Origin of the sequence: Kitasatospora gansuensis, assembly GCF_014203705.1 — a bacterium.
Taxonomy (GTDB): domain Bacteria; phylum Actinomycetota; class Actinomycetes; order Streptomycetales; family Streptomycetaceae; genus Kitasatospora; species Kitasatospora gansuensis.
Genome location: NZ_JACHJR010000001.1, coordinates 7241977 through 7299647 on the forward strand (window position 1 = coordinate 7241977; position 57671 = coordinate 7299647).

The 57671-nt window shown below is 70.5% G+C and carries 44 protein-coding genes and 6 pseudogenes (2 of these 50 only partly in view); 29 read left to right on the forward strand and 21 right to left on the reverse strand.

Annotated elements, in window-relative coordinates; genetic code table 11:
* From F4556_RS39590 to F4556_RS32680, 6 genes and pseudogenes are all read right to left on the reverse strand, one after another.
* A pseudogene (locus F4556_RS39590) lies at window positions 1-621 on the reverse strand (beta-galactosidase small subunit) (it extends 444 nt beyond the left edge of the window).
* Window positions 519-944: pseudogene (locus F4556_RS39595) on the reverse strand (glycoside hydrolase family 2 TIM barrel-domain containing protein); the annotation flags it as partial. The pseudogenes F4556_RS39590 and F4556_RS39595, both read right to left, overlap by 103 nt.
* The gene (locus F4556_RS39600; RefSeq protein ID WP_313068967.1) at window positions 919-1872 is read right to left on the reverse strand and encodes a glycoside hydrolase family 2 protein; all 954 of its coding nucleotides are present in this window, start codon (window positions 1870-1872) and stop codon (window positions 919-921) included. The pseudogene F4556_RS39595 and the gene F4556_RS39600, both read right to left, overlap by 26 nt.
* A 137-nt stretch (window positions 1873-2009) precedes the next feature.
* Entirely contained in the window at window positions 2010-2477 is a 468-nt protein-coding gene (locus tag F4556_RS39900) for an AbfB domain-containing protein (protein WP_246511939.1), read from the reverse strand.
* Window positions 2457-4280, reverse strand: a pseudogene (locus F4556_RS32675) (family 43 glycosylhydrolase); the annotation flags it as partial. The pseudogene F4556_RS32675 and the gene F4556_RS39900, both read right to left, overlap by 21 nt.
* 177 nt (window positions 4281-4457) lie before the next feature.
* Complete coding sequence (locus F4556_RS32680; protein ID WP_246511148.1) at window positions 4458-6749, reverse strand: alpha-L-fucosidase; 2292 nt, start codon at window positions 6747-6749, stop codon at window positions 4458-4460.
* Between the two features lie 336 nt (window positions 6750-7085).
* On the opposite strand from F4556_RS32680, the gene F4556_RS32685 reads away from it, so the two are divergent.
* Both F4556_RS32685 and F4556_RS32690 read left to right on the forward strand, forming a co-directional pair.
* The gene (locus F4556_RS32685; RefSeq protein WP_184922619.1) at window positions 7086-8525 is read left to right on the forward strand and encodes an RICIN domain-containing protein; all 1440 of its coding nucleotides are present in this window, start codon (window positions 7086-7088) and stop codon (window positions 8523-8525) included.
* 113 nt (window positions 8526-8638) lie between these two features.
* Entirely contained in the window at window positions 8639-10576 is a 1938-nt protein-coding gene (locus F4556_RS32690) for an RICIN domain-containing protein (protein WP_246511149.1), read from the forward strand.
* Between the two features lie 67 nt (window positions 10577-10643).
* On the opposite strand, the pseudogene F4556_RS38685 reads toward F4556_RS32690, so the two are convergent.
* Window positions 10644-10799 (reverse strand): annotated as a pseudogene (locus F4556_RS38685) (1,4-beta-xylanase); the annotation flags it as partial.
* A 111-nt stretch (window positions 10800-10910) separates the two neighbouring features.
* Window positions 10911-11378, reverse strand: a complete 468-nt coding sequence (gene soxR, locus F4556_RS32695) for a redox-sensitive transcriptional activator SoxR (RefSeq protein ID WP_184922623.1) — start codon at window positions 11376-11378, stop codon at window positions 10911-10913.
* 92 nt (window positions 11379-11470) lie between these two features.
* On the opposite strand from soxR, the gene fdxA reads away from it, so the two are divergent.
* Window positions 11471-11782, forward strand: a complete 312-nt coding sequence (gene fdxA / locus F4556_RS32700; protein WP_184922624.1) for a ferredoxin — start codon at window positions 11471-11473, stop codon at window positions 11780-11782.
* Window positions 11783-12053: 271 nt separating this feature from the next.
* Here the strand turns inward: fdxA and F4556_RS32705 are convergent, their stop codons facing one another.
* The gene (locus tag F4556_RS32705) at window positions 12054-12527 is read right to left on the reverse strand and encodes a DIP1984 family protein (RefSeq protein WP_184922626.1); all 474 of its coding nucleotides are present in this window, start codon (window positions 12525-12527) and stop codon (window positions 12054-12056) included.
* A gap of 207 nt (window positions 12528-12734) precedes the next feature.
* Here F4556_RS32705 and F4556_RS32710 point away from each other — a divergent pair, with 207 nt between their 5' ends.
* Complete coding sequence (locus F4556_RS32710) at window positions 12735-13271, forward strand: DUF4240 domain-containing protein (RefSeq protein ID WP_313068970.1); 537 nt, start codon at window positions 12735-12737, stop codon at window positions 13269-13271.
* A 173-nt stretch (window positions 13272-13444) separates the two neighbouring features.
* Here F4556_RS32710 and F4556_RS32715 read toward each other — a convergent pair whose 3' ends face one another.
* The 3 genes from F4556_RS32715 to F4556_RS32725 form a co-directional block, all read right to left on the reverse strand.
* A complete protein-coding gene (locus F4556_RS32715; RefSeq protein ID WP_184922628.1) occupies window positions 13445-14476 on the reverse strand; it encodes an ABC transporter permease in 1032 nt (343 codons plus the stop codon).
* A complete protein-coding gene (locus tag F4556_RS32720) occupies window positions 14460-16016 on the reverse strand; it encodes a sugar ABC transporter ATP-binding protein (RefSeq protein WP_184922630.1) in 1557 nt (518 codons plus the stop codon). Before F4556_RS32720 ends, F4556_RS32715 begins: the two co-directional genes overlap by 17 nt.
* Window positions 16017-16103: 87 nt before the next feature.
* On the reverse strand, window positions 16104-17156 hold the full coding sequence (locus F4556_RS32725) for a sugar ABC transporter substrate-binding protein (protein ID WP_184922632.1): 1053 nt from the start codon (window positions 17154-17156) through the stop codon (window positions 16104-16106).
* Window positions 17157-17598: 442 nt separating this feature from the next.
* Between F4556_RS32725 and F4556_RS32730 the strand changes: the two genes are divergently transcribed.
* The 16 genes and pseudogenes from F4556_RS32730 to F4556_RS39810 form a co-directional block, all read left to right on the forward strand.
* Complete coding sequence (locus tag F4556_RS32730; protein ID WP_184922634.1) at window positions 17599-18450, forward strand: fumarylacetoacetate hydrolase family protein; 852 nt, start codon at window positions 17599-17601, stop codon at window positions 18448-18450.
* Window positions 18451-18461: 11 nt separating this feature from the next.
* Window positions 18462-19793, forward strand: coding sequence for an L-fuconate dehydratase (locus tag F4556_RS32735; RefSeq protein WP_184922636.1), 1332 nt, complete (start codon window positions 18462-18464; stop codon window positions 19791-19793).
* Window positions 19790-20551 carry an SDR family NAD(P)-dependent oxidoreductase gene (locus F4556_RS32740; RefSeq protein ID WP_184922638.1) on the forward strand — a complete coding sequence of 254 codons (762 nt, stop codon included), beginning with the start codon at window positions 19790-19792 and terminating at the stop codon, window positions 20549-20551. Before F4556_RS32735 ends, F4556_RS32740 begins: the two co-directional genes overlap by 4 nt.
* Window positions 20548-21546, forward strand: a complete 999-nt coding sequence (locus tag F4556_RS32745; protein ID WP_184922640.1) for an aldo/keto reductase — start codon at window positions 20548-20550, stop codon at window positions 21544-21546. The genes F4556_RS32740 and F4556_RS32745 overlap by 4 nt, the downstream gene beginning before the upstream one ends.
* Window positions 21546-22283, forward strand: a complete 738-nt coding sequence (locus tag F4556_RS32750; protein ID WP_184922642.1) for a (Fe-S)-binding protein — start codon at window positions 21546-21548, stop codon at window positions 22281-22283. Before F4556_RS32745 ends, F4556_RS32750 begins: the two co-directional genes overlap by 1 nt.
* Window positions 22283-23722, forward strand: a complete 1440-nt coding sequence (locus F4556_RS32755; protein WP_184922644.1) for a LutB/LldF family L-lactate oxidation iron-sulfur protein — start codon at window positions 22283-22285, stop codon at window positions 23720-23722. Before F4556_RS32750 ends, F4556_RS32755 begins: the two co-directional genes overlap by 1 nt.
* Window positions 23719-24354 carry a LutC/YkgG family protein gene (locus F4556_RS32760; RefSeq protein ID WP_184922646.1) on the forward strand — a complete coding sequence of 212 codons (636 nt, stop codon included), beginning with the start codon at window positions 23719-23721 and terminating at the stop codon, window positions 24352-24354. Before F4556_RS32755 ends, F4556_RS32760 begins: the two co-directional genes overlap by 4 nt.
* Complete coding sequence (locus tag F4556_RS32765) at window positions 24351-24662, forward strand: L-rhamnose mutarotase (RefSeq protein ID WP_184922648.1); 312 nt, start codon at window positions 24351-24353, stop codon at window positions 24660-24662. The genes F4556_RS32760 and F4556_RS32765 overlap by 4 nt, the downstream gene beginning before the upstream one ends.
* 140 nt (window positions 24663-24802) lie before the next feature.
* Complete coding sequence (locus F4556_RS32770; RefSeq protein WP_184922650.1) at window positions 24803-25498, forward strand: FadR/GntR family transcriptional regulator; 696 nt, start codon at window positions 24803-24805, stop codon at window positions 25496-25498.
* Window positions 25499-25766: 268 nt separating this feature from the next.
* A complete protein-coding gene (locus tag F4556_RS32775; protein ID WP_184922651.1) occupies window positions 25767-27116 on the forward strand; it encodes an extracellular catalytic domain type 1 short-chain-length polyhydroxyalkanoate depolymerase in 1350 nt (449 codons plus the stop codon).
* A 553-nt stretch (window positions 27117-27669) separates the two neighbouring features.
* A complete protein-coding gene (gene larE / locus F4556_RS32780) occupies window positions 27670-28608 on the forward strand; it encodes an ATP-dependent sacrificial sulfur transferase LarE (protein ID WP_246511150.1) in 939 nt (312 codons plus the stop codon).
* Between the two features lie 126 nt (window positions 28609-28734).
* Complete coding sequence (locus tag F4556_RS38690; protein WP_184925580.1) at window positions 28735-28821, forward strand: glycoside hydrolase N-terminal domain-containing protein; 87 nt, start codon at window positions 28735-28737, stop codon at window positions 28819-28821.
* A 443-nt stretch (window positions 28822-29264) separates the two neighbouring features.
* Window positions 29265-29711 (forward strand): hypothetical protein, encoded by a 447-nt coding sequence (locus F4556_RS32790; RefSeq protein WP_184922653.1) that lies wholly within the window; start codon window positions 29265-29267, stop codon window positions 29709-29711.
* A 60-nt stretch (window positions 29712-29771) separates the two neighbouring features.
* Window positions 29772-29945, forward strand: coding sequence for a CsbD family protein (locus tag F4556_RS32795; RefSeq protein ID WP_184922655.1), 174 nt, complete (start codon window positions 29772-29774; stop codon window positions 29943-29945).
* A gap of 120 nt (window positions 29946-30065) precedes the next feature.
* Complete coding sequence (locus F4556_RS32800; RefSeq protein WP_184922657.1) at window positions 30066-30914, forward strand: DUF1206 domain-containing protein; 849 nt, start codon at window positions 30066-30068, stop codon at window positions 30912-30914.
* 45 nt (window positions 30915-30959) lie between these two features.
* Window positions 30960-31196: pseudogene (locus F4556_RS39810) on the forward strand (glycosyl hydrolase family 95 catalytic domain-containing protein); the annotation flags it as partial.
* Window positions 31197-31508: 312 nt separating this feature from the next.
* On the opposite strand, the gene larC reads toward F4556_RS39810, so the two are convergent.
* The 5 genes and pseudogenes from larC to F4556_RS32825 all read right to left on the reverse strand — a co-directional run.
* Entirely contained in the window at window positions 31509-32708 is a 1200-nt protein-coding gene (larC, locus tag F4556_RS32805; RefSeq protein ID WP_184922659.1) for a nickel pincer cofactor biosynthesis protein LarC, read from the reverse strand.
* Window positions 32705-34513: a nickel pincer cofactor biosynthesis protein LarB gene (gene larB, locus F4556_RS38695; protein ID WP_246511151.1), complete on the reverse strand. Its 1809-nt coding sequence runs from the start codon at window positions 34511-34513 to the stop codon at window positions 32705-32707. The genes larC and larB overlap by 4 nt, the downstream gene beginning before the upstream one ends.
* On the reverse strand, window positions 34513-35790 hold the full coding sequence (gene larA, locus F4556_RS32815; protein WP_184922661.1) for a nickel-dependent lactate racemase: 1278 nt from the start codon (window positions 35788-35790) through the stop codon (window positions 34513-34515). The genes larB and larA overlap by 1 nt, the downstream gene beginning before the upstream one ends.
* Window positions 35787-36647 (reverse strand): amidohydrolase family protein, encoded by an 861-nt coding sequence (locus F4556_RS32820; RefSeq protein WP_184922663.1) that lies wholly within the window; start codon window positions 36645-36647, stop codon window positions 35787-35789. The genes larA and F4556_RS32820 overlap by 4 nt, the downstream gene beginning before the upstream one ends.
* A 183-nt stretch (window positions 36648-36830) precedes the next feature.
* Window positions 36831-37016: pseudogene (locus F4556_RS32825) on the reverse strand (ATP-binding protein); the annotation flags it as partial.
* A gap of 237 nt (window positions 37017-37253) precedes the next feature.
* On the opposite strand from F4556_RS32825, the gene F4556_RS39815 reads away from it, so the two are divergent.
* Window positions 37254-37580 (forward strand): hypothetical protein, encoded by a 327-nt coding sequence (locus F4556_RS39815; protein WP_376775762.1) that lies wholly within the window; start codon window positions 37254-37256, stop codon window positions 37578-37580.
* Between the two features lie 151 nt (window positions 37581-37731).
* Window positions 37732-40461, forward strand: a complete 2730-nt coding sequence (locus tag F4556_RS32835) for a beta-L-arabinofuranosidase domain-containing protein (RefSeq protein WP_184922665.1) — start codon at window positions 37732-37734, stop codon at window positions 40459-40461.
* Between the two features lie 191 nt (window positions 40462-40652).
* Here F4556_RS32835 and yicI read toward each other — a convergent pair whose 3' ends face one another.
* The 4 genes from yicI to F4556_RS32855 all read right to left on the reverse strand — a co-directional run bounded on the left by yicI (window position 40653) and on the right by F4556_RS32855 (window position 48306).
* Window positions 40653-42935, reverse strand: a complete 2283-nt coding sequence (gene yicI, locus F4556_RS32840; RefSeq protein ID WP_184922667.1) for an alpha-xylosidase — start codon at window positions 42933-42935, stop codon at window positions 40653-40655.
* Window positions 42932-44350 carry a GH1 family beta-glucosidase gene (locus F4556_RS32845; protein WP_184922669.1) on the reverse strand — a complete coding sequence of 473 codons (1419 nt, stop codon included), beginning with the start codon at window positions 44348-44350 and terminating at the stop codon, window positions 42932-42934. Before F4556_RS32845 ends, yicI begins: the two co-directional genes overlap by 4 nt.
* 8 nt (window positions 44351-44358) lie before the next feature.
* Entirely contained in the window at window positions 44359-45342 is a 984-nt protein-coding gene (locus F4556_RS32850; protein WP_184922671.1) for an acetylxylan esterase, read from the reverse strand.
* A gap of 114 nt (window positions 45343-45456) precedes the next feature.
* Entirely contained in the window at window positions 45457-48306 is a 2850-nt protein-coding gene (locus F4556_RS32855; protein ID WP_313068974.1) for a glycoside hydrolase family 3 C-terminal domain-containing protein, read from the reverse strand.
* 200 nt (window positions 48307-48506) lie between these two features.
* Between F4556_RS32855 and F4556_RS32860 the strand changes: the two genes are divergently transcribed.
* The 7 genes from F4556_RS32860 to F4556_RS32890 form a co-directional block, all read left to right on the forward strand.
* Window positions 48507-50186, forward strand: a complete 1680-nt coding sequence (locus tag F4556_RS32860) for an ABC transporter substrate-binding protein (RefSeq protein WP_184922673.1) — start codon at window positions 48507-48509, stop codon at window positions 50184-50186.
* Window positions 50183-51130, forward strand: coding sequence for an ABC transporter permease (locus F4556_RS32865; protein WP_313068976.1), 948 nt, complete (start codon window positions 50183-50185; stop codon window positions 51128-51130). Before F4556_RS32860 ends, F4556_RS32865 begins: the two co-directional genes overlap by 4 nt.
* Entirely contained in the window at window positions 51127-52101 is a 975-nt protein-coding gene (locus tag F4556_RS32870; RefSeq protein WP_184922675.1) for a carbohydrate ABC transporter permease, read from the forward strand. Before F4556_RS32865 ends, F4556_RS32870 begins: the two co-directional genes overlap by 4 nt.
* A 5-nt stretch (window positions 52102-52106) precedes the next feature.
* Window positions 52107-53156: a LacI family DNA-binding transcriptional regulator gene (locus F4556_RS32875; RefSeq protein ID WP_184922677.1), complete on the forward strand. Its 1050-nt coding sequence runs from the start codon at window positions 52107-52109 to the stop codon at window positions 53154-53156.
* 26 nt (window positions 53157-53182) lie between these two features.
* On the forward strand, window positions 53183-55168 hold the full coding sequence (locus F4556_RS32880) for a beta-galactosidase (RefSeq protein ID WP_184922679.1): 1986 nt from the start codon (window positions 53183-53185) through the stop codon (window positions 55166-55168).
* A gap of 212 nt (window positions 55169-55380) precedes the next feature.
* A complete protein-coding gene (locus tag F4556_RS32885; protein ID WP_313068978.1) occupies window positions 55381-56886 on the forward strand; it encodes a glycoside hydrolase family 43 protein in 1506 nt (501 codons plus the stop codon).
* Window positions 56887-56933: 47 nt separating this feature from the next.
* On the forward strand, window positions 56934-57671 hold the 5' end (the start) of the coding sequence (locus tag F4556_RS32890; RefSeq protein WP_184922683.1) for a cellulase family glycosylhydrolase. The gene runs 1017 nt beyond the window's last position; only the first 738 of its 1755 coding nucleotides appear in the window; it begins with the start codon at window positions 56934-56936; the stop codon falls past the right edge of the window.

Below are 57671 nucleotides of genomic sequence, written 5' to 3' on the forward strand. Positions count from 1 at the left end.
GTCGAGCCCGATGCGGGCCAGTGAGCGTGACCCGTTCCTGCGGACCTGTTCCCGGTACTCCTCCGGCGGGAGGGTCGGGTCCACCATGGTGTCCTGGAAGTCGTCCCCCCGCTCCGGCCAGTGGCCGACGGGTTCGGTGTGCACCCGCAGGCGCAGGCTGTCACCGTCGCTGTCCCAGCGGTAGGTGGTGAGGTAGCCGGAGTTGCCCGCGGCGGCGGCGCTGCGGGCGACGACGGTCATGCCCGCCACGTCCGGGGCGACGGAGAGCGTACGGTGCCGCAGCCGGTCCAGACCGCGGGCCTTCCAGTAGGCGGCGTCGCGCTGGTGCCAGCCGCCGTCGTTGTCGGTGGGCGCGCGCCACAGGCCCAACCGCGGTCCGCGGAGGGCGAGTTCGCCGATGCCGAGCAGAGCTCCGGTGGTCCGGTCGAAGCGGCCGGGGCCGAGCAGGAGGTGGCGCTCACCTTCGCGTACTCCAGGAGACCGGGGGAGGGAGTGCGGTCGGGAAGGACCAGTCCGTCGCAGATGAAGTTGCCGTCGTGCAGGTCTTCGCCGAAGTCGCCGCCGTAGCCGAAGAACTGGCGTCCCTCGGCGTCCCGGGTGCGCAGTCCCTGGTCCAACCACTCCCAGACGTAGCCGCCCTGCACGCGTGGGTACTCGTCGCAGAGTTGCAGGTACTCGGCGAGCCCGCCGGGCCCGTTGCCCATGGCGTGGGCGAACTCGGTGAGCAGGAAGGGCCTGCGGTTGCGCGGGTCGTCCGCCGGATCGCCGGAGCCGGCCGGGGGCGGGTAGTTGACCTCGCCCGGCCGCAGCTCTCCCCGGCCGATCCGGGCGACGGCGGCGGGCGGCCGGTACATCTCGGCGTGCACGTCGGTGTACTCGCCGAGCCGGTCACCCTCGTAGTGGATCGGGCGGGACGGGTCACGCCGCCGGACCCACTCGGACATGGCCCGAAGAGTGCGCGGTGCGTACGGCGTTGATGTTGTGTTGCTTCATCAATTCGACGTCGCGGCGCATGACTTCGAGCGAGAGCGTCCGGCCGTGATCGGGGTCGAACTCGTGCCGGTTCACGCCGCGCAGCACCACCCGGCGGCCGTTGACCCGAAGTACCCCGGCCTCGTCGACGGCGATGCTGCGGAACCCGATCCGGATCCGCTCGCCGGCGGTGGCCAGGTACGCCTCGTAGAGCTGTGGGTCCTCCGCGCTCCAGGGCCGTACCGAAGAGAAGGCGAACTCGCCGTCGGCCGACTGGTCGTGGATCCCGAGGGCCGGGATGTCGATCCGCACCGGCGCGTGGGCGTCGGTCACCACCCGGAGCCGGCCCGCGCCGGTGTCCGCGTCGTAGTCGGCGTGCACGAAGACGTCCCGGATGCCGCCGGCAGGGCGGGCCAGCAGGGACACGTCGCGGAAGATGCCTGACAGGCGCCAGGTGTCCTGGTCCTCCAGGTAGGTGCCCGCGGAGAACTGGTGCACCCGGACCGCCAGCACGTTGCGGCCGGGCCGCAGCAGCTCGCCCACGTCGAACTCGGTCGGCAGGCGACTGCCGTAAGTGACGCCCAGCCGGCGGCCGTTGAGCCAGACCGGGGCGCAGGAGTCCACGCCCTCGAAGCGCAGCACGGCCGGCGCACCCGTCCAGTCGGCGGGCAGGTCGAAGGTCCTGCGGTAGTCCCCGGTCTCGTTCTCGTCCGGGACGAAGGGCGGGTCGAGCGGGATCGGGTAGGCGATGTTGAGGTAGATCGGCCGGCCGTAGCCGTGCAGCTGCCAGTGCGAGGGGACCCGGAGGGCGTCCCAGGAACTGTCGTCGGAGTCCAGGACCGCGCGCGGCGCGGCACAGCCGTGGCCGGGTGCGTAGTCCTCGAAATAGCGTGCGGACACGGGGGAGCCTCGGCGGTTGTGGGCGATGCGCGTGACCGTACTGTCGAAGCCGTCTTGCGGGAAGCACCGTCGGAACATCGAGAGCTTCGTGGAGCGGTGTGCTGGGGACACCCCGACGCCGGGCGGCGTGGATGCGATCAAGCCCACGGGCTGACCGCCCTGAAGGAACTGTCGGCGCGGAAGGTGGCGTCGTCCTGGTACGGGTCGATGCGCAGCTCGTAGTTGTAGTGGCGGAGGTAGCGGCCGGGGTAGTTGTAGGACTCCAGGCTGACCGAGCCGGTGGCCGAACCCGGTCGGGCGCAGAAGGTGGCGTCACTGTTGAAGGTCGTCGAGCCGTTGCTCGCGTCGAAGCGGATCCGGTAGTCCTGGTGGCGCAGATAGCGGCCGGACGAGTCGCGGAACGAGTAGCAGCTGGAGTCGGCCAGGCCGGGGACGACGGTGAAGGTGGCGCTCTGCTTGACCGCCGTGGTGCCGGCGGAGGTCACCGGGTCGAGGTAGCCGAGGCTGTCGGAGCGGACGGCGGCGTAGCGGCCGGTGAAGTTGACCGACTGGAGCGAGCGGGTGGTGTTCGTCGGCAGAGTGGGGAGCGGGGCGATGCTGCCCAGGGCGGGGACGACCTTCTTGATCAGCCCGCCGGAGTCGAACTCCAGCTTGTCGATGGTCGTTTCGCGGTGGGTGCCGTCACCGCCGGGAATGGCGAAGCGGTGGTAGGCGATGTACCAGTCGTCGGTGTTCGGCACCTGCACCACGGAGTGGTGGCCGGGGCCCTTGATGCCGAGGGCGAGGTCCTTCTCCAGGAGCACGCCCCGGTTGGTCCAGGGACCGGTGGGCGAGGAGCCGGTGGCGTAGGCGACCCGGTAGTTCTCGTCGCGGGTGTCGCCCTCCGACCACATGAAGTAGTAGGTGCCCTTGCGCTTGACGACGAAGCTGCCCTCGGTGAAGCCGCTGGGGGTGACGCTGGTGACCTTGGAGGCGTCGAAGGAGACCATGTCGTCGTTCAGCGGGACCACGTACGCCCGGCCGTTGCCCCAGTAGAGGTACTGCTTCCCGTCGTCGTCGGTGAAGACCGCCGGGTCGATCATCTGGCCGGTATAGGCGCCGCGGGCGATCAGGGGCCTGCCGAGCGGGTCCTTGAACGGGCCGGTGGGCGAGTCGGAGACCGCGACGCCGATGTTCGTGTCGGCGGAGTAGTAGAAGTAGTACTTCCCGTTCTTCTCGGTCATGGTCGGGGCCCAGGCCCGGGTGTCGGCCCAGCTGACGTCGGGTCCGAGGTCGAGGATGACGCCGTGGTCCGTCCAGTGGACCAGGTCCCTGGAGGAGTACGCCTTGAACTGCGTGCCGCTCCAGCCCGCGAAGCCGTCCGTGGTCGGATAGAGGTAGTAGGTGTCGCCGAACCGGACGATGTCAGGGTCGGCGGTGAGCCCCGGCAGGACCGGGCTCTTCATGATCAGCGCCTCGACCGTCCAGGTGCGCTTCCCGCCGTCGGAGCCGGTCACCTCGTACGTGAGCGGCTTGGTGAAGTCGCGCGGAGTGCCGGAGGCCGGGCTGATGGACGCGCCGTTGACGAGGGTGAACTGCGGGGCGAGCGCGGTGAGTTCACTGCCCTCGGCCAGTGGGAGGGTGATCCTGCTGTTGGCGTCGTCGATGATGGCGCCGATCTTCAGCGCGGGATGGGTGGCCGTGGTGACGCCCGTGGTGTTCCCGCTGAGTACGACGACCTCGCTGGGCGCCAGTGCGCGGTCGTAGACGCGGAAGTCACGGATCCTGCCCTTGAAGAGCTTGTCGCCGGTGTAGAGCGACTTGCCGATGTAGTTGGCCGTGGTGGTGCCGGACCCGATGGCGCCGGGGGTGATGGTGAGCGACGTGTTGCGGGCCACCTCCACGCCGTCCTGGTAGAGGACGCCGGTGGTGCCGGTCTGGGTGTAGGTGACGTGCTTCCAGACCGAACGCGGCAGCGCGGCGGAGGTCCGGGTGTTCTGCTCGGTGTTCCAGTCCCCGGAAGCGATGCCGGTCCGGAACGAGTCGCCCGTGGTGAACAGATACCCGTTGCCACTGCCATTGGTGGTGTTGCCGAAGCCGTAGACGAAGTACGGCGTGGTCTGGGTGGCGTCGATCTGCACGTCCATCGCGACGGTGACCGAGTTCAGGCCGCTCATGATGTTGTCCGGCACCTTGATGTAGGTGTCCGAGCCGTTGAACGTGAGCCCTTCGCCGGCACCCGACCAGCGCGCGGCGCCGTTGACGGTGCCGTCCCTGCCGTGGCCCGAGGCGTCCGCCGCCACGGTGCCGGAGGTGGCGTCGAGTCTGTACCAGAGAGCAAGGCCGTCGGTGATCTCCGCCGCCCGGGCGGGTGCGGCCGGGCCGACGACACCCGCCAGGAGCGAGGCGACGGCCACGGCCACGGCGGCCAGAGCGCCCGGCCGGAATCTCCGGCGGTCCCGAGGACTCACGCTGTACATGGGTTCACATCCCTGAAGAAGGCATTGCTGCCGGTGTCGTAGGTGTGCGGGTCGGCGCTGTCGGTCGGTGGCCGGGCCGGGCTCCCCGCGGTCCGAAGCGGCACGGGTCCCCTCGCCGGAACGCCGTCACAGGGCGACGAGCTGCCAGTCCTGGTTCGCCCCGTCGGTGGTGGGCCACTGGATGACCTGGACACCGTCCGTGGTGGCGGCGTCCTTGACGTCGGCGCACCACCCGTTACGGACGTTGACGAGCCGGTGGTAGCCGCTGGTCCGGGAGGGGACCAGCTTCCAGCACTGGTTGTCGCCGCCGTCGTCGGCCGACTGGTCCAGGGGCGCGCCCTTGAGGGAGTTGTCCGGGCTCTCCAGGAGCCGGGCGCTGCGGACGTTGACCAGCCGGTAGGAGCCGTCGCTGTTCGGCAGCAGTTTCCACTGCTGGTTGGTACCGCCTGTCGAGGGCCACTGGATGATGGCGGCTCCGTCGGCGCTGGAGGCGTCGCTGACGTCCATGACCTTGCCGCTCTTGCGGTTCACCAGTCGGAAGGTGCCCAGGTCCGCGGTGAAGGGCCGGTCGTAGATCTCCAGGTTGCGGATGGACGCCCAGACGCCGGTGGGCAGTCCGGTGACCGTGACCCGTATGTAGCGGACCTGGGCACCGAGTACGACGGTCTGCACCTGGCTGGTGCTCGTGGTGTCGGTACGGTCGGCGAGCATGGTCCAGGTGGCGTTGTCGGTGGAACCCTCGATGCGGTAGCGGTAGTTGGTGGCGTCCAGCTCCCAGGCGATGCGCGCACCGGTGACCGGTTTGGCCGTTCCCAGGTCGACCTTGAGCCAGTTGCCGGCGTTGGCGTTGTCGGCGCACCAGCGGCTGGCGGTGGAGCCGTCGACGGCCTTGGCTGCGGTGTTGCCCTTGGAGGTCTCCTCGCTGCCGGCGGTGGCGGTCCTGCCCGCGGCGATGTCGGCCGGTTGCACGGTCCGGTCCAGGGTCACGCCCACCACGCTGTCCTCGGGGACGCGGGTCCGGTTGATGCCGGTGACGGTCACCTTGCCGTCCGCGCCGACCGAGTACGGCAGGTCGGTGCCCGAGGCCACGTCGTGGACCCGGGTGACCTGGGCGTCCCCGATCGAGGGGGTGGTGAGGGAGGTGCCGCCGTAGCCGGGCAGCAGGTGGATGTAGAAGGTGCTGCCCCGGTAGGTGTAGCCGTACTTGCCGTCGAGCGGTTGCCAGGGGCCGCCGGTGGTGCCGTAGACGGCCTCGCCGCAGGTGGTCATGAAGGAACCGATCCGGCGCACCAGGTCGGCCTGGGCGGTGGGGACCACACCGGTACGGTCCGGGCCGACGTTGACCAGGCAGGTCATGTTCCGCACCCAGGCATTGACCAGGATGTTCATGGCCGTGCCGAAGCCCATCACGCTCGCGCCGGCCTTGTAGCCCCAGGCACCGCCGATGGTGAAGCACTTCTCCGCGACGTGTCCGGAGCGGATCGCGCCGGAGGGCACGGAGGGGCCCTCTTCGCTGGTGTAGTCGCCGATCCAGCCCGAACGCAGGGTGGTGACGATGTCCGGCTGGTGCTTGCGCACCAGCCCGGTCAGGCCGAGCGGCTTACCGGTGGCGGGATCGGTCTCGCTGTAGGCGGGGTCCACCGGCCACTGGTTCGCCGGGTCGCGAAACCTGCCCGGCTCCCAGAAGAACGCGGCGGACGCGTCGGAGCCCTGCTGGCCGAGCCAGCCGCCGTCCCACCACAGGTCGTCGATCTTGCCGTACCGGGTGACCAGTTCCCTGACCTGCTGGTACAACTCGTTCTTCATGATCCGCGCATTCTCTTTGTGCGCGGGATCCGTGGTGTAACCCCACTTGTTGGGCAGGCAGTTGGTGCCGGTGACGTCGTAGTAGCCCGGGTAGCGCCAGCTCAGCGGCGAGATGTACAGGCCCACCTTCAGCCCGGCGTCGCGTACGGCGGTGACGTACTGGCCGACGAAGTCCTTCTGGGGCGGGGCCTGCCCGGCGTGCCAGGCGTTCGGGTGGGTGGACGGCCACAGCGCGAAGCCCTCGTGGTGGCGGGCCGTGAGCACCGTGTACCTGGCGCCCATGTCCTTGGCCAGTTGGGCCCAGTCGGCCGGGTTGTAGGCGCCGGCGGTGAACTGCTCGCCGGTGGCGTCGGTGACGTACTTCCGGTAGTCCTCCGGAGTGACGGCGGAGTTCTCCATGTACCACTCGCCCTTGGCCGGGCCGGAGTAGACACCCCAGTGGATGAACATGCCGAGCTTGGCGTCCTGCAACCACTCGATCTTGTCGTCGGACTGCTGCTCGACACCCATGTCGAGCTTGGGAATCCGCAGCGGGGGGAGCGGGAGCGGCTGGGGAGCGGCGGCGTAGGCGGGGATCGCCAGTGCGGGAGTGATGGCTGCGGCGGCCGTCATGGCCGCCAGGCCGACAAGCACTCGTCGGCGAGTGATCGACTGTGACAAAGGTCTTCTCCTGACTGTCCGCAGGACAGCACGCAGGTGAACAGCTCGGCGTGCATTTCACTCATGTGTCATCGGATGTATTAATCATCAGCAGACGTGTCATGTCTAGAGGGCAGTCGAAATCTCGCTGAAACCATAGAGTGTCGGATCCGGAGGGACGGGGCTGCATAGAAGACATCGGATGTGTATCCCGGCCAGGGTGTTGACGGGGCCTCACTTCCCGGCTACCGTCCTCAATCGGAGTCGCACACAACTGAACAAATTGCAACCTCTTCGAGGTGAATCCAGATGCTCCGACGCGCCCTCACCCGTGCGCTGGCGGCCCTCCTGAGCGTGACCGCCCTCCTGGCCGGCGGCTCCCCCGCCCGAGCGGCAACGGTCACCATCACCAACGCCACCCAGTTCACCGACACCACCGGCGCCGTCGTCCACGCCCACGGCGGCGGAGCGATCAAAGTCGGCTCGTACTACTACTGGTTCGGTGAGAACCGCAATGCCGACAACACCTTCAGGGCCGTCTCCGCCTACCGCTCGTCCGACCTGAAGAACTGGGAGTTCAGGCGCAACGTCCTGACCCAGGCCACCGACCCGGAGCTGGCGGTCGCCAACATCGAGCGGCCCAAGGTCATCTACAACTCCACCACCGGAACGTTCGTGATGTGGATGCACAAGGAGAACGGCACCGACTACACCCAGGCCCGTGCAGCCGTCGCCGTCTCCGCCACGGTCGACGGCGACTACACCTGGAAGGGCAGCTTCCGGCCCCCGACTGGCACCACTTCCCGCGACATGACCCTGTTCCAGGACGACGACGGTACCGGCTACCAGATCACCTCCGCCGCCGGCAATGCCGATCTGCAGATCTGGAGACTCACCGCCGACTACACGGCCTACGACAGGCTGACCGCCAACCCCTGGGCCGGTACCTTCCGTGAGGCTCCGGCGCTGTTCAAGCGCGACGGCGTCTACTTCCTGCTGACCTCCGGTAACAGCGGCTGGAAGCCCAATCAACAGAAGTACGCCACCGCCGGCAGCATCGCCGGCCCGTGGACGGCCATGTCCGACATCGGTGACGACACCGGCTACGGATCCCAGACCACGTTCGTGCTGCCCGTGCAGGGAAGCTCCGGCATCTCCTATCTCTACCTGGGCGACCGCTGGGGCAACTCCATGGGCGGCACCGTCAACGACTCCCGGTACGTCTGGCTTCCGCTGGCCTTCCCGACCCGGACCACCATGAACCTGCCGTGGTACCCGCAGGTCGCCATCGACACCGACGCCGGCCCGGTCACCGGCGTGGGCGGCGGCCCGTACTACAACCTGGCGGCCCGGCACAGCGGCAGGTGCCTCGACGTCTCCGACAACTCCGCCGCCGACGGTGCGGTCGCCCTGCAGTACACCTGCACCGGCGGTCTCAACCAGCAGTGGCGGCTCAGGGACGCCGGCAACGGGTACGTCCAGATCCTCGCCCAGCACAGCGGCAAGTGCCTCGACGTCGCGAACGGCTCGACCGCCGACGGCGCCTCCGTGAACCAGTACCGCTGCACCACCGGGACCAATCAGCAGTGGCAGTTCCAGGACCAAGGGAGCGGCTACCACCGGCTCGTCGCCCGGCACAGCGGCAAGTGCCTCGACGTGGCGGACGCCTCCACCGTCAACGGCGCCCGCCTCATCCAGTGGCCCTGCGGCACCGGCGCCAACCAGCAGTTCCAGCGGCGCGCGGCGTAACGCCTCTTCCCGGCGGACCCCGCCGCCCAGGCCGCCGTCGGTCGTCCCCACCACGTCGTCACCGCAAGCACTGCCATCGATCCGTACAGGAGCATGACATGCCATCATCAAGAATGAGTCGCCGTACGTTCCTCGGCGCAGCGGGTGTGGCGAGCGCCGCGACCGCGCTACCGCTCATCCCCGGCTTCTCCGCCCTTCTGTCGCAGGCGTCCGCCGCGGACACCCAGAGCAACCTCAGCAAGATGGTCGACATGCGGTTCGGCATGTTCAACCACTTCAGCCTGGGCACCTTCACCAACGAGGAGTGGGCGGAACCCAACCAGAGCCCCACCCGCTTCGCTCCCCCGAGTGTCAACTGCGCGCAGTGGGCCGACGCGGCGGTCGCCGCGAAGATGAGCTACGGCTTCCTGACCACCAGGCACCATGACGGCTTCGCCCTGTGGCCGAGCGCGTACGGCACCCAGAACGTCGCGAACAGCTCGTACAAGCACGACGTCGTCCAGGCGTACTGCGACGCCTTCCGGGCGAAGGGGCTGAAGGTCGGGCTGTACTACTCGGTCTGGGACCGCACCTTCGGTGTCGAGGCATGGGAGAGCCGCCACAAGGTGTCCGGGCTCCAGATCACCGATGCCATCCAGCCCGGCCACATGACCTTCATCCTCGGTCAGATCCGCGAGTTGCTGACCAACTACGGCACCATCGACATGTTGATGACCGACGGTTACGCATGGCAGATGGGGCAGCAGGCGGTCTCCTATCAGCAGATCCGTTCGCTGGTGAAGGAGCTGCAGCCGGACTGCGTCATGATCGACCTCGGCGGACTGTCGGAGCCCTTCCTCGGCGACGCGATCTTCTTCGAGGAGCCGCTGGGCGTCACGGCGCCGGTGGGCAACACCTACGCCGGCATGCAGGGGCAGACCATCAGCAACGGCTGGTTCTGGCACCCCTCCACCCCGACCGAGGGTCTCCTGAGCAAGGCCGCGATCCTCTCGCACCTGGCCGACCTGGAACCCAAGTACACCTCGTTCATCCTCAACTGCCCGCCCAACCGCAACGGTCTGCTGGACCCCAACGTCGTCAACCGGCTGGCGGAGGTCGGCGCGGCCTGGAGCCCCAACACTGCCAGGCCGCCACTGCCCGCCCAGCTGCTGCGCGCCGAGCATCCCGTCACACCGGTGAACGCGTACGCCACCGGATTCCACGCCGGCGAGGGCCCGTTCAACGCCATCGACGGGCTCAGCGACAACCGCTACGAGACCTGCTGGTCGACCTGGGGGCTGCCGGCGCCGCTGCCGCAGTCCATCACCATCGACCTCGGCGGTGTGTGGAGCAACGTCTCCACCCTGGAGTACCTGCCCAAGCAGTGGAGCCGCAACGACTCGATCGACGGCGACATCACCTCCTGCACCATCCTGACCAGCACCGACGGGATCACCTTCACCCAGGTCGCCACCGGTACCTGGGCCGGCAACCGCAAGACCAAGGTGGTCGAGTGGCCCAACCGGAACGTGGGCTTCGTGCGGATCCAGGTCAACGCGGCCACCGGTGGCTACGCCAACATCAGCGGCGTCCGGATCGGCGGCCGGTCGGTCAGACCGGCACTGGTCTCCACCACACTGCCCGGCGACGGCACCGTCTACCGGTTGGTCGCCCGGCACAGTGGTGAATCGGCCGACGTGGAGGGCAGGCGCACCACCGACGGCACCAAGATCCTGCAGTGGCCCTCGCTCGACCAGACGAACCAGAAGTGGACCTTCGTCAAGACCGGCGACGGCTACTACAAGATCAAGGGTGTGGGCAGCGGCAAGCTCCTGGAGGTCGCGGGCCTCTCCCGCGCGGACGGCGGCACCATCGGCATCTGGGGAGACGCCAACGCCCCCCAGCAGCACTGGGCCGTCACACCCACCGGTGACGGGGCCTTCATCCTCACCAACCGCTACAGCGGTCTCTCCCTCGCCGTGGACGAGGGCAGCACCGCCGACGGAGCCGCCCTCGAGCAGCAGCCCTACACGTCACAGACCCACCAGCAGTGGCGGATCGTCGCCTCCTGATCCCGCCCGCCGCGGGCGGGGCCCTTCGGCAGCCGCGCCCGCGAAACGCACCTGTGCCCGATTCGCAGCGGTGCTTCAGCACGCCGTTGAGCGTCGCGTTGGTCGCCCAGTACCGGACGTAGTCGTTGGTGGCCGGGCTCCAGATCGCCTCCGGCAGCCAGGCGTTGCGCCCGTCGGGGATCGCACCGGCGACGTTGAGCAGCCGCGGCGCGGACCAGGTGACAGCCGGTCGTCGGCTTCGACAAGGGACTGGCGAAGACGATCGACTGGTTCTCCCGGCTCGCCCTCGCGGGTCGCCGAACGGCGGCTGACCGGCCGTCAAGTACCCAGCCGGTCAGAGGCGTCGGGGCCCGACACCGTCCTCGGCGAGGGTGTCACCGGGGTTCAGCAGGGCGCAGGCCTTCATCGAGAGACACCCGCAGCCGATGCACCCGGTCAGTTCGGCCTCGAGCCGCTCGATGGTCTGCCGGCGCTCCTCCAGTCGAAGCTTCCAGCCTCGCGAGGCGCGCTGCCACTCCTGGTGACTCGGCGGCCGGTCGAGCGGCACGTCGGCGAACGCCTCCCCGAGGTCCTGCAACGGGATGCCGATCCGTTTCGCCACCGAGATCAGCGCGACCCGGCGCAACATGTGCCGCGGGTACCGGCGTTGGTTGCGCTCGTCGCGCTCGGAGGCGATCAGGCCGAGCTCCTCGTAGAACCGCAGCGCGGAGACGGCCGCCCCGGTCCGCGCGCTCACCTCGCCGATCGCCAGCCAGTCGTCCGGGGTGGCCCGGGTGTCGTCGCCGGAGCGGTAGCTCGTCATGCGGTGCCTCCCCTTGTTGACCTCAAGATTACTTGAGGTCATACGGTCGGCTGCGTCGGAACGGCAACAGGACCGGAGAGGACCGCAGTTCGATGACCTATGTGATCGCTTTGCCCTGCGTGGACGTCAAGGACAAGGCATGCCTGGACGAGTGCCCCCTCGACTGCATCTACGAGGGCGAGCGCATGCTCTACATACAGCCCGACGAGTGCATCGACTGCGGCGCCTGCGAGCCGGTGTGCCCCGTCGAAGCGATCTACTTCGAGGACGACACCCCGCCGGAGTGGCAGCACTTCACTGCCGTGAACGCCGAGTTCTTCGACGAGCTCGGCGCCCCCGGCGGCAGCGCGAAGCTCGGTCCGATCGGGCGGGACCACCCGGTCGTGGCGGCGCTGCCCGAGTGAGGTGGAACAGGTGCGAGGGCCGTGCTGATGTGCACGGCCCTCGCACCGGGTGTGGGGCGCCCCGTTCCCGCCCTCGTCGTCCGGATCTGCACGGTGGTGGTGAGTTGTGCGGTGTGCCCTGTCACCTGTACGCGGTGCTGAGCTGCACTGTTGGTGAGGAATCGAACCCCTTGCGTTGCTCTTCACGCACCAAGGGCCGGATAGACCGCCGACCCGCGGTTTGTGCACGCCTCCGTGACGACTACCTGCTTCCCACACCCGGCTCGTGGGGTCAGTCCTCGATCAGGTCGATCTCCCAGTTGGTGCGCTGGATCAGGGTGTCCACCTCGCGGATCTCCTTGGCCATGACGTCCGCCTGGGCCCGGAGTTCGGCGACCGGCAGGGCGGAGAGGATCCTCAGCTCGGACCGCATCTGCCGTACGGCTCCCCGCTGGTCACGTCCGGAGGCGGCGTCGGCGGCCGAGGTGATCACCGAGTGGCGCAGCCGCAGGACGTCCCGGCGGGCGAGGGCGTCGGTCAGGGTGCCGCCGCCCTCGATGATCGCGGTGGAGTTGGTCCGGTTGATCTGACGGATCAGCCGCTCCAGCTCGTCCAGCACCTCGCCGGCCTGGGCCAGGACCTCCGCCGCGTTCTCGGCCGGTTCCTCACCCTCCTGGTAGCGGGCACTGCCGACGACGCGCGTCCGCAACTGCTCCACCCGCCGCACCGCAGCCGCGCGCTGCGCGAGCGCTTCAGCCAGTTTCACCGCGTCATCACCTCAGACGTCCTTGATCGTCCGGCAAGTATGCACGTCCTGCGGGGGAACAGACGTGATCGTTTCCCGGCACCTCGTGTCGCAGGGGCATGTGATGCTGCCAAGCAGCAAGGAATGGCAGCGGACGACAGGGGCGGATGGGATGGGATTCGAGGGCCAGGTCTGGCGACTGGTGCAGAGGATGACGGTGATCACACCGTGAACGATTCGACGACACCTCTGAACAGTGGCGCTGACCCCGGCCTGCCGGTGATGACGTGGGGGCGGTTCTGGCAGCTCGTCGAGGTTCTCGGCGGCGAGGCCGGCACTGAGACGTGTCAGGGTTTCGAAGAGGCCTGCGCGCGCCTGACGGAGACGCTTTCGCGCGAGCCGGTGGGCCAGATCATCGGCTTTGGTGAGCGTCTCGCGGAAGCTCTCTACCGGTTGGACCAAGCGGACTTCGGCACACAGCCCGTCCTCGGGATGGCAGGGCCCGACGGTTCGCCGTTCCCGCAGTCGGACGACGGCTTCCTCTGCTCCCGGGCTGCCGTTGTGGCCGCCGGCCGCCAGGTATACGAGAGCATCTTCGGCCATCCGGAACGGTTCGCACCGTTCACCGCACGACACTGCGAGGAGCTGCTCTACGTCCACGAGGAGGCATTCGAGCAGGTGACCGGGGCGGAGTGGGATCGCCTCACCCGCTACGACTACGAGTCCTGCTCGAACAAGGACGGCTGGCCCGAGCTCGGTGGCTGAGCAGCGTCGGTCGCAGAGCCGGTGACCATCCGGCCGGGCGGGAGGGGGTGTCGCTCGAGCCACAGGAGACGACGTACTGCTGGTACTGCTCAAGTGCCATGGGTATTCGCGGGGCCGGGGATTCAGCTGTTCCTGGCGGGCGTGGCCCCCGGCGGGTTCCGGGGGCGGGCCCGTTACTCCTGCTTCTCGCCGGATGCGAAGCGGGAGATGATCAGCGCGACGATGATGATCGCGCCGTTGAGGAACTGGTTCCAGAGCGGGGGCACGCCCGCCAAGGTCATGACGTTGACGACCAGTTGGAGGGTCAGCACGCCGGTGAGGGCGCCGAAGAGGGTGCCGCGGCCGCCGTTGAGGCTGACGCCGCCGATGACGGTGGCGGCGAAGACCTGGAAGATCCAGCCGTTGCCCTGGTCGGCGGAGATGGAGCCGTAGTGGCCGGTGTAGAGGATGCCGGCGAAGGCGGCGAGCAGGCTGCCCAGGATGAGGACGATCCAGGTGATCCGGTCGACCCGGATGCCGGCGGCGCGGGCGGCCTCGGCGTTGCCGCCGATCGCGTAGAGGGCGCGGCCGTGCCGGAGCCAGGCGAGCGCGGAGCCGGCGATCAGGAAGAGCAGGGCACAGATCCAGATCGCGGCGGGGACGCCGAGCCAGCTGGTGCGGCCGAGGTACGTGAAGGAGCTCGGCAGGTTGACGATCGACTGGCCCTCGGAGATGGCGACCTGGAGGCCGCGCAGCAGGGTGAGTGCGCCGAGGGTGACGATGAATCCGTTCAGGCGCAGCTTGAGGATGAGGAAGCCGTTGACCGCCCCGATCAGCGCGCCGACCAGCAGACAGAGCGGGATGGCGGACCAACCGGGAAAGAGGCCAAGGCCGTTGAAGCGTGCGCCGTGGTCGGGCAGCACCAGCCAGACCGCGATGACCGGGGCCACGCCGATGGTGGACTCCAGTGAGAGGTCCATCCGGGCGGCGATCAGGATCAGCGCCTCGGCCAGGACCAGCAGGCTCAGCTCGGTGGCCTGCTGGCCGACGCCGAGCAGGTTGTCGGAGGTGAGGAAGGCGGGCGAGACGATGAAGCCGATCACGCCCAGCACCAGCAGGACCGGGACGAGGGAGAGGTCGCGGTAGCGCGCCAGGCTGAAGCGGGGGCGGGCGGGCGCGGGGACGGCGGTGGTCACGTGTGCGCTGACCTCAGTGGTGGGAGACATGGCTTTCCTTCGTGTCGGTCGGGCCGGTCATGCCCTCCATGGCTGAGACCAGTTCTTCGTCGCTCCAGCCGGGTGCGAACTCGGCGACCACGCGGCCGTGGAACATGGCCAGGACGCGGTCGCAGACCCGCAGGTCGTCGAGTTCGTCGGAGACGATCAGGGCGGTCTTTCCGGCGTCGGCGACCTGGCGGACAGTGCCGAGCAGGGATTCCTTGGACTTGATGTCGACGCCGTTGGTGGGGCGGATCGCCACCAGTACGTGCGGCTCGGTGGCCAGCGCCCGGGCGATGACCACCTTCTGCTGGTTGCCGCCGGACAGCGCGGAGACCGGGGTCGAGGGCCCGGGCGTCTTGATGTCGAGGTCGGCGATCATCCGCTCGGCGAAGGCCCGGGTCCGGGAGGGCAGCACCGTGCCGAACGGGCCGAGCTGGTCACCGACCGTCAGGGTGGCGTTCTCGGCGACGCTGCGCTGCGGGATGAGGCCCTGGATGTGCCGGTCCTCGGGGACGAAGCCGATGCCCGCCGCGAGGGCGGCGGGGACCCTGCCGGTACGTACCGGCCGGCCCGCGACGGTGACCGTCCCGGATTGGGGGCGGTGCAGCCCGGCGAGGGTCTCGCCGAGCTGGACGTTCCCGCTGGCGGCCGCGCCGGCCAGGCCGACCACCTCGCCGGGACGGGCGGTCAGGGCGAAGTCCTGGTAGGAGCCGGTCAGGCTGAGCCCCGCGACCTCCAACAAGGGTGTGCTGTCCAGGTCTTGACGGTCCGTCACCGACCAGGCGGGTTCGCCGTTCCGGGTGCTCTCGCCGGTCATCGCCTCCACCAGGGCCTGTTGGCCGAGTTCGGCGACCGGGGCGGTGACGATGTGCCGGGCGTCCCGGTAGACCGTGACGGTGGTGCAGAGGTCGTAGACCTCCTGGAGGTGGTGCGAGATGAACAGAAAGGCGACGCCCTGCTGTTGGAGCGAGCGCAGCTTGTCGAAGAGCTTCTCGATGCCGTGGGCGTCGAGTTTGGCGGTGGGCTCGTCCAGGATGATGAACCGGGCGCCGAACGAGAGTGCGCGGGCGATCTCGACGAACTGGCGCTGTTCGACGGTGAGTTCACCGGCGCGCGCGGTCGGGTCGACGTCCACGCCGTACTCGGCGAGCAGTTCGCCGGCCCGCCGGCGCAGCTGCTTCCAGCTGATCGGGCGCAGCGCGCGGGTGCTCTGCCGGTCGAGGAAGAGATTCTCGGCGACGGTGAGCGCGGGGATGATGGTGGAGCGCTGGTAGACGCAGGCCACCCGGGACCGCCAGGCGTCGGTGTCGCCGGGCGCGGGAGCCGGCTCGCCGTTGAAGCGCAGCGTGCCGGTGTCGGGGTTCTGCAGCCCGGTGAGGATCGAGACGAGGGTGGACTTGCCGGCGCCGTTGCGGCCGACCAGTGCGTGCGACTCGCCGGGCGCGACCGAGATGCGGGCGTCGCTGAGTGCGACGGTGGCGCCGAAGCGCTTGCTGATCCCGTCGGCCTCGACGACGGGGCCCCGGGCGGGGCTGGGGTCCGCCATGGCGGGGTCCTTTCACATCACAGAGCGAGCCCCGTGAGCGGCGGCGGCGGCTGGGGAACCGGTCCGCCGCTCACGGGAGTTGGTGGGTTACTTGCTGACGTTGTTGCCCCACAGGGCCTTGTCGTCGACGTTGTCCTTGGTGACCAGCGGGGCGGGGAGCTGGTCCTCCAGGCCGTTGGGCAGCTGGATGATCGTCGAGTCGTGGTCGGTGGCACCGGGCTGGAAGGTCTTGCCCTCGGCGGCGGCGTTGGCGTAGTACAGCGCGTACTTGGCGTACAGGTCGGCGGGCTGGGAGATGGTCGCGTCGATGTCGCCCTTGCGGATCGCGTCGAACTCCTGCGGGATGCCGTCGTTGGAGACGATGGTGATGTGGCCGGGCTGCCCGGCGGGCTTGAGCAGGCCCTTCTGCTGGAGCAGGGCGAGGGTCGGCTGCAGGAAGACGCCGCCGGCCTGCATGTAGATGCCGTTCAGGTCCGGGTTGGCGGCCAGGGTGGACTGGAGCTTGGCGGAGGCGACGTCGCCCTTCCAGTCGGTGGCCAGCTCGATCACCTGGATGCCGGGGAACTTGTCCTTCATACAGGAGGCGAACGCCTCCGAGCGGTCGCGCCCGTTGATGGAGCTCAGCGCGCCCTGGAACTCGGCCACCTTGCCCTTGCCGCCGAGCTGCTTGCCGAGGAACTCGCAGGCCTTGGAGCCGTACGCCTTGTTGTCGGCGCGCACCACCATGTAGACGTTGCCCTTGTCGGGGCGGGTGTCGACGCTGACCACCGGGATCTTCTTGCCGGCCAGGCTCTCCAGGGTGGAGGCGATCGCGCCGGTGTCCTGCGGGGCCATCACGACGGCCTTGGCGCCGGTGTTCTGGAACACCTGGACGTTGGCGACCAGCTTGGTGACGTCGTTCTGCGAGTTGCTGACCGGCAGGGTGTTCAGGCCCTGGGAGGTGGCGCCCTGCTTGATGTACTGCGCGTAGGAGTTCCAGAAGTCGGAGTCGGCGCGCGGCAGATCGATGCCGATGGCCGGCTTTCCGCCACCGGCGGTGGCGGACGCCGCGTCGCTGCCGCGGTTGCAGGCCGTGGCGAACCCCGCCAGGAGGACCGCGGCGGCGGCGGTGGCCGCGATTCTGGATGAGCGAGCCTTCATGGTGCTGGTCTCCTTGACTGGGGCCCCTGCTGCTGAGGGGGGCTGGTACGGCGGAACGGTGAGCCTCCCCGCAGGGCGGAGTGGAACCGGCTTCCCGGCCGGCCCTCAACCAGGAGAGAGGCCGGTTCCTGCACGGTCACGGGTGGCACAGCGCACCCGGACCGCGTCTTCCCGCAGTCATCGGATGGATTGCGGTAACGAGGACGATATGAGCCGGATACCTGGCTGACAAGAGGGAGGAGCGGACCAATCTCAATACGTGCCGCCCAGGGTTGGCGCCACTGGGGAGGGACGGTCGCCCCCTCTGAGCAGCGCATCACTGCAGGATGACCCCGAGTGGCCAGCAAACATCGGAGGACTTCTTGCCAGAAGAGCCCGGCGCTCGTATGGTCGGGGCGAGATAAATCATCCGATGTGTGGGACGGACGACGGGAGGCAGGGCATGAAGCTGCTGCGTATCGGGGCACCGGGGGAAGAGGTCCCGGCGGTTCTCGGTGAGGACGGGCGGGCTTTCGCCCTCTCGGCACTGACCGGCGACATCGACGGGGCGTTCCTCGCCGAGGGCGGGATCGACCGGGTCCGGGCGGCGCTGGCCGAGGGCTTGCTGCCCGCCGTGGACACGACCGGTATACGGGTCGGTGCGCCGATTGCCCGGCCGGGCAAGGTGGTGTGCGTCGGTCTGAACTACCGTGACCACGCGGAGGAGACCGGGGCGGCTGTGCCGGAGCGGCCGGTGGTGTTCATGAAGGATCCGGCGACCGTGGTCGGCCCGTATGACGGGGTGTTGATTCCGCGTGGTTCGGTGAAGACGGACTGGGAGGTGGAGCTCGCGGTCGTGATCGGCCGGCAGGCCCGCTACCTGGCGGACCCGGCCGAGGCATCCGATCACATCGCGGGCTTCGCGATCAGCAACGATGTCTCCGAGCGGGAGTTCCAGTTGGAGTTCTCCGGACAGTGGGACATCGGCAAGTCCTGCGAGACCTTCAACCCGCTCGGGCCCTGGCTGGTCACCCCGGACGAGGCCGGCGACCCGCAGGCGCTCGGCCTGCGCCTGGCCGTGAACGGCGAGAGCCGCCAGAACGGCAACACCAAGAACATGATCTTCGACGTCGCGTACCTGGTCTGGTACCTCAGCCAGTACATGGTGCTCAACCCCGGCGACGTCATCAACACCGGCACCCCGGCCGGTGTGGCCCTGGGTCTGCCCGGCACCCCTTACCTGCGCGCCGGTGACACCGTCGAGCTGACGATCGACGGTCTCGGCACCCAGCGCCAGACCTTCTCCAACGCGTGAAAGGCACTGAGTTGTCCGTTACCACCGCGCGGATCACCGCCGTCGACACCTATGACATCCGCTTCCCCACCTCGCGGGAGCTGGACGGGTCCGACGCGATGAACCCCGACCCCGACTACTCCGCCGCCTACGTCGTCCTGCGCACCTCGGCGGGCGGTCACGAGGGCCACGGGTTCAGCTTCACCATCGGCCGCGGCAACGACGTGCAGGTCGCCGCCATCGACGCGCTGCGCCCGCACATCCTCGGACGCCCCGTCAGCGACCTGTGCGACGACCCCGGATCGCTCTACCGCGACCTGATCGGCGACAGCCAGCTGCGCTGGCTCGGCCCCGAGAAGGGCGTGATGCACATGGCGATCGGCGCCGTGGTCAACGCGGTGTGGGACCTCGCCGCCAAGCGCGAGGGCAAGCCGCTGTGGCAGCTGCTGGCCGACGCCGAACCCGAATGGCTGGTCTCCCAGGTCGACTTCCGCTACATCGCGGACGCGCTGACCCCCGGCGAGGCCCTGGAACTGCTCCGCACGGGCAAGCAGGGCGCTCCCGAGCGAGCAGCCGAGCTGCTGCGCCGGGGCTACCCCGCCTACACCACCTCACCCGGCTGGCTCGGCTACAGCGACGAGAAGCTCACCCGGCTGGCGAAGCAGGCGGTCGCCGACGGCTTCACCCAGATCAAGCTGAAGGTCGGCGCGGACCTCGAGGACGACATCCGCCGCTGCCGCGCCGCCCGCGAGGCCGTCGGGCCGGACATCCGGATGGCGATCGACGCCAACCAGCGCTGGAACGTCGGCGAGGCGATCGAGTGGACCAACGCGCTCGCGGAGTTCGACCCGTACTGGATCGAGGAGCCCACCAGCCCGGACGACATCCTCGGCCACGCCACCGTCCGACGGGGCGTCAGCCCGGTCAAGGTCGCCACCGGCGAGCACGTGCAGAACCGGATCGTCTTCAAGCAGCTCCTGCAGGCCGAGGCGATCGACATCCTGCAGCTCGACTCGGCCCGGGTGGCCGGGGTGAACGAGAACCTCGCCATCCTGCTGCTCGCGGCCAAGTTCGGCGTGCCGGTCTGCCCGCACGCGGGCGGGGTGGGCTTGTGCGAGCTGGTCCAGCACCTGTCGATGTTCGACTACGTCGCGCTCACCGGCACCACCGAGAACCGGGTGATCGAGTTCGTCGATCACCTGCACCAGCACTTCCTCGACCCGGTGGTGATCAGCGCCGGCCACTACCGGGCACCCATCGAGCCCGGGTTCTCCGCCGCCATGCACCAGGCCGCCATCGACACCTTCACGTACCCCGACGGAGCGTTCTGGGTCGCCGACCGCGCCGAGGGGGACCAGGGATGACCGGGGAGCTCGCCGGGCTCACCGCCCTGGTCACCGGCGGTGCCTCCGGCATCGGCCTCGCCACCGCCTCCCTCCTGGCGGAACGCGGCGCGGACGTCGCGGTCCTGGACCTCGACCCCAGCGGCGCCCACCCCCCGCTGCGCGGCTTCACCGCCGACGTCTCCGACGACGAGTCGGTGCGCGCGGCCGTCGCTGCGGCGGCCGAGGCGCTGGGTGGGATCGACATCCTGGTCAACAACGCGGGCATCGGCGCGATCGGGACGGTGGAGGACAACGACGACGAGCAGTGGCTGCGGGTACTGGACGTCAACCTGCTCGGCCTGGTCCGCACGACTCGCGCCGCCCTGCCGCACCTGCGCCGCTCCACCTGCGCCGCCGTGGTCAACACCTGTTCGATCGCCGCGACGGCGGGGCTGCCGCAGCGGGCGTTGTACTCGGCGAGCAAGGGGGCGGTGCTGTCGCTGACGTTGGCGATGGCGGCGGACCACGTGCGGGAGGGTATCCGGGTCAACTGCGTCAATCCCGGTACGGTGGACACTCCTTGGGTGGGGCGGCTGCTTGGCGCGGCTGCCGACCCGGCCGGGGAGCGGGCTGCGCTGAATGCCCGTCAGCCGACGGGTCGTCTGGTCAGTGCGGAGGAGGTGGCCGCCGCGATCGTCTACCTGGCCTCCCCGGCGGCCGCCTCCATCACTGGCACCGCCCTCGCCGTTGACGGCGGCATGGCGGGGCTGCGACTGCGACCGGAGCCGAAGGCATGACGTTGGGCCGGAACATTCTCGGACGTGGCCGGGTGAGGGTGAGTGAGCTCGCCTTCGGCGCGGCGGGTATCGGCAATCTGTTCACGCCGGTGACCGACGCCCAGGCCGAAGCGGCCGTCGCTGCCGCGTGGGAGTGCGGCGTGCGGTACTTCGACACTGCGCCGCACTATGGTCTGGGGTTGTCGGAGCGGCGGTTGGGTGCGGTGTTGGGTGGGATGCCGCGCGAGGAGTACACGATTTCGACGAAGGTCGGGCGGCTCCTGGAGCCGGTTTCGGGTGCTGTGGGCGACGACCTCGCCAACGGCTTTGCGGTGCCTGCGACTTATCGGCGGCGTTGGGACTTCAGTGCGGAGGGTGTGCGCCGGTCGCTGGAGGGGAGTCTGGAGCGGCTGGGGGTGGAGCGGATCGATATCGCTTACCTGCATGATCCGGATGACCATGCCGAGTGGGCTCTGAGTGAGGCGTATCCGGAGTTGGAGCGGCTGCGTGCGGAAGGTGTGTTGGGGGCGATCGGGGTCGGTATGAACCAGGCCGGGTTGCCGGCCCGGTTCGTGCGGGAGACGGACATCGACGTGGTGCTGCTGGCCGGGCGTTACACCCTGCTCGACCACAGCGGCCTGGCCGAACTCCTGCCGCTGGCCGACGAACGCGGCGTCGGCGTCGTCATCGGTGGGGTCTTCAACTCCGGCCTGCTCGCCGACCCGAAGCCCGGTGCGACCTTCGACTACGCCACCGCGCCCGCCGAGTTGGTGCAAGGAGCGCTCGATCTCAAGGCGGTCTGTGAGAGCCACGGTGTGCCGCTGCGCGCCGCCGCGCTGCGGTTCCCGTTCGGGTATCCGGCTGTTGCGTCGGTCCTGGTCGGTACGCGTAGCGCGGGGGAGGTCGAGGACGCCGCGGCTATGCTCCAGCTCCCGATCCCGGCAGCGTTGTGGACGGATCTCAAAGAACGCGGGCTGCTGCCGCCCGACGTCCCGGTCCCGGTGGAGGTGGGCTGATGCGGATCGCCCTGTTCATCACCTGCTTCAACGACACCATGTTTCCGGAGACGGGCCGGGCGGTGGTGACGGTGTTGGAGCGGCTCGGTCATACGGTGGAGTTTCCGCAGGAGCAGACCTGTTGTGGGCAGATGCACTTCAACACGGGCTATCGCCCGGATGCGGTGCCGTTGGTGGCTCGGTTCGCCCGGACTTTCGGTGACTATGACGCGGTGGTGACGCCGTCGGCGTCGTGCGCCGGTATGGTCCGGGAGAATCATCCGCGGCTGGCGGAGGAGTACAGTCCGCCGGCGCTGGTCCGTCAGGTCGCTGAACTGGTGCCGCGGGTGCACGAGTTCACGGAGTTCCTGACCGATGTGCTGGGTGTCACGGACGTTGGTGCGTCCTTCCCGCACAAGGTTGCCTATCACCCGACCTGTCACTCGTTGCGGGGGTTGCGGTTGGGGGACCGGCCGGAGCGGCTGTTGCGGGCGGTGAAAGACCTCGAGCTGGTGGACATTCCGTCGGCCGATTCCTGCTGCGGCTTCGGTGGGACTTTCGCGGTGAAGAACGCCGACACGTCGGCTGCGATGCTCGCGGACAAGAACGCCGCCGTCCTGGACAGTGGCGCCGAGGTCCTGTGTGCGGCCGACAACTCCTGTCTGATGCACATCGGCGGTGGACTGTCCCGGCAGGGCGCGACGGTGCGGACCATGCACCTCGCTGAGATTCTGGCCGCGACCGAAGGAGCAGTGTGATGACCGGGCAAGGTGTGGTCTGGCTCGGCTCTCCGTCCTTTCCGGAGGCCGCGCGGGAGGCGTTGAAGGACAGTCAGCTGCGCGCCAATTTGAAGCGGGCGACCGGCACGATCCGGGACAAGCGGCTGGCGGTGGCCTCGGAGCTGGATGACTGGGAGGCGTTGCGGGAGGCGGGTGCCGCGATCAAGAAGCGGACAGCCCGTCATCTCGACCGGTACCTGGTGCAGTTGGAGGAGTCGGTCACCGCCGCCGGTGGCACGGTGCACTGGGCCGCTGACGCGGGCGAGGCGAACCGCATCGTCGCCGAGCTGGTGCGGGCGACCGGTGAGCGTGAGGTGGTCAAGATCAAGTCGATGGCCACCCAGGAGATCGGCCTCAACGAGCACCTGGCCGAGCAGGGCATCACCGCGTACGAGACCGATCTGGCCGAGCTGATCGTGCAGTTGGGTGACGACCGGCCGTCGCACATTCTGGTGCCGGCGATCCACAAGAACCGCACCGAGATCCGTGACCTGTTCACGGCCGAGATGGGCCACTGGGGCCAGCCCGCCCCCGACGGCCTGGGCGATGACCCGGCCGAGCTCGCCGAAGCCGCGCGCCGCCACCTGCGGAGCAAGTTCCTCACCGCGAAGGTCGCGGTCTCGGGCGCGAACTTCGCGTGTGCGGACAGCGGGACCGTGGTCATCGTGGAGTCGGAGGGCAACGGCCGGATGTGCCTGACCCTGCCCGAAACCCTCATTACTGTCATGGGCATCGAGAAGGTCGTGCCGACGTGGTCCGACCTCGAGGTGTTCCTGCAGCTGCTGCCGCGCTCGTCGACGGGGGAGCGGATGAACCCGTACACCTCCACCTGGACCGGCACCACCGACGGTGACGGACCATCAGCCTTCCACCTGATCCTGCTGGACAACGGACGCACCGACACCCTCGCGGACGAGGTGGGCCGGCAGGCTCTGGCCTGTATCCGCTGCTCGGCCTGCCTGAACGTCTGCCCGGTGTTCGAGCGCACCGGCGGCCACGCCTACGGCTCGGTCTACCCCGGCCCGATCGGCGCCGTCCTCACCCCACAACTGGTCGGTGTGGAGAACGCGGCGTCACTGCCGTTCGCCTCCACCCTCTGCGGGGCCTGCTACGACGCCTGCCCGGTGAAGATCGACATCCCCGAAGTGCTGGCCCACCTGCGGGCGAAGGTCGTCGAGTCCAAGGGCCGCACCCCGGAGGCGTTGGCGATGAAGGCGGCTGCCACGGTGCTGGACTCCCCGCGCCTGCTGGGCGCCGCGCAGAAGGCGGCGAGCGTCGGCGGCCGGGCCCTGGCCCGCAACGGACGCATCGGGCGGATGCCCGGCCCGCTGGCCGGCTGGTCCGACAGCCGCGACACCCCCGCGCCGCCGGCCGAGTCCTTCCGCACCTGGTGGCGCAAGAACAGGGAAACCGAATGAGCAGCCGAGAGACCGTCCTCGCCCGGATCCGGGCCGCCCTCGCCGACGTCCCGTCAGAGGAGACACCGGCCGACGTCCCCGTCCCCCGCGCCTACCGCCGCAGCCACACCGAGCCGGGGCAGGACACGGTGGCGCTGTTCGCGGAACGGGTCGCGGACTACCGCGCCACCGTCACCCGCACCCACCCGGCCGAACTGCCCGAAGCCATCGCCACCGCCCTGACCCACCGTCAGGCCCGACGGCTCGCTCTGCCCGACGGCTTCCCGAGCGACCTGCTGCCGGCCGGCGACTGGGAGTGGCACCCCGAACCGCTCGGCACCGAGGCACTGGACGCCCTCGACGGCACGGTCACCCTGGCCGCCGTCGGCATCGCCGTCACCGGCACCATCGTCCTGGACACCGGCCCCGGCCAGGGCAGGCGCGCCCTCACCCTCGTCCCCGACTACCACCTCTGCGTCATCCACGCCGGCCAGATCGCCGACGACGTCCCCGACGCCCTCGCCCGCCTCGACCCCACCCGCCCGCTCACCTTCATCTCCGGCCCCTCAGCCACCAGCGACATCGAACTCAACCGCGTCGAAGGCGTCCACGGCCCCCGCACCCTCGACGTCATCATCGTGGAGACCACATGAGAATCGCCCTGCACACCCGCGTCCGCGCCGACAAGGTCGCCGAGTACGAGGCCGCCCACCGCGAGGTGCCCACCGAGCTCACCGACGCCATCCGGGCCGCCGGCGTCAGCTCCTGGACCATCTGGCGCAGTGGCAGCGAGCTGTTCCACCTGCTGGAGTGCGAGGACTACGCCCGCCTGCTCGCCGAACTGGAACACCTCCCGGTCAACATCGCGTGGCAGGCCCGGATGACCGAACTGCTCGACGTCGTCCACGACTACTCCGCCGCCGGCAGTGACGCCGGACTCCCCGCGGTGTGGGAACTGTGACCAACCGTCGGGACGCCGACGCCGACCGGCACCACCAGGTCCGTGACCCGAAGCGCCCGGGTGGACCACCCGGGGAGGCCGTTCAGGGCGGGGCACTTCGGGGCTATGCTGCGGGGATCCGGACCAGGGAGGGCGACAGAGTGCCAGTCACAGACGAGGCGATCGAGAAGATCAAGGCCATGATCGTCAGTGGCGAGCTGAGCCCCGGGGCGCGCTTGCCGAAGGAAGCCGACCTCGCCGGGCGGCTCGGCCTCTCGCGCAACTCGCTGCGCGAGGCGGTGAAGGCCCTCTCCCTCATCCGGGTCCTCGACGTGCGCCAGGGCGACGGCACGTACGTGACGAGCCTGGAGCCCAATCTGCTGCTCGACGCGCTGGGCTTCATCGTCGACTTCCACCAGGACGACACGGTCCTGGAGTTCCTGGAGGTCCGGCGGATCCTGGAGCCCGCCGCCGCGGCCATGGCCGCCCGGATGATGCCCGACGAGGACATCACCGCCCTCGGGCAGGTGCTGGAGAGTCTGCGGGACGACGCCACCCTCGAGGAACTGATCAGCAACGACCTGGAGTTCCACCGTCTGATCGCGGCCGGCTCGGGCAACACGGTGCTCTGCTCGCTGATCGACGGCCTGTCGGGCCCGACCACCCGGGCCCGGGTCTGGCGCGGGCTGACGGAGGAAGGGGCAGCCGCCCGGACCCGCGAGCAGCACCGCGCCATCCTCGACGCCATCACCCACCGCCGCGCCGACCTCGCGCACGCGTGGGCGACCGTGCACGTGGCCGGGGTCGAGCAGTGGCTGCGCGACACGCTCGGTACGGCGGGGTCCGCGCTCGGCTGAGCTGTCGCCGAGCAGTCCCGCCGGGCAGTTCCTGCAAGATCCGGGGCACTGCTGACCGTCCGTCAGACCATCGAGCTCGTTTCGCTGTGAAGCCGCAGGTCGCCGGGCGGGACCGGGGCGCGGTGGGGGAGTTGGCGGCCGGGGCTGGCCGCTACCGGACATGACGCGGGCGTTGACCGCTGTGGTGGGCCGACACGACTATGAGTGCGCGGCGCCGGAACACAGTTGTTAACGCTCACAGCCAGCCACCCCTGGACGGAGAAGCCCCATGTTCCGATCCCGCTCCCTCATATCCCGCCTGCTGGGCGTGGTAGCCGCGCTCGGCCTGGCGATCGGCCTGAGTCTGCAGGCCGCCCCCAGGGCCGAAGCCGCGTCACTGACGCAGATCACCAACTTCGGCACCAATCCCACCGGTCTGCTCATGCACCTGTACGTGCCGACCAACGTCAAGGCCAACCCGCCGATCCTGCTGGCCCTGCACGGCTGTCAGGGGTCCGGGCCCTACCTCCACTCGAGCCAGGACTTCTCGTCGCTGGCCGACCGGTACGGGTTCCTGGTCATCTACCCCTCGACGACGAACCCCAGCGGCAGCTGCTGGGACGTCTCCTCCGACCAGGCGCTGACCCGCAACGGCGGCAGTGACCCGGTCGGGCTGATGTCGATGATCACCTACGTGGAGCAGCAGTACGGCGGCAACGCCAACGCCGTGTACGTGACCGGGCAGTCGTCGGGCGCGATGATGACGAACGTGATGCTCGCCGACTACCCCGACGTGTTCAAGGCGGGCGCGGCGTTCATGGGAGTTCCCTACCGCTGCTTCTACACCGGCTCCGTCCGCGGCTGGAACTCGGCCTGCGCCCAGGGACAGACGTCCAAGACCGCGCAGCAGTGGGGCGACATGGTGCGCACCCAGGGCTACCCCAACTACACCGGCCCGCGCCCGCGCGTGCAGCTGTGGTACGGGACCAACGACACCATCCTGAGCTACAACAACCTCGGTGAAGAGATCAAGCAGTGGACCAACGTCCTCGGCGTCAGCCAGACGCCGTCCACGACGGACAGCCCGGTGGCCAACTGGACCCGTACCCGCTACAAGAACAGCGTCGGCACCACCCAGGTCGAGGCGTACAGCCTGGCCGGGCTCGGTCACGAACTGCCGGTCAAGGGCTCCACGATGGCCGCCGAGGCCATCCGCTTCATGGGCCTGGACGCGACCGCCCCCGGCGGTAACACCGGCGCGCTGCGTGCGGTGGCCGCGGGCAAGTGCCTGACCGACGCGAACACGGCGCTGGGCACGCAGCAGCAGATCTACGGCTGCAACGGTGGTGCGAACCAGACCTGGACGCGTACCTCGTCGAACCAGCTGACCGTGACCGTGGGCGGCAGCACGCTGTGCCTGGACGCCAACGCGCATGCCACCACCCCCGGCACCAAGGCGATCGTCTGGTCCTGCAACGGCCAGACCAACCAGCAGTGGCAGCTGAACGCGAACGGCACCATCACCGGTGTGCAGTCGGGGCTCTGCCTGGACGTGGCCGGCCTGGCCACCGCCGACGGCACCCCGGTCCAGCTGTGGACCTGCAGCGGCGGCAGCAACCAGCAGTGGACGCTGGGCTGACACCGCCTGCGCTCCGGTCGGCCATCGGCTGACCGAGGCTCAGCCGTTGCGCGCGGAGCGTCGGCGAGCCGGACGGCGACGGGTACGTCGACCAGGGGGAAGGGGTCGTGCACCAGGTCAGGCTCAGGGGTCTCGCGAGCCGGGACGAAGCTGATCAGGTGCACGACCGTGCTGGTGGGGGTGCGGACGACGGTGGTCTCCAGGAGGACCGGTCCGCCGGCCCGGACGGACTTGCCGTCCGCGATGTCGGCGTGGACCCGGACCGCCGGTTCGGGAACCTCGTCCGTCCTCAGGTCCAGGCAGGCGAGCTCGGGCTCGCTCATGGCTGCTTCCCTTCTCGCCGGACGCCATCATGCATGGGATGAATTTATAGGAGCTGTGGGCGTGGGCATCCAGGGCCTTGAGGGGATGTATTTCAAACTGGCAAGTGAGAGCGTGGAGTTGGCGATACAAGGATGGCAGGGCCCGCTGGGTGAATGATCCCATCTCTTCTCAGACATAGGATCACCTGTTAGGTTGGCGCCGTGTCACCGACCGGCAGAGAGCTGAACTGTTGAGCCGTCACCATGCCACCGGGCTCCGGCTGCGTGACCACCTGGCCGACGACGGAAGGCAGTGCACGATGAACAGCGAGCCCGCGAGCGAGGGCATGGTCGAGCAGAAGGCCGCCGCGCTGTTGTCGGCCGTCCGCGAGGCCGGGCCGTTCGCCGTCGCCTACTCCGGCGGCGCCGACTCCGCCCTCGTGCTCGCGGCCGGCGCCCGGGCGCTGGGCCCGGGCGGCGTACTCGCCGTGACGGCGGTCTCCGAGAGCCTCGCCGCCGGCGAACTGTCCGCCGCCCGCGCTCTGGCCGACTCCCTCGGGGTGACGCACCTGGCGCCCCGTACCGACGAGTTGGGCAGCGCTGGCTACCGGGCCAACGGCCGGGACCGCTGCTACTTCTGCAAGTCCGAGGTCCTCGACGTCATCGCCGCCGTGGCCCACGAGCACGGCTTCCGGCAGCTCGCCACCGGTACCAACGCCGACGACGCCGTCGACCCCTTCCGGCCGGGCATCCGGGCCGGGCGGGAGCGCAGTGTCCTCACCCCGCTCCGGGACACCGGCCTCAGCAAGGTGGACGTACGGGCCGTCAGCCGGCTGTGGTCCCTGCGGACCTGGGACAAGCCGGCCACCCCCTGCCTGGCCAGCCGCATCCGCTACGGCATCCCCGTCACCGGCCACCGCCTGGCCCGGATCGACCGCGCCGAGGTGGCGGTACGGCAGTTGCTCGACGGTGCCGGGCTGCGCTCCGAGCAGGTCCGGGTACGCGACCTGGGCGACTCGGTCCGGATCGAACTCGACCCGGCGGTGGTGGATCCGGCGGCGGAACTGACCTCGCTGGCCGAGGCGGTGGCGACGGCGGGCTTCGGCGCCGTACCCGTCGTGATCGACGGATTCGCCTCCGGCCGGCTCAACCACGACCTCGTACCGGCGGAGGCCCGCCGGCCGGCGTGACCGCCCCGGCGCGGGCACCGCCGCCCTCACGATCGGATGACACCGTGCTGACGGACACTCAACAGGACCTGCTCTGGCACCGGTGTCCCGCCGACGACTTCCTGGCCGCACTGCCGCACTGCCGCACTGCCGCTCGGCAACGGCCGACTCGGCGCGATGACGTACGGAGGCGTGCACACCGAGCGGATCGAGCTCAACGCGGACACGCTGTGATCCGGCGGATCCTTCCCCCGCCAGCAGGAACATGGGCTCCCGGCGGCACTGGTACCGGCGGTCCCGGGTACACGATCAGGAAGGAACCGCCCCGGCAGGTCCACAGCCCCAGCCCAGGAAAGGAACGCGTATGCCGCCGCGCCCCTCTCTTCCACCCCTTCTCCTCGGCATCGTCGAAGCTGTCCACGATCGTGACGATCACGTCCTGCGCCGCCTCCTGGCCAAGTTCGCCGAACAAGCCACCATGACCCGCCACCCGCCCCTCAGCACATCCGTTGATCCCACTGCGCGCCGACCGTCGGAGACCGGACCCCGTCCTGGTCGATGATCTCCAGCAAGGCGGCCGACACCTCGTCCCGGGTGAACTTGCCGTGCCGGTTGGCGGTGGATCCTTGGACGGCACGGTTCTACCGTGGGTGTAGAGCGAGTTCCCGGAGCACGCCATGATCATCATCATCGGACTCATCATCCTGGCCGCCGCGGCAGTCGTCGGCGTGGCCGGTATCGTCACCAACAGTGGCAGCGGGCATGAACTCACCAACGAGTTCGAGGTGTTCGGCTACCACATCACCGGCTCCACCGGCACGCTGTTCCTCTTCGGCACCATCGTCGGGGCCGTGGCCATGCTCGGGCTGAGCCTGCTTCTGAGCGGAGCGCGCCGCACCTCCCGCCGCGGCCACGACGCGCGTCACGAACTCAAGGAGTCCCGCCGCGGGACGGCCGCGACCGGCAAGGAACGCGACGACCTTGTCGGCCAACGCGACACCGCCCGCGTAGAGACGGCGGATGCGCAAGGCAACGACTCACCCCGCGACGACCGCCCTGCCATCCCGGACGACGGCCGCCGACGCGGGCCGCACCTGTTCGGGCACCGAACCGACCCCCGGTAGGCCGCCACCAACGCACGTACAGCCCGCGCCCAGCAGATGAGTCACGAAGGGCAGCCACCCATGAGTATCGCCAAGAAGATCGCGCACACGGCCGAAGCGGTCAAAGGCGGCGCCAAGAAGACCGTCGGCCGCGTCACCGGCAACCGGCGCCTGCGCGCCGAAGGCCGCGGTGACCAGATCAAGGGCAACACCAAGCAGGCCGGAGCGAAGATCAAGGACGCCTTCAGACACTGACCACGCTGCCCCGTCGAGCAGACTTCAGGGCCTCGGCAATGCGCCGGTCCAGGTCTGCACGGGCATCCCGGCCCCGGCGGGACGCGTCGTTGGTCCACCCGGGCACGGGAGGTGCCAGACATGGCCACCAGCAAGGACAGCGCCGCGCAGACCAGATCCCGAGGGCGGCGCGTGGCCGACAGTCGCGCCATGGACATCACGGCCAGAGTCGGGCTCTGCGCCCGGGGAGTGATCTACGTACTGGTCGGAGCCCTGGCCGTGCAGATCGGCTTCGGTGCCGACAGCGGCAAGGAAGCCGAACGGACCGGCGCGATCGGGACCATCGGCGAGCAGCCGTTCGGCCGCGTCCTGCTGTGGGCGTTGGTGGTGGGGCTGGCGGCGATGGCCCTGTGGCGGCTGTCCGAGGCCGCCTTCGGACAGCGGGCGACGGGCGGTGACAAGTGGACCCGGCGCCTGGGCTCCCTGGGGCTGGCCGTGTTCTACGCCGTGATCAGCGTCGGCGTGGTGCAGACCGTCGTGGTCGGCGGATCTGCCGGGAGCCGCTCCGGCGACGAGACGTCCAAGGAGTACACCGCGAGAGTGCTCGAGTGGCCGGGCGGGCGGGTGCTCGTCGGTGCGGTCGGAGCGGTCCTGGTGATCGTGGGTGTGGTGATGGCAGTGCGCGCCGCGCTGCGCAAGTTCGAGGAGAACCTCCAGACGGGTGAGATGAGCACGGGTACGCGGCGGGCCGTCGCGCTGCTGGGCATCGCCGGCGGTCTCGCGTGCGGAGCCGCCGCGGCGGTGGCCGGCCTGTTCGTCCTGCTCGCTGCGGTGAAGTTCGACCCCGGCCGGGCCAAGGGCCTGGACGAGACACTGCGCTCGTTCGCGGCCACACCCGCTGGGCCCGTGCTGCTGATCGCCGTAGCGGTCGGCCTCGTACTGTTCGGCCTCTACTCGTTCTGCGAGGCTCGCTGGCGCAAAGCCCGCTGAACCTTCAGACCCGCCTGGGGCCGGCCGGCGTGGAACCCGCATCCTGTGCCGACGGCCGCTCGTTGTCTTGGCGGGCCCCTCGCGAGGGGCTGCGATCTCGCCCGCGAGCTGGTTGTCGACCACGAGTTCGCGGCCGAACCGACCCGGATCCGGGCCCGGTTGCGGAGCCCCGGGGGCGCTGCCGACGGGCGCCTGCTGGAGTGGTGGGACGACCTCCCCGAGGAGGACCCCGGCCACCGCCACCTCTCCCACCTGTACGGCCTCTACCCGGGCAGCGCGGTGGACCCGCTCGGCGACGGTCCGCTCGCCGGGCACGCCGTCGAGCGACTGTTCGTCACCTCCATCGCGCTCAACCTCTTCGACCTGTACCCGCCCCGGCTCTTCCAGATCGACGGCGCGGGGCGGGGTCACCGTCGACCTGAGCTGGCGTCAGGTGGCGCTGGTGACAGCGGAGTTGCGGGCCGTACGGGGTCTTGTGGTCGAGCTGCACCTGCCCCGGGACGTCGGCCGCCCGGTCGTGACCGATCAGGCGGGGAACGTGGTCGCGTCCGGCGACGGACAGGGCCTGCGGCTCCGGATCCCGGCGGACGGCTGCTACCGGCTCTCCTTCTCGTCCTCCCCGTCCTCCCCGCCCTCTCCGTCCTCGACGAACGGGGAGGGCTGACGCAGGGCACGCTCGGCGACGGTCCGCAGCGGCAGGCCCAACTCGGCGGCGGCCGCGGCGAGATCGTCGTGCTCGGGCTTGGCACCGTACGGGCCGTGCTTGATCCGCACGGGTACGCCGTCGACGTGGACGGTCCGCTCGTGCCGGGGCAGGACGGTGCGCGAGGTGACGGTCTGTCGGATGCCGAGGCTGCCGGTCTCGGCGAGGACGAGCCGCCGCAGCCGGGCCACGTCGTCGGGCCGGGCGAGGACGTGCAGGACGGTGGCCGGCCGGCCCTTCTTCATCGTGGCGGGGGTGGCCCAGGCGTCCAGCGCACCGAGGTCGAGCGCCCGGGCGATGGTGTGGGCGAGGGTCTCGCCGGTGACGTCGTCCAGGTTCGTCTCCAGGACGACCACCGACTCCGCGTCGGGCTCAGGATCGAGTGCTGAACCGAGGCTCAGCTGCACCATGTTGGGCCGGTCGGGCAGCCGCCTGGTCCCCGCCCCGTAGCCCGTCCGCCCCAGCGTCATCGCCGGCGGCCGGCCGTACCGCGTGCCGGCCGCGCGCAGCAGGGCGGCGGCGGTGGGGGTGACGGTCTCGCCCCGCAGGTCCGTACCGGTCACGGCCGCGCCCTCCAGGAGCGCGACGGTGGCCGGGGCGGGGGAGGGGATGACGCCGTGGGCGGAGGTGATGGACCCGGTGCCGAGGGGCAGGGGTGCGCAGTACAGCTCGGTGACGCCGAGCGCGTGCAGGGCGGCTGCGGTGCCGACGATGTCCACGACGGTGTCGTGGCCGCCCAGTTCGTGCAGATGGACGGAGGCGGGGTCGGCGCCGTGCAGCCGGGCCTCGGTCTCGGCGATCGCCGTGAGCGCGGCGACGGCGAGGGCCCGCACCGGCTCGGGCCCGGTCCGGCTCGCCAGCGCGATCAGTTCGGAGGCGTGTCGTTCCGCCTGGTGGTCGAGTACCTCGACGGAGACGCGGGTCCCGGTCAGGCCGTGGTCGACGACGCTCTCGGCGGTCAACTGCCAGCCGGTCAGGCCGGTTTCCTCGATGGCCGACCGGATCCGATCCAGCGGGGCTCCGGCGTCGATCAGGGCGGCCAGCAGCATGTCACCGGCGAGGCCGGTGACCGGGTTGATCCAGCAGATCACGGCAGATCCCTCCGACCCTGGGCGATCCGGGCCTGGGCGATCCGGTGCACGGCCATCGCGGCGCCGAAACCGGAGTCGATGTTGACGACCGTGACACCGGCCGCGCAGGAGGCGTGCATCGCCAGCAGTGCGGTGACCCCCTCCAGCGAGGCGCCGTAGCCGGTCGAGGTGGGGACCGCGACGACCGGGCCGCGCACCAGACCGCCGACCACGCTGGCGAGCGCACCCTCCATACCGGCGACGACGATCACCGCATCCGCCGCCTCGAGTTCCTTCCTGACCTGGAGGATCCGGTCCAGGCCCGCCACCCCGACGTCATGGATGGCAGTGGCGTTCAGACCCACCGCCCTCGCCACGGCGTACGCCTCGGCCGCGACCGGGCGGTCGGAGGTCCCGGCGGCCACCACCGTGACGGTGAAGTCCGTACGCTCGGGGGCCCGCCACACCAGCAGCCGGGCCTCGGCGTCGTACGACCCGCCGCCCACCGCGCCGAGCACGGTCTCGGCGACCTCCGGGGGGACCCGGGTGGCGAGCACGGGCCCGGTGTTGTGGGCCAGCAGGCCGGTGACGATGCCACAGATCTGCTCGGCCGTCTTGCCGGGGGCGTAGACGACCTCGGGCAGTCCTTGGCGTTCTTCCCGTCCCAGATCCAACCGGGCGAACCCCAGGTCGAGTACGGGGACGGTCCCCAGGCGTCGGCCGATCTCCTCCCCGGTCTCGCGCAACAGCCGGGGGGTCTCGGACATCGCGGTGCCGAGGTCACCCGCCCGGGCCAGCAGGGAGTAGCTGTCCTCGATGCCGTGCGCCGCCAGCTCGGTGGGGTCGGCCGCCACCTGCCCGGCCACCGCGACCACCGGCACTCCGGCCGCCGTCGCGAGGGCCGCGGCGCCCACCGGGGCCTTGCCGCGCAGACTCTGCGCGTCGAGCGAGCCCTCGCCCACGATCGCCAGGGCGGCGCCCGGCAGGACGCGGTCCAGGCCGAGTTCGGTGAGCAGGAAGTCCGTGCCCGCCGCGTGACGCGCCCCGAGGACGGCCAGCGCGCCGTAGCCGGTGCCGCCGGCCGCGCCCGTGCCGGGCCGCTCGGTGTGGTCGACGCCGGTGAGCCGGGTGACCAGGTCGGCGAACTGCCGCAGCCCCGCCTCCAGTTGCCGGACCTCGGCCGGCCCGGCGCCCTTCTGCGGGCCGAAGACCGCCGCCGCGCCGCGCGGGCCGAGCAGCGGGTTGTCCACATCGCAGGCCAGCGTGAACCGGGTGTCGCGCAGCCGGGGATCGAGGCCGGTGAGGTCGATCCGTACCGCCTCGGCCAGGGCCGCGCCGCCCGGCCCGGTCTCCGTTCCCCCGGCGGTGCCGATGCGCGCGCCGAGTGCCTGGAGCAGGCCGGCTCCGCCGTCGGTGGTGGCGCTGCCGCCGACCGCCAGGACGATGTCGCGGCAGCCGAGGTCGAGCGCCCGGGCGATGAGCTGCCCGGTGCCGTACGTGCTCGCGGTGAGGGCCGAGGGGCCGTCACCGGGGGCCAGGTGCAGGCCACTGGCCTGGGCCAGTTCCACCACGGCGCGGTCGCCGCGCACCGCGAAGGTGGCGGTGACGGGACTGCCGAGCGGCCCGGTCACCTCGACGGTCCGCGGCTGGTACCCGGTGGCGATCAGCGCGTCCACCGTGCCCTCGCCGCCGTCCGCGATGGGCACCGCCACGATCTCGCGTCCGGTCCCCGCGGCCCGGAGGCCGTCAGCCAGCCACCGGCTCGCCTCGGCGGCGGTGGCGGAGCCGCGGAACTTGTCGAGGCAGACCACGATGTGACCCTGCATCAGGAGCTCTCCGCCAGGTAGGGGATGGTCTGCGGACCCTCGGGCAGCACGCACAGCCGGGCGCCGGGCCCGGCCGCCGCGAGCGCCTCGGCGACGGTGGCGGAGATGTCGCGGGTCTGCTCCAGGTGCGCGGTGGCGAGCTCCGCGTCGCTCAGGTGGCCGGTGTGCATGATGACCCGGTTGCGGGACTGGATGCGGGCCTGGATCTGCACCTGCCACTGGTCGGGCACGGTCGTGGTGCGCGCGCTGATGTCGTCGAACAGGGACTGCGGGGACGGCGCGGACGCCAGCACCTCGCGGTACGAGCCGTGGTCGGGGAAGCCGTCGCGGCACTCCGCCGCGCAGACGATCGTGCCGCCCGGGCGGGCCACCTGGTACGCGGCGGACAGGCCCTTGACCGCCTGGTAGAGGTTCTGGTCCAGCGGGAAGCCGGAGTTGGTGGTGACCACCACGTCGAACGGCGCGACCACCGGGCGCATCGCCATCCGCTTGGCGGCCGCCGTCGCGGCGGCGTGCATCGGCAGCAGGTCGCCCCCGAAGGCGGCCACGATGTCCTTGTCCCGGTTGAGCACCACATCGAGGGCGAAGGTCACGCCGGTGGCCTCGGCGATCTCCCGGACGTCGTCGTGCACCGGGTTGCCGTGGATGACCCCCCAGGTCGCGCGCGGGTCGCCGATCCGGGCCGCGTCGTGCAGGACGAGCACGGTCTCCAGCGCGGCCAGCCCGGGCGCGACCAGCTTGGGGCCCCCGGAGAAGCCGGCGAAGAAGTGCGGCTCGACGAAACCGGTGGTGATCCGCACGTCCGCCTCGACCCAGGCGCGGTTCAGCCAGACCGGCACGTCCTTGCCGTAGGTGCCCATCCAGGTGAGCTGCGAGGCGTCGCGGGCATCGTGGTTGACGATCCGTACGGTGTCCGCGATCTCCGCGCCGAACATCTGCCGCAGCTCGGCCTCGGTGTTGCCGCGGTGCGTGCCGGTGGCGACCAGGATCACCACGTCCTCCAGCCGGACGATGCCCTCGAGTTCGGCGAGCACGGCGGGAATCATCAGGTGGCGCGGCTGCGGGCGGGTCCCGTCGCAGGCCGAGATCGCCACCGTCTGCCCCGGCCGCACCCGCTCCCGCAACGGCGGCCCGGCGACCGGCTCGCGCAGCGCGGTCCGCAGGGCGGCCACCTGGTCGGTGGCGGCCCGGTGGTGGACCGGCTCGACGACGGTGGTCCGGGACGGGTCCACCTCTAGGTCGAGGCCGGACTCGCCGTAGGCCAGGCGTATCTTCACTGCGAGTCCTTCCTGGGAGCGAGCCCGTAGGCGCGGGCGGCGGTGCCGTCGAAGACCTGGGCGCGTTCCTCCGCCGACAGTCCGGCGGTCAAGTCCTGTGCGGCGGAGGTGACTTCGGCGTAGGAGGCGCGCAGCAGGCAGACCGGCCAGTCGGTGCCGAACATCACCCGCTCCGGGCCGAAGGCGTCCAGCACCACGTCGGCGTACGGGCGCAGCTCGGCGGCGCTCCAGCCGGGTGCGGCCTCGGTCACCATGCCGGAGAGCTTGCAGAACACGTTGGGCTCGGTAGCGAGTTCGCGGATCCGGGTGGCCCAGGGCTCCAGCGCTCCGGCGGCGATCGGCGGCTTGGACAGGTGGTCCAGGACGAAGGTCAGCTCGGGCAGGGCGCGTACGGTGCGGATGGCGGCGGGCAGTTGGGACGGCAGGGTGAGCAGGTCGTACGCGAGCCCGGCCTCGGCCACCGCCCGCAGGCCGCGCCGTACGTCGGGGCGGTCCAGCCAGTCGGGGTCCGCCTCGCCCTGCACCAAGTGCCGCAGGCCGAGGAGGAATTCACCTCCCGGGCCGCCGCGCAGCCGGGCCAGCGTCGCGGGCAGCTGACCGGAGGTCAGGTCCGCCCAGCCGACCACGCCCGCGATCAGGTCGCTGCTGGCGGCCAGGGCCAGGAACTCGGCGGTCTCCTCGACGTCGGGCAGGACCTGCACCAGGACGGTCCGGTCGACGTCGGCGGCCTCGGCATCCGGCGCGAGGTCGTCGAGGGTGAAGTTCCGTCGGATGGCGGCCAGATCGGGACCGTCGAGCCAGTCCTGCGGACGGCGGGTCAGGTCCCAGAGGTGATGATGGGCGTCGGTCCTGTTCATTCCGTGTGCTCTCTCCCCGGTGACCACTACTGCTCTCCGGTGCCGGAGCGTAACAGGACATCCCATGTCTTGGAAGTCATCAAGGGCAGCCTGGTCGGCCAACAAGTGCTATTTACCGAGGTGGTTGCGGAATCCTGTGTCAGGTGCCGGATGTGCGCTGAGTTCCTTGGCGCTTTATACATCCTATGTATTCTGCGCGCACCAGATCGTCTTGCCGCTGGTGGTGTGCCGGGTGCCCCAGTCCTGGGTGAGCTGGGCGACCAGCATCAGGCCCCGGCCGCCCTCGTCGAAGGCGCGCGCCCGGCGCAGGTGCGGGGTGGTGTCACTGGCATCGGACACCTCGCAGATCAGCAAGGTGTCGCGAATCAGCGGGTTCTTGCGATGAACCCCAGGCGTTCACGCCCGAGAGGGATCGCATCCCTGGTTCGTAGCCGCGAAGCGGCGCCCATGAGGTCATGCTCCGCCCGGTCGGGGCCTGGGGGGGCCTGGCAGCCGGACGATCCGGCCGAAGGACAGTCCGGCAGGGCGTCGGTCAGTGGCAGAGTCACGACTACCGGCGACCCGGTTGTGACTGTCAGTGTCAGTGGGTCCTGTTACGTTGCCGGGGTGATGATCGTGACGCCGGTGAAGCTGGTGCCGGAGGGTGCACAGGCCGCCGCGCTCTCGGCTGTCTCTCATGGCAGTTGGACGCACAGACGGTGTCGATCTGGACCACTGCCGGGGCGGATCAAGAACCTGCGGTTCGCCTGCTCGGCGGACGTGCTCAAGATGCTGCGCCGGCACCGGAAGGGCGAGTCCGATCTGATCGAGCGGGACGGCTCTTTCTACCTGCACGCGGTCTGCGACGTGCCGGAGGCGTCGGTCAACGAGAACCGGCGGTTCGGTGGCCGTGGTGCGGGGGCGGCACGGCCGGCCTGCTGTCGAAAGTATTGACACGTCAATTGTTAGCGTTAACACTCATGCAACAAGACGGGCACCGCACCGAAACTCCACCGCTCCGGTGACGCATGCCCGGTACGGAAGAACGGCGCATCGCCGTGCAGCGCCTCCCCCACCTCTTCCCTTACGGACCACGGAGTTCGCCATGCCGGCACACCCCCTCAGTCGTCGTACCGTGATCAAGGCGACCGGCGTCGCGGCCGTGGCCACAGCCGCCGGCCCCGCCCTCGGTGCCGCCTCCGCCGCGGCGGAGACCTCCCCGGTCAGGCCGGACGCCGGAGTGTCGACGTTCCCGTTCGACCTGGGCGAGGTCAAGCTCACCAGCAGCCGGTGGCTCGACAACCAGAACCGCACCCTGGCCTACCTCCGCTTCGTCGACGTCGACCGCCTGCTGTACAACTTCCGCGCCAACCACCGGCTCTCCACCAACGCCGCGGCGCCGACCGGTGGTTGGGACGACCCGTCGTTCCCGTTCCGCACCCACGTGCAGGGCCACTTCCTCACGGCCTGGGCCCAGGCCTACGCCGCGCTCGGGGACACCGTCTGCCGCGACAAGGCCGACAAGATGGTGGTCGAACTCGCCAAGTGCCAGGCCAACAACGCCGCCGCGGGCTTCTCCGCCGGCTACCTCTCGGGCTTCCCCGAGGCCGACTTCGCCAACCTCGAAGCAGGGCGGCTGACCAACGGCAACGTCCCGTACTACTGCATCCACAAGACCATGGCCGGTCTGCTCGACGTGTGGCGCCTGATGGGCAGTACCCAGGCCCGCGACGTGCTCCTGGCGCTCGCCGGCTGGGTCGACCGGCGCACCGCCGCGCTCAGCCGCGACACGATGCAGTCGCTGATGGGTGTCGAGTTCGGCGGCATGAACGAGGTGCTGGCCGACGTCTACCAACAGACCGGCGACGCACGCTGGTTGACCGCCGCCCAGCGGTTCGACCACGCCGCGGTCTTCGACCCGCTGGCCTCGAACCTGGACCAGCTCAACGGCCTGCACGCCAACACCCAGGTGCCCAAGTGGATCGGCGCCGTCCGCGAGTACAAGGCCACCGGGACGACCCGCTACCGCGACATCGCCACCAACGCCTGGACGATCTGCACCACCGCGCACACCTACGCCATCGGCGGCAACAGCCAGGCGGAGCACTTCCGGGCCTCGAACGCGATCGCCGGTTACCTCGTCAACGACACCTGCGAGCTCTGCAACTCCTACAACATGCTCAAGCTGACCCGGGAGCTGTGGCAGCTGGACCCGGACCGGGCGGCGTACTTCGACTTCTACGAGAAGTCGCTGATCAACCATGTGATCGGCGCGCAGAACCCGGCCGACCCGCACGGGCACATCACCTACTTCACCCCCCTCAACCCGGGCGGTCGCCGCGGTGTGGGCCCGGCCTGGGGCGGTGGCACCTGGAGCACCGACTACGGCACGTTCTGGTGCTGCCAGGGGACGGGCGTGGAGTCCAACACCAAGCTGATGGACTCCATCTACTTCCGCGACGGCACCACCCTCACGGTGAACCTGTTCCTCCCGTCCGTGCTGACCTGGACCGAGCGCGGCATCACGGTCACCCAGACCACCGCGTACCCGGCCGAGGACACCACGACGCTGAAGGTCACCGGCAGCGTCAGCGGGACCTGGTCGCTGCGGGTCCGGATCCCCGGCTGGACCTCGGGCGCGACCGTCAGCGTCAACGGCGTCGCCCAGAGCGTCACGGCCACCCCGGGCAGCTACGCCACCCTCACCCGGTCCTGGACCTCCGGCGACACCGTCACCGTGAAGCTCCCGATGCGGGTGGCCCTCCAGGCAGCCAACGACAACTCCGGTGTCGCGGCGGTCACTTACGGCCCCGCCGTGCTGGCCGGCAACTACGGCAGCAGCACGCTGTCCGCCCTCCCGGCCCTGAACACCTCCTCGATCACCCGGACCAGCAGCACCGCCCTCGCCTTCACGGCCACCGCCAACGGGGCGACGGTCAACCTGGCCCCGTTCCACGACGCCCAGGGCTTCAACTACACCGTCTACTGGCGGACCGGGACCGACAGCCCCGGCTTCCGGCTCGTCAACGCCGCCAGCGGACTCGTCCTCGGCATCCAGAACATGTCCACCGCCGACGGCGGCATCGCCCTGCAGTGGAACGACTCCGGCACCGCCGACCACAACTGGAACCTCGTCGTCGACGGCACCGCACTGCGGCTGCGCAACGTCAACAGCGGCAAGGTCCTGGGCGTGAAGGACATGTCCACCGCCGACAACGCCACGGTCCTCCAGTGGTCCGACAACGGCACCGCCGACCACAAGTGGACCGTCGTGGACGCCAGCAACGGGTACCACAAGCTGCAGAACGTCCACACCGGCAAGCTGCTCGGCATCGCGGGCGGCTCGACCGCCAACGGCGCCGCAGCCGTCCAGGTGCCCGACGCCGGCGCGCTCTCCGGGCAGTGGCAGTTCGCCCCCGACGGCGCCCGGCGGATCCAGAACGTTGCCAGCGGGCGGGTGCTCGGAGTGACGAACGCGTCCACCGCCGACGGCGCTCTCGCCGTCCAGTGGGACGACAACGGCACCGCCGACCACCTCTGGACGGCCGTCCTCGACACCGGCGGCTACCTGCGCCTGCGCAACTCCAACAGCGGCAAGGTGCTCGCCGTGGAGAACGGCGGCACCGCCAACGGCGCCCGGATCACCCAGTGGGCGGACAACGGCGCCGCCGACCACCGCTGGCGCCTGCGTCACGGGGGAGGGGACACCTTCAAGATCCAGTGCGCCAACAGCGGCCGGGTCCTCGGTGTCTCCGGCGCCTCCACCGCCCAGGGGGCGCAGGCCGTCCTGTGGGACGACAACGGGACCAGCGACCACCTGTGGCGGTTCATCTGAGTCTGCGTCAGGTCATGCCCGAAGATCAGGTGTCCCCGGCCTTCGGGCATGACCCGTGCCTCACCCCAGGGGGCGGAGGCCGGTGATGCTCCCGGCGAGTACGGCCGCAGAACGCGAGGTGGTCGGGGCCGTAGCCACGCGGCCCGCATTCGACGACCAGCACAGCTGAGGGGCCGCCAGGTGACGCTTGGTCAGGCTCTCCATGGCAGGTCCGCCTCGGTGGTGCCGGCCGGGTGGGTGTGGAGGGGGCCGTCCGGGCCGCCGATCCGCAGCTGCCACGGGTGGGGGCTGTCGGTGGTCACCGTGAGGCGGTCGCCGGCGCGGTGCAGGTGGAAGCGGGCGGTCTCGCCGGGGCCGTCGGAGCGCGGGATCACCAGGGTGCGTTCGGCGCCGTCGGCGAAGGCGTGGACCCGCAGTTCGACGCCGTCCGCCCAGGCGGAGACCGGGTGTTGGTCGTCGGCGCCGAGCGGGATGACGGAGTCGGGGCGGGCGAGCACGGGCAGGGTGTGGAAGCCGTGCTGCTCCTTCACCCAGCGGGGGCCGGTGAGCTGAGCACCCGTCAGGATGTTGGTCCAGACGCCTTCGGGGACGTAGTACTCGACGGTGCCGTCGTCGGTGAAGACCGGGGCGACCAGCAGGTCGTCGCCGAGCAGGTACTGCCGGTCCAGGGTGGCGGCGGCGGGGTCGTCGGGGAACTCCAGCACCATGGCGCGCATCACCGGGATGCCGGTGGTGTGCGCCTGCTGGGCGGCGCGCTGGAGGTAGGGGGCGAGGCGGTGCTTGAGCAGGGTGAACTCGCGGGTGACGTCGACGGCCTCCTCGCCGTAGTCCCACGGGACGCGGTAGGACTTGCTGCCGTGCAGGCGGCTGTGCGAGGAGAGCAGTCCGAACTGCACCCAGCGCTTGAAGACGGTCGGGGTGGGAGTGCCCTCGAAGCCGCCGATGTCGTGGCTCCAGAAGCCGAAGCCGGACAGGCCGAGGGAGAGTCCGCCGCGCAGCGACTCGGACATGGCGTTGAAGTGGGACTCGCAGTCGCCGCCCCAGTGCACCGGGTACTGCTGGCCGCCGGCGGTGGCGGAGCGGGCGAAGAGCAGCGCCTCGCCCTCGCCGCGCTCCTCGCGCAGCAGCTCGAAGACGGCCCGGTTGTACAGGTGGGTGTAGTAGTTGTGCATCCGCTCGGGGTCGGAGCTGTCGTGCCAGACGACGTCGGTGGGGATGCGCTCGCCGAAGTCGGTCTTGAAGCAGTCCACGCCCTGGTGCAGCAGGGGGCGCAGCTTGCCGGTGTACCAGTCGCACGCGGCGGGGTTGGTGAAGTCGACCAGGGCCATGCCGGGCTGCCACAGGTCCCACTGCCAGACACTGCCGTCCGGGCGGCGGACCAGGTGGCCGGCGCGCATGGCCTCCTCGAACAGGGCGGACTTCTGGGCGATGTAGGGGTTGATCCAGGCGGAGATCTTCAGCCTGTGCTGCTTGAGCCGGGCGAGCATGCCGGCCGGGTCGGGGAAGGTGTCGGCGTCCCAGTCGAAGTCGCTCCACTGGTACTCGCGCATCCAGAAGCAGTCGAGGTGGAAGACGCTCAGCGGGATGCCGCGCTGGGCCATGCCGCCGACGAAGCGGTTGACCGTGGCCTCGTCGTAGTCCGTGGTGAAGGAGGTGGTCAGCCAGAGGCCCAGTGCCCAGGCCGGCGGCAGGGCCGGGCGGCCGGCCAGCGCGGTGTAGCGCTCCAGGATCTGCTTGGGGGTCGGGCCGTGGACGACGAAGAACTCCAACGACTGGTCCTCGACGCTGAACTGCACCTGGCCGACCGACTCGGAGCCGACCTCGTAGCTGACCTTGCCGGGGTGGTTGACGAAGACGCCGTAGCCCCGGTTGGTCAGGTGGAACGGGATGTTCTTGTAGGACTGCTCGCTGCTGGTGCCGCCGTCGGCCTGCCAGATGTCCACCACCTGGCCGTTCCGGACGAAGGGGGTGAATCTTTCCCCCAGCCCGTACACCAACTCGCCGACGTCCAGCGAGAGTTGACCCAGCATGAAGTGACGTCCGGCCGCGTCGGTGGCGAAGCCCGTACCGCGCTCGCCGACCGTGGTCAGCGTCCGTCCGTCGGCCGCGAACTCCAGGCGCCACGGCTGGGAGGTGTCCACCCGCAGCGTCAGTTCGCCGGCGGCGAGCTCCACCACCGCGCCGTCCCGGCGGACCTTGCCGACGCCCTGCTCCGCGCCGGGCAGTTCGAACTCCGGTCCGCGCCGTACCGATCCGGCGTGGTGGGTGGTGCGCACGCCGATCACGCCCTCGGCCGGGGACCAGCACTCGATGGTCAGCAGCGGGCTGTTGAGCGTGTCGCCTCGGCCGCGTACGTGCTTCACCGGCGCGTAGAGGGTGAGCCGGTGGTCGTCGGCCCGGACGTCCGCGACCTCGGCGGCGTAGCGCGCGGTGACACCCGGGCGCATCAGCCAGTAGCCGTCGGTGAATTTCATCGGGCAGGTTCCTCTGTCCGCGCGCGGTGCGCGGTGATCAGGCCCCGGTACCAGTGGTAGCTGTCCTTGGGCGTTCGGGTCAGGGTGTCCTGGTCGATGTGGACCAGGCCGAAGCGCTGGCTGTAGCCACGCGCCCATTCGTAGTTGTCCAGCAGGGACCACACGTAGTAGCCGCGGATGTCGACCCCGGCGGCGATCGCGTCGGTGACGGCGGTCAGGTGGTCCGCGAGGTAGTCGATCCGCTTGGCGTCGTGGACCACGCCGTCGGGGCCGACGGGGTCGAGCTCGGCGCAGCCGTTCTCGGTGATCCAGACCGGTGGAAGGTGTGGGTAGCGGGCGTGGAGTCCGCAGAGCAGCTCGGTGAGTGCTTCCGGGACGACGGGCCAGCCCATGGTGGTGTGCCGGGTCCGGTACGGGTTCAGCTCGGTGAGGCCGATGTCCACGGCCGTCCGGAGTTCGGGGTCGTCCGTGCGGTGCGGGGCGTCGGCGACGGTGATCGGGCGGTAGAAGTTGACGCCGAGGAAGTCCAGTGGGGCGCCGATCAGTTCGAGGTCTCCCGGCAGTCGCCACGGGCCGTCGGCGAGACCGGCCCAGGTCTCGGCCTCGTGCGCGGGGTAGCGTCCGGCGAGCAGCGGCTCGGTCCAGACCTCGTTGTGCAGGACCTCGGCGCGACGCAGGGCGGCGCGGTCCTCGGGGAGGGCGGAGGCGGTGTGGATGCGGTCGAGGTTGAGGGTGATCCCGACCTCCCGGGCGCCTGCGGCCCGCAGCTCCCGGACCGCGAGGCCGTGGCCGACCAGCAGGTGATGCGCGGCCGCGAGGGCGCCGCGCCCCTCCTCGGCGCCGGGCGCGTGACGGCCCTCGGCGTAGCCCACGAAGGCCGAGCAGTACGGCTCGTTGAGGGTGATCCAGCGCTCCACCCGGTCCCCGTAGCGCTCGGCCGCGAGGGCCGTGTACGCCGCGAACGCCTCGGCGGTCTCCCGGACGCGCCAGCCGCCCCGGTCCTCCAGGGCCTGCGGCAGGTCCCAGTGGTAGAGGGTGACCGCGGGGGCGACCCCGGCGGCCAGCAGTTCGTCGATCAGGCGGTCGTAGAAGTCCAGGCCCTTTCTGTTGACCGGTCCGGTGCCCTGCGGCAGCAGACGGGGCCAGGCGAGGGAGAAGCGGTAGCTGTCGACGCCGAGTTCGCGCAGCAGGGCCACGTCCTCGGAGTAGCGGTGGTAGTGGTCGCAGGCCGTGTCGCCGGTGTCGCCGCCGAGCGTACGGCCGGGGGTGTGGCTGAAGGTGTCCCAGATGGACGGGCCGCGGCCGTCCTGGTCGTGGGCTCCCTCGATCTGGTAGGCGGCGGTCGCGGCGCCGAGCCGGAACCCGGCGGGGAGGTCGGGGAACGGGTGGGCGGCCGGACCGCAGGTGTTGGTCACGGCGGCGGTCAGAGCTGCGGAGCGAGGCCGCGCTCGCGCAGCCAGGCGAGTTGGGTGGGCGGGGTGGAGCCGCAGCCGCCGCTGTGGTCGGCGAACGGCCAGACGGTCATCGTGCGGTCCTGGCCGGCGTAGCGGTTGAAGGCGGCGTAGACCGTGGACGGCGGGCAGACCGGGTCCATCAGGCCGACGCTGAACAGGGCCGGGGCGGTGGCCCGTTGGGCGAAGTGCGCGCCGTCGAAGTAGTCCAGGGTGTCGAAGGTCGGCTCCAGCCGGTGCCGGCTGTGCCAGCGCAGGTACTTGGCGATCTCCGGGTACGGTCCCTCGCCGGCGATCTGCACGGCGTGCCGGAAGTGGCACAGGAACGGTACGTCGGGCATCACCGCGGCGACGCGGTCGCCGGTGAGGCCGGCGACGGCGATCGCCAGGCCGCCGCCCTGGCTGCCGCCGGTCAGCACGATCCGGTCGGTGTCCAGGGCGGGCAGCTGCGCGACGGCGTCGACGGCGCGCACGCAGTCGGTGATGAGGCGTCGGTAGTAGTAGTTCTCGGGGGAGTCGATGCCGCGGGTCATGAAGCCCTCGACCCACTGGGTGCCGTCGCCCATGCCCCGGTCCGGGGTGTCGTGGCCCTGGCCTCGGCTGTCGACCACGAGTTGGGCGTAGCCGGCGGCGGACCAGAACAGGTGCTCTGTGGGCAGTCCGCGCCCGCCGCAGTAGCCGATGTAGGTGACGACGACCGGCAGTGGCCCGTCCACGCCGGCGGGGCGAATCAGCCAGGCGGCCACCGGCTCGCCGTTCCAGCCGGGGAAGCGCACGTCGTCGACCTCGACGGTACGCAGCCCGTACTGCGAGGTGACGCGTTCGGCCTTGACCTCCCCGTCGTGCGCACGGGCTTCGGCGAGGGTCCCTCGCCAGAACTCGTCGAAGTCCTTCGGGTCGGTCAACTCCGGCTGGTACCGGACGAGTTCGTCAAGTCCGAAGTCGGTGAGCGGCATGGGGTTTCCTCCGGATGGAGCGATGACGAGCTGGAGTGAGGGGAGGTGAGCGGTGCCCCGGAGGGGTGGCGGCCCGTCCCCCTCGGACGGGCCGCCGGTCCGGGAGGCGCCGCCTCAGGCCGTGGCGGACGAGCGGAGGCCGAAAGCGGCCAGCCGGAAGCCGCCGTGCAGGGTCAGCCGCAGGTCGTGGACACCGGCCGGCGGGGCGGTGAAGTCGGCCCGCACGGTCGCCCAGGTGTGCTGGTGGCCGGTGACGGGAATGTCGAGGTCCGCCAACAGCAGGTCACCGGAACGGAGTTCGAGCCGTGCCCGGCCGGCTCCGGCCTCCGCGCGGGCGATCTCGGCCTCCACCCGGACGGCGCCGGAGAGGTCGACGCCGCCGAAGACCAGCGTGGCGGGCCGGGCCGGATCGGCCGGGGTGACGGCGTCGCCGTCGGTGCGCGAGGCGTCGACGATGTCGATGTCCGTGTGGTCGTCGAAGTCGACGGCCAGGGTGCGCCGGTCGACCACGACCCGGGAGGCGGGGGCCGGCCCGGTCACGGTGAGCGGCGCGGTGAGCACCGGGTGCTCGGCGGAGCGGGCGACGGTGATCTCGTAGTCGCCGGGATCGACGGCGAAGGCGCCGGTGATGACGTCCCAGTGGGCCAGCCGTTCGGCCGGCAGACGGAACGTCAACTCCCGGCTCTCGCCCGGCTCCAGGCCGACCTTGGTGAAGTCGGCGAGCCGCTGCCGGGGAGCCTCGTAGCGGGCGTCCAGGGCCCGGACGTAGAGCTGGACCACCTCGCTGCCGGCCCGTCGGCCGCTGTTGGTCAGCGTCACCGTGACCTCGACCTCGCCGTCCTGGGCGACGGACGGCCGGGACAGGCGCAGGCCGCGGTAGTCGAACTCGGTGTAGGACAGGCCGTGGCCGAAGGGGTAGAGGGGTGCGGCCCGGTGGTACTGGTAGGTCCAGCCGGCCTTGATGATGTCGTAGTCGAGCGGTTCCGGCAGCTGGTCGTCACCGCGGTACCAGGTCTGCGGCAGACGTCCGGCCGGCTCGGCCCCGCCGAGCAGCACGTCGGCCAGCGCGTTGCCGGTCTCCTGGCCGCCGTGCGAGGTCCACAGCACAGCGGGCAGGTGCTCGTCGGCCCAGTCCACGGCGTACGGGTAACTGCTCATCACCACCAGTGCGGTCTCCGGCCGGACGGCGGTGACGGTGCGCAGCAGTGCCTCCTGGGCCCGGGGCAGGGCGGTGTCCACCCGGTCCTCGGTCTCGCGGCCGTTGACCATCGGGTGGTTGCCGAGCACCACGACCGCCACGTCGGCGGCCTCGGCCGCCGCGCGCGCCTCGGCCGCGCCGTCGTGGAGCAGTTCGCGCTCCCAGGGCTCGGCGGCCTCCGGGGTGTCGGCGGTGACGGTCACCCGGCCGTCGGCCGGGTCCACGGCGGCGTACCGGCCGGTGTGCACCGAACGCAGCAGGACAGTGCCGTCCTCGGCGGGCTCCAGGTGGAAGGTCTCCTGGACGAACCAGCTCTTGATCAGCTCCTGGTCGGCCACCAGGGTGGCGTCCTCCTTGAGGGTCAGGTAGCGGCCGGTCCCGGTGTCACGCAGGGTCAGCCGGTCGCGGCCCCAGTCGGTCACCTCGAAGGAGGTCTTGCCGAGCGGCTCGCCGGTGGTGCGCGAGCGCAGTGCGATCCGGTCATTGCCCTCGGTCCGGACCACCTCGGCGCCGAGCGCGGCGGAGAGCCCGGCGGCGACGCCGACCTGGTAGGGCATCGTGCCGCTGTACCAGTCCTCGAACAGCGTGTCGGCGAGCGGACCGATGACGGCGATCCTGGGCGTACGGGCCGGGTCGAGCGGCAGCAGGCCGTCGTTCTTGAGCAGCACCACCGACTCGGTCGCGGCCTCGCGGGCCAGGGCGCGGTGCTCGGGGCTGTCGATCACCTCGGCGCCGATACCGGCGTACGGGTCCAGCTCGGGGTCGAACTCGCCGAGCCGGAAGCGCAGTTCGAGCTGTCGCCGGATGGCGCGGTCCACGTCGGCCTCGGCTATCAGACCGCGCTCCAGCGCCTCGCGCAGCCGGCCGACGACCGTCGCACTGTCCTCGCCGTGGTCGGTGAAGCTGTCGATGCCGGCCTTGAGTGCGGCGCCGTGGGACTCGGCGTGGTTGTCGAAGTAGTACTCCATGTCGACCAGGTTGGAGGGCGCCTCGGCGTCGCTCACCACGAACAGCTCGTGCCCGGTGGGCCGCGCCCAGCGGCGCAGCTCGGTCTCGATGAGCGGACTCACGTGGCAGGGACGGCCGTTGACCAGGTTGTAGGCGGCCATCGCGCCGGTGGCCGCGCCGGAGGCGACGACGGGGCGGAAGGCGGCCAGGTCGTACTCGTGCAGCACGCGCGGGCGCAGCGCGGAGGAGCTGGTGCAGCGGTCGTCCTCGTTGTTGTAGGCGAGGAAGTGCTTGAGCACCGGAGCGGTCCGCAGGTAGGTCGGGTGGTCGCCCGAGAGGCCCCGGCAGAACGCCTCGCCGACCCGGGCGGTGTGCACCGGATCCTCGGAGTAGCCCTCCTCGTTGCGGCCCCAGCGCGGGTCGCGCAGCAGGTTGAGCACCGGCGCCCAGGACTGGAGGCTGTTGGGGGCGCGGTCGGGGGCGGTCATCGGCGGGCGGTGGCGGTGGAAGGCGCGCAGTTCGACCGAGACCGCCTCGGCGACCCGGCGCACCAGGTTCTCGTCCCAGCTGGCGCCGAGGCCGACGGCCTGCGGGAAGACCGTGGCGAGCCCCAGCCAGGAGACGCCGTGCAGAGCTTCGCTGCCGGTGCGGAAGGAGTCAACTCCCAGGCGGGGCACGGCCGGTGCGTACTGGTGCAGCATCGCGAGCCGTTCGTCGAGCGTGAGCCGTTCGAGCAGGTCGTCGACGCGCTTGCGCAGCGGGAGCGCGGGATCAGGGAAAAGAGGCAGGTCAGCCGCGGACGCGGACAGGGAACTCACGTGGGACAACCCCTCAAGGCTGAGTGCTGTGGCCGTTCATCGAAGCGCTTCGACGCTGACATGAAGCCAGGAATGTGTCAACTGCCTTGGCAATGGCCAGTTTCGGATTTGTTCACGCTATTGCTGAACTCCTAACACGTCGTTAGTGTCGCCGAAACACGCAAGCGCTTCGACAGTTTCGATCGGAAGGCCGCTTCGCCATGAGAACCGAGATGAACCGCAGGACCTTCGTCAGTGCCGCTGTTTCGGTGGCGGGGGCCGCCGCGATGACGCCGCTGCTCTCCGCCTGTGGCGGAGGTGCGGACCGGAAGACCGGTGCGAACACCGAGGCGGGCCTCAAGTCGGCCCTGCCGGCCTATGTGCCCAGCACCTCCGGCAAGCCGGAGATCCCCTCCGTGGCCGGTGGCCCCGACGCGGCGACCGACCCCGCGTACCTCAGCTACCCGTCCGCCCCGGTCACCACGGTCTCCGGCGTCCCGGGCAAGGGCGGCAGCTACACGGCGGTCACGCCGCTGTGGGGGACCGCCCCGCCGGCCGGCAACGCCTTCTACCAGGCCATGAACAAGGCACTGGGCGTCGAGCTGACGATGAAGCCGGCGGACGGCAACAACTACTCCACCATCGTCCCGACCATGACGGCCGCCAAGAAGCTGCCGGACTGGATTCAGCTGCCGAGCTGGTGGAACCCCAACTTCAACCTCGGGGGGCTGGCCGGGACCCAGCTCGCGGACCTGACCCCCTACCTGTCCGGCGACAAGATCAAGAAGTACCCGAACCTGGCCGCGATACCCACCGGCGCCTGGCAGGTCGGCGTGTGGGGCGACAAGCTGTACGGCATCCCGTGCTTCTCGAGCAAGTTCGTCGTCGCGGGCACCACCTTCTACCGCCGGGACATCCTGGAGGGGCGCGGGATCAAGGCCGAGCAGGTCAAGTCCGCCGACGACCTGCTGAGCCTCGGCAAGGAGCTGACCGACGCCAAGCGCGGCGTCTGGGCCTTCGGCGACCTGTGGACCTACCTGTACACGGCCTGGGGTGCCCCGCTCAAGTGGAAGGTGGACAACGGCAAGCTGGTCCACCTGTTCGAGACCCAGGAGTTCCTGGAGGCTCTCGACTGGCACAACCGGTTGGCCGCCTCCGGGTACGTGCACCCGGACTCGCTGGCCGGTGACGGCGCGAACGCCATCACCCGCTTCTACAGCGGAAAGGTGCTCATCGACGGCGGCGGCACGGGTGTCTGGAAGCTGAGCGACCATCAGGCCGGCACCGCCGCGGACCCGAACTACCGGCGTGGCGCCTTCAACGTCTTCGCCGCCGACGGCAAGAGCAAGCCGGTGGTCTACATGGGTGCTTCGACCGCCATACTCAGCTACCTGAACGCCGATCTGAAGCCCGCCCAGATCGAGGAGCTGCTCTCGGTCGCCAACTACCTGGCTGCGCCCTACGGTTCGGCCGAGTACACGATGGCCAACTTCGGCGTCGAGGGCGTTCACCACACCCGGGTGAACGGCGTTCCCACCTTCACCGACGAGGGCCAGAAGGCGGTCCAGAGCCAGACCTTCCCGTTCCTGGCCTCCCCGTCGGCCGTGATCAGCAACCCGGGCGGCGACATCGTCACCAAGGACCTGGCGGCCTGGCAGGCCGACAACGTCCAGGCCCTCACCAAGCCGCCCTTCTGGGGCATGAACATCAGCATGCCGCAGGCGATGGCCACGGCCGAGGCCGCCCAGGCCGTGTCGGACACCGTCCAGGACTGCTACCGGGGCAAGAAGAAGGTCTCGGAGGTGCAGGAAGCGGTGGCGAGTTGGCGGTCGAGTAGCGGGGACCGGCTCAAGGGGTGGATGACCGAGAACGTCCTGAACAAGTACGGCACGGGCCAGTGAGCACCGCGCAGCCGGAGCGCACCGGCGCACCGGAAGGCCTGAGCCTGCGGCACCGGCTGCGCCGCGACCGTTCGTTGATCCTGATGACGGTGCCCGCGGTCGTCCTGCTGCTGGTGTTCAACTACCTCCCGCTGTTCGGCCTGGCCACCGCGTTCCAGGAGTACGACCCGCTGGTGGGGGTCTGGCAGAGCGAGTGGGTCGGGTTCGACCAGTTCAGCCGGCTCCTCGGCGACGCGATGTTCTGGCACGCGATGACGAACACGCTGTACCTGAGCTTCGTCCAGCTGATCCTCTTCTTCCCGATCCCGATCGCGCTGGCCATGCTGCTCAACACGGTGCTCAGCGAGCGGACGCGCAACTTCATCCAGTCCGTCGTCTACCTGCCGCACTTCTTCTCGTGGGTGCTCGCCATCACGATCTTCCAGCAGATGCTGGGCGGTGCGGGCGCGCTCAACCAGTTCCTCCGTCAGCAGGACATCGGTACCTGGGACATCATGACCAACCCGGACACCTTCGCCCTGCTGGTCACCTCCCAGTCGATCTGGAAGGAGGCGGGCTGGGGGATCATCGTCTTCCTCGCCGCGCTCAGCGCGATCAACACCGAGCTGTACGAGGCCGCTGCGGCGGACGGCGCGGGACGGTTCCGGCGGATGTGGCACATCACGCTTCCGGGCCTGCGCGGGGTGATCGTGCTGATGCTGGTGCTGCGCCTGGGCAACGCGCTCTCGGTCGGCTTCGAGCAGTTCCTGATCCAACGGAACGCCGTCGGGCACGACGCGGCTGACGTTCTGGACACCTTCTCCTTCTACTACGGCATCGCCACCGGCGACTACAGCTACGGCGCGGCGGCCGGGCTCTTCAAGAGCGTGATCTCGCTGCTGCTCATCTGGGGTGCCAACCGGCTGGCGCATGCCTTCGGCGACGACGGGTTGTACCGCAAATGACCAACGTACTCACCATCGGACGCACGGGCGGGAAGCGCGACACGGAGACGAGGGCCGCCCGACGCCGGGCCAGGGCCGCCCGCCCGCCCTGGGAGGAGCCGCCGACCACGGCCGGCCAGGCGGCCAAGGGGATGACCCTCGGTGCGATGCTCGCCGTCGTCCTGGTCCCGCTCTGGATCGTCGTGCTGACCAGCTTCTCCACCCCGGGGGCCGTCAACCGGGCCGGCGGCCTGGTGATCTGGCCCGACGGGCTGACCACCGAGGCCTACCGCCAGATGCTGAGCGACTCCACCGTGCTCACCGCGCTGACGGTGAGCCTGGGCATCACGGTGGTCGGCACGGCGGTGTCGATGGCCGTCTCGATCCTGTGCGCCTACGGCCTGTCCCGGCCCAGGTCGCTCGGCCACCGCTCCGTCCTGGTGCTGCTGATCGTCACGATGTTCGTGAGCGGCGGCCTCATCCCGACCTTCCTGGTGGTCACCGGGCTCGGCGGCTACGGCCAGTGGTGGGCGCTGATCCTGCCGGGCGCGGTCTCCGTCTTCAACATCCTGGTGCTGCGCGCCTTCTACTCCGACACCTCCTCCGAGCTGATCGACGCGGCCCGGATGGACGGCGCGGGGGAGTGGCGCATCCTGTGGTCCGTCGTCCTGCCGACCTCACGGGCCGTCACCGCCGTGACCGCGCTCTTCTACGCGGTGGGCTACTGGAACTCGTTCTTCAACGTCATGCTCTACCTGCCGACGGACGCCGAGAAGTGGCCGCTCCAGTACGTCCTGCTCACCTACGTCAACCGGGGCAACGGACTGCCAGGCTCCGTCAACGCGGGCTTCGGCAGCATCCAGGCCCAGACCGCGCCGCTGTCGCTGCAGATGGCGGTCGTGGTCCTCACCCTGGTGCCGCTGTTGCTCGTGTACCCGTTCGTGCAGAAGCACCTGCGCACCGGTGTGCTCACCGGCGCGATCAAGGGCTGAGCCGGATGTCCAGCAGACCCGTCACGCTCGCCGACGTGGCCAGGCACGCCGGCGTCTCGGCAAGCACCGTCAGCTACGCGCTGAGCGGGAAGCGCCCGATCCTGGACGAGACCCGCGGCCGCGTCGAGCGGGCCGTCCGGGAGCTCGGCTACCACCCCAACACCAGCGCCCGGGCCCTGGCCGGCAAGCGTTCGCACATGGTCGCCCTGGTGGTGCCGCTTAACACCGACGTGTACGTGCCGACGATGACGGAGATCGCCATCTCCGTCACCGTGACGGCCCGTCAGCACGGCTACAACATCCTGCTGATGACCAATGACGAAGGCCCCGAGGAGGTGCGGCGGATCGCCGCCGGCGGACTCGCCGACGGGGTGATCCTGATGGACATCAGGGTGGGGGACGAACGCATCCCGGCCCTGCGCGCCCAGGGCATACCGACCGTGCTCATCGGCTGGCCCGACGACCCGGCCGGACTCTCCTGCGTCGACCACGACTTCCCCACCATGGGCGCGCTCTGCGCGGACCACCTGGCCGACCTCGGCCACCGGGACATCGCCTTCGTCGGCTACGCCAGGGCCGTCTACGAGCGGCACGCGGGCTACGCCGTGCGCACCCTGCACGGCTTCCGCGAGCGCGCGGAGCGGCGTGGCCTGCGCTTCGTGCACCGGCCGTGCGAGGGCACGTACGAGAGCACGGCGGGCACCGTGGCCAGGATCCTCGCCGACCGTCCGGACACCACCGGGTTCGTGGTGCAGAACGAGGGCGCGATCGGCCCGCTGCTCGACCTGCTGCGCGCCAGCGGGCGGACCGTCCCGGAGGACGCCTCGGTGATCGCCATCTGCCCCGAGTCGCTGGCGGAGCAGTACACGCCCCGGCTCACGGCCGTGACAGGACCGAAGCGGGAACTCGGGCAGGTCGCCTTCGAACAGATCATGGCCAGGATCACGGCGGCCACCGAGGGCGCGCAGCCCGAGGACGAACTGCGGCTGCTGGTACCGGACCTGGTGATCCGCGAGAGCACCGCGCCGGCCCCGGGCCGCGGCGCCCGCCCCTGACACACGGACAGAGAGAGGCTCTTTCCATGACGGCACGTCAGCTCACCGACCGCCTCGGTGCGCTCGCCTTCGGCGGCGACTACAACCCGGAGCAGTGGGGCGAGGAGGTGTGGAAGCAGGACGACGAGCTGATGCGCACGGCCCGGGTGAACCTGGTCACCGTCGGCGTCTTCTCCTGGGCGCTGCTGGAGCCGGACGAGGGGCGCTACGAATTCGGCTGGCTGGACGAGCAGTTGGACCGCCTGCAGGCCAACGGGGTCGCCGTCGACCTGGCCACCCCGACCGCCTCCCCGCCGCCCTGGTTCACCCTGGCCCACCCCGACGCCCTGCCGGCCGGCCCCGACGGCACCCGGCTGACCCACGGCAGCCGGGACACCTACTGCCTGGCCGCCCCCGCCTACCGCCGGGCCGCCCGCCGGATCGCCACGGCACTCGCTGAACGCTACGGCGACCACCCGGCGCTGGCCCTGTGGCACGTGCACAACGAGTACGCGACGCTCTGCTGGTGCGACCACACCGCGGCCGCCTTCCGGGTCTGGCTGCGCGCCCGGCACGGCTCGCTCGACGCGCTCAACGACGCCTGGGGCACGGCGTTCTGGAGCCAGCGGTACGGCTCCTGGGAGCAGATCCAGCCGCCCCGGGCCACCCAGTGGCACCACAACCCCGGCCAGGCGCTGGACTTCCGCCGGTTCTGGTCGGACGAGACCCTGGCCGCCTACCGCGAGCAGCGCGACGCGATCCGCGCCCACAGCGACCGGCCGGTGACCACCAACCTGATGCTGCCCGGCTACCAGAACCTGGACCTGTGGGCCTTCGGCCGCGAGGTCGACCTGGTGGCCATCGACCACTACCCCACCGCGCCCGGGGTGGACGCCGCCGCCGACACCGCGTTCGGCGGTGACCGGGCCCGCTCCTTCGGCGGCGGCGCGCCCTGGCTGCTGATGGAGCAGGGCACCAACACCGTCTACGCGGGTGACCGCGTCCTCCCCAAGGAACCGGGCGAGATCCTCCGGCACACCCTGGGTCACATCGCCCGGGGCTCGGAGGGCGCGCTGTTCTTCCAGTGGCGCCAGTCCCGGGCGGGCTCCGAGCAGTGGCACTCGGCGATGGTCCCGCACGCCGGGCCGGACAGCCGGATCTTCCGCGAGGTCACCGAGGTCGGTGAGGCGGTCGCCCGGCTCGGCGAGCTGGCGGGCTCCACCGTCCGGGCCGAGGTCGCCGTCCTGCACGACTCCGACGCCTGGTGGGCGCTGCAGTCCGACGGGCTGCCGTCGGCCGAACTCGACTACCACGCCACCCTGCGCCGGGCCCACCGGGCGCTGTGGGACGCGGGTGTCACGGTCGACTTCGCCCACCCCGAACACGACCTGAGCCGGTATCAACTGGTCGTCGCCCCAGCCCTGTTCCTGCTCACCGACGCGGGTGCGGCGAACCTGCGCCGGTACGTCGCCGACGGCGGCACGCTGCTGGTCCAGCACTCCGGCGGCTCCGTCGACGAGCGGATGCACGCCCGGCTCGGTGGTTACCCGGTCGCGCCGCTGCGCGAGGCGCTGGGCGTCCGGGTCGAGGAGCACCGCCCGCTGCGGCGCGAGGAGGCGACCGCCCTGTCCGACGGCTCGCACGGCACCGCCTGGAGCGAGCTGCTGCGCACCGAGGGGGCCGAGGTGGTCGCCGCCTACACCGACGGCGTGCTCGGCGGCGGCCCGGCGCTCACCCGGCACGGATTCGGCGCCGGGGCCGGCTGGTACCTCTCCACCCGCCTGGACGACAGCGGCTACGCCGCCCTGGTCGCCCGGCTGCTCACCGAGGCGGCGGTGCAGCCGGAGCTGCCGGGCCTGCCGTCCGGGGTGGAAGCCGTCACCCGCCACGCCGCCGACGGCCGCCGCTGGCACGTGCTGATCAACCACCGTACCGAGGCCGTCGCACTGCCGGAGCCCGCTCACGACCTGCTGACGGACGGCCCCGTGCACCGGTTGTCGCCCGGCGGCTGCGCGGTCCTGCGCGCCCACTGATCACCCGTCAGGCCAACGCCGCCATCCCGCGCGGCGGAAGCGTCCAGTGGGGCTTCAAGGCCACCTGGTCCGGCAGCAACGCCAATCCGCCCGCCTTCCGGTTCAACGGCGCGTCCTGCGCGATCGGCTGCCCCCCGATGACTGGTGGCGCCCCGGTCCTCCCCGGCCGGGGCGCCGCCCGAACCACCCGTACACCGAGAGGAACTGATCCAGTGTCAGGCCACCTGGCGGGCAGCACCGTCCCCAATCCCGTGATCCCCGGCTTCCACCCCGACCCGAGCATCTGCCGGGTCGGCGACGACTACTACCTGGTGTGCTCGAGCTTCGAGTACTTCCCCGGGATCCCCGTCTTCCACAGCCGCGACCTGGTCAACTGGACGCAGCTCGGCAACGCCCTGGACCGGCCGAGCCAGCTGCGCCTGCCGCGGGAGATGCCGTCCTCGGCCGGCATCTACGCACCGACGCTGCGCCACCACGACGGCCGGTTCTGGCTGATCGTCACCAACGTCGGCGACAGCGGCAACATGCTCTTCACCGCCACCGACCCGGCCGGCCCGTGGTCCGACCCGGTCCGGCTGCCCGGGGTGCCCGGCATCGACCCGGACCTGGCCTGGGACGAGGACGGCACCTGCTGGTGCACCGTAGCGGGCATCTCGCAGGTCCGGCTCGACCCGTACACCGGCGAGACCCTCGGCGAGCCGGAGCGGACTTGGTCCGGCACCGGCGGCCAGGCGCCCGAGGCGCCGCACCTGTACCGGATCGGCGAGTACTGGTACCTGCTGATCGCCGAGGGCGGCACCGAGCGTGGCCACGGCGTGTCGATCGCCCGCGGCCGTACGCCCACCGGCCCGTTCGAGTCGTGCCCGGCGAATCCGGTCCTGACCCACCGCAGCACCAACCACCCGATCCAGAACACCGGCCACGCGGACCTGGTGCAGGCGCCCGACGGCAGTTGGTGGATGGTGCTGCTCGGCGTCCGGCCGCGCGGTGGCACCCCCGGCTGGCACGTGATCGGCCGGGAGACCTTCCTCGCGCCGGTCGAGTGGGTCGACGACTGGCCGGTGGTCGGCCCGCTCACCCCCGAACTGCCCGCGCCCGCCTGGCCGTTGATCCCCGCCACCGGGCTGCCGGTCCGGGACGACTTCGACCACGCCGAGCTCCAGCCCTGCTGGATCTCGGTGCGCGAGCGCCCGGCGCAGCTGGTCACCACCAAGGAACGCTCCGGCTGGCTCACCCTGCACGCGGCCGGCGCCTCGCTGGACGAGCCCGACCCGGTCTTCGTCGGCCGCCGCCAGCAGCACCTGGACTGCTCGGTGCGCACCCTGATCGACCCCGCCGAGGGCCGTGGCGGCCTGGCCGTCCGGCTGGACGAGCGGCACCACTACGAGATCGAGGCCGTCGACGGCCGGGTGACGGTGTTCGCCCGGATCGGCCCGCTGCGCACCGAGGTGGCGTCCATCCTGGTGCCCGCCGGTCCGGTGGTGCTCGGCGTCGAGATCGGCCCGCACCCACCGGAGGACTCGCGCACCGCACCCGACCTGCTCTCCTTCGGCGTGGAACTGCCCGACGGCGGCTTCACCCCGCTCGCCTCGCTGGACGGCCGCTACCTGTCCACCGAGGTGGCCGGCGGCTTCACCGGGCGGGTCATCGGGATGTACGCCGCAGCCGGCACCGTCCACTTCGACTGGTTCGACTACGAGCCCACGTCGGCCTCATGACCACCCGTCAGCGAGAGCACCACCCGCACTCACGAGAGGGACGACACGTGAAAGACATCAGGAAACCCGCCCGCCACCGCGTCCGGGGCCCCGGCCGCCTGGCCGCCCTGCTGATGGCGCTGGCCGTCATGCTGGGCCTGTCCGGCGGCACCGCGTTCGCCGCGCCCGAGGAACACCAGCGGCCGCTGTGCCCGGTGGCCTGGGTGCCAGACAACCCGATGGACGCCGTCGCGCAGATGCAGCCCAGCTGGAACCTGGGAAACACCCTGGACGCCATCCCGAACGAGGACTCCTGGGGCAACGGACAGACCACCAAGGCGACCTTCGACACCATCGCGGCGGCCGGTTTCCGCAGCGTCCGCATCCCTGTGACCTGGACCGGCCACCAGTCCGCCACCGCGCCGTACACCGTCGACGCCACCTACATGGCCCGGGTCAAGCAGCTCGTCGACTGGGCGTTGGCCGACGGCCTGTACGTGGTGCTCAACGTCCACCACGACTCGTGGCAGTGGGTCTGGAACATGTCCACCGACCACGACAACGTGGTCGCCCGCTTCAACTCCACCTGGTCCCAGATCTCCACGGCCTTCCGGGACGAGCCGCGCAGCCTGATCTTCGAGGGCATCAACGAGCCGCAGTTCCAGAACGCCACGGACGCGCAGAAGCTCTCCCTGCTGAACGAGCTGCAGACCTCGTTCCACTCCGTGGTCCGCGCCTCGGGCGGCGCGAACGCGAGGCGCATGTTGTCGCTGACCACGCCGGGCGGCAGCGGTGACCAGGTCTAC

Bases quoted from the DNA above. Each gene is read 5' to 3' on its own strand.
- F4556_RS32690 (WP_246511149.1), top strand. From the start codon at position 8,639: ATGAGTCGCCGTACGTTCCTCGGCGCAGCGGGTGTGGCGAGCGCCGCG.
- F4556_RS32820 (WP_184922663.1), bottom strand. From the start codon at position 36,647: ATGAACAGGACCGACGCCCATCATCACCTCTGGGACCTGACCCGCCGT.
- F4556_RS32860 (WP_184922673.1), top strand. From the start codon at position 48,507: ATGAGAACCGAGATGAACCGCAGGACCTTCGTCAGTGCCGCTGTTTCG.
- F4556_RS32750 (WP_184922642.1), top strand. From the start codon at position 21,546: ATGCGGATCGCCCTGTTCATCACCTGCTTCAACGACACCATGTTTCCG.
- F4556_RS32755 (WP_184922644.1), top strand. From the start codon at position 22,283: ATGACCGGGCAAGGTGTGGTCTGGCTCGGCTCTCCGTCCTTTCCGGAG.
- F4556_RS32720 (WP_184922630.1), bottom strand. From the start codon at position 16,016: ATGGCGGACCCCAGCCCCGCCCGGGGCCCCGTCGTCGAGGCCGACGGG.
- soxR (WP_184922623.1), bottom strand. From the start codon at position 11,378: ATGACGAGCTACCGCTCCGGCGACGACACCCGGGCCACCCCGGACGAC.
- F4556_RS32790 (WP_184922653.1), top strand. From the start codon at position 29,265: ATGATCATCATCATCGGACTCATCATCCTGGCCGCCGCGGCAGTCGTC.
- F4556_RS32760 (WP_184922646.1), top strand. From the start codon at position 23,719: ATGAGCAGCCGAGAGACCGTCCTCGCCCGGATCCGGGCCGCCCTCGCC.
- F4556_RS32740 (WP_184922638.1), top strand. From the start codon at position 19,790: ATGACCGGGGAGCTCGCCGGGCTCACCGCCCTGGTCACCGGCGGTGCC.
- F4556_RS32795 (WP_184922655.1), top strand. From the start codon at position 29,772: ATGAGTATCGCCAAGAAGATCGCGCACACGGCCGAAGCGGTCAAAGGC.
- F4556_RS32715 (WP_184922628.1), bottom strand. From the start codon at position 14,476: ATGTCTCCCACCACTGAGGTCAGCGCACACGTGACCACCGCCGTCCCC.
- F4556_RS32835 (WP_184922665.1), top strand. From the start codon at position 37,732: ATGCCGGCACACCCCCTCAGTCGTCGTACCGTGATCAAGGCGACCGGC.
- F4556_RS32800 (WP_184922657.1), top strand. From the start codon at position 30,066: ATGGCCACCAGCAAGGACAGCGCCGCGCAGACCAGATCCCGAGGGCGG.
- F4556_RS32725 (WP_184922632.1), bottom strand. From the start codon at position 17,156: ATGAAGGCTCGCTCATCCAGAATCGCGGCCACCGCCGCCGCCGCGGTC.
- fdxA (WP_184922624.1), top strand. From the start codon at position 11,471: ATGACCTATGTGATCGCTTTGCCCTGCGTGGACGTCAAGGACAAGGCA.
- F4556_RS32680 (WP_246511148.1), bottom strand. From the start codon at position 6,749: ATGACGGCCGCCGCAGCCATCACTCCCGCACTGGCGATCCCCGCCTAC.
- F4556_RS32880 (WP_184922679.1), top strand. From the start codon at position 53,183: ATGACGGCACGTCAGCTCACCGACCGCCTCGGTGCGCTCGCCTTCGGC.
- yicI (WP_184922667.1), bottom strand. From the start codon at position 42,935: ATGAAATTCACCGACGGCTACTGGCTGATGCGCCCGGGTGTCACCGCG.
- F4556_RS32870 (WP_184922675.1), top strand. From the start codon at position 51,127: ATGACCAACGTACTCACCATCGGACGCACGGGCGGGAAGCGCGACACG.
- larB (WP_246511151.1), bottom strand. From the start codon at position 34,513: ATGCAGGGTCACATCGTGGTCTGCCTCGACAAGTTCCGCGGCTCCGCC.
- F4556_RS32685 (WP_184922619.1), top strand. From the start codon at position 7,086: ATGCTCCGACGCGCCCTCACCCGTGCGCTGGCGGCCCTCCTGAGCGTG.
- F4556_RS32745 (WP_184922640.1), top strand. From the start codon at position 20,548: ATGACGTTGGGCCGGAACATTCTCGGACGTGGCCGGGTGAGGGTGAGT.
- F4556_RS32875 (WP_184922677.1), top strand. From the start codon at position 52,107: ATGTCCAGCAGACCCGTCACGCTCGCCGACGTGGCCAGGCACGCCGGC.
- F4556_RS32730 (WP_184922634.1), top strand. From the start codon at position 17,599: ATGAAGCTGCTGCGTATCGGGGCACCGGGGGAAGAGGTCCCGGCGGTT.
- F4556_RS32775 (WP_184922651.1), top strand. From the start codon at position 25,767: ATGTTCCGATCCCGCTCCCTCATATCCCGCCTGCTGGGCGTGGTAGCC.
- F4556_RS32765 (WP_184922648.1), top strand. From the start codon at position 24,351: ATGAGAATCGCCCTGCACACCCGCGTCCGCGCCGACAAGGTCGCCGAG.
- F4556_RS32850 (WP_184922671.1), bottom strand. From the start codon at position 45,342: ATGCCGCTCACCGACTTCGGACTTGACGAACTCGTCCGGTACCAGCCG.